Source organism: Priestia aryabhattai, from assembly GCF_023715685.1.
GTDB classification, from domain to species: Bacteria; Bacillota; Bacilli; order Bacillales; family Bacillaceae_H; genus Priestia; species Priestia aryabhattai_B.
The window spans coordinates 1-57,671 of sequence record NZ_JAMBOQ010000010.1 but is presented as its reverse complement, the minus strand read 5'-3'; the positions used below and the strand labels follow the sequence as shown (position 1 = coordinate 57,671).

At 33.9% G+C, this 57,671-nt stretch carries 55 protein-coding genes, 3 pseudogenes and 1 riboswitch (1 of these 59 running past the window's edge); of the genes and pseudogenes, 29 read left to right on the top strand and 29 right to left on the bottom strand.

What is annotated here, in order from left to right:
• Positions 1-610 carry the 5' portion of a hypothetical protein gene (locus M3225_RS25805; RefSeq protein ID WP_251399634.1) on the bottom strand. Its footprint begins 65 nt before the window's first position, so 610 of the gene's 675 nt are visible here — the first part of the coding sequence; its start codon is at positions 608-610; its stop codon lies beyond the left edge, outside the window.
• Between the two features lie 361 nt (positions 611-971).
• Positions 972-1,160, bottom strand: coding sequence for a DUF4177 domain-containing protein (locus M3225_RS25800; protein ID WP_207372267.1), 189 nt, complete (start codon positions 1,158-1,160; stop codon positions 972-974).
• A 91-nt stretch (positions 1,161-1,251) separates the two neighbouring features.
• Between M3225_RS25800 and M3225_RS25795 the strand changes: the two genes are divergently transcribed.
• From M3225_RS25795 to M3225_RS25785, 3 genes are all read left to right on the top strand, one after another.
• On the top strand, positions 1,252-1,467 hold the full coding sequence (locus M3225_RS25795) for a hypothetical protein (RefSeq protein WP_251399631.1): 216 nt from the start codon (positions 1,252-1,254) through the stop codon (positions 1,465-1,467).
• 543 nt (positions 1,468-2,010) lie between these two features.
• A complete protein-coding gene (locus M3225_RS25790) occupies positions 2,011-2,718 on the top strand; it encodes an IS6 family transposase (RefSeq protein ID WP_251399628.1) in 708 nt (235 codons plus the stop codon).
• Between the two features lie 353 nt (positions 2,719-3,071).
• Positions 3,072-4,883, top strand: coding sequence for a PhoX family protein (locus tag M3225_RS25785; RefSeq protein ID WP_251399626.1), 1,812 nt, complete (start codon positions 3,072-3,074; stop codon positions 4,881-4,883).
• Positions 4,884-4,983: 100 nt separating this feature from the next.
• Here M3225_RS25785 and M3225_RS25780 read toward each other — a convergent pair whose 3' ends face one another.
• Positions 4,984-5,691, bottom strand: coding sequence for an IS6 family transposase (locus tag M3225_RS25780; RefSeq protein WP_251399623.1), 708 nt, complete (start codon positions 5,689-5,691; stop codon positions 4,984-4,986).
• A gap of 48 nt (positions 5,692-5,739) precedes the next feature.
• On the opposite strand from M3225_RS25780, the gene M3225_RS25775 reads away from it, so the two are divergent.
• On the top strand, positions 5,740-6,039 hold the full coding sequence (locus tag M3225_RS25775) for a winged helix-turn-helix transcriptional regulator (RefSeq protein ID WP_251399621.1): 300 nt from the start codon (positions 5,740-5,742) through the stop codon (positions 6,037-6,039).
• 122 nt (positions 6,040-6,161) lie between these two features.
• Here M3225_RS25775 and M3225_RS25770 read toward each other — a convergent pair whose 3' ends face one another.
• Positions 6,162-6,698 carry a cysteine hydrolase family protein gene (locus M3225_RS25770; protein WP_251399619.1) on the bottom strand — a complete coding sequence of 179 codons (537 nt, stop codon included), beginning with the start codon at positions 6,696-6,698 and terminating at the stop codon, positions 6,162-6,164.
• Between the two features lie 248 nt (positions 6,699-6,946).
• Between M3225_RS25770 and M3225_RS25765 the strand changes: the two genes are divergently transcribed.
• Positions 6,947-7,525 (top strand): cysteine hydrolase family protein, encoded by a 579-nt coding sequence (locus M3225_RS25765; RefSeq protein ID WP_251399616.1) that lies wholly within the window; start codon positions 6,947-6,949, stop codon positions 7,523-7,525.
• 130 nt (positions 7,526-7,655) lie between these two features.
• Here the strand turns inward: M3225_RS25765 and M3225_RS25760 are convergent, their stop codons facing one another.
• Positions 7,656-8,795 carry a phosphoribosylaminoimidazolecarboxamide formyltransferase gene (locus tag M3225_RS25760; protein ID WP_251399613.1) on the bottom strand — a complete coding sequence of 380 codons (1,140 nt, stop codon included), beginning with the start codon at positions 8,793-8,795 and terminating at the stop codon, positions 7,656-7,658.
• 75 nt (positions 8,796-8,870) lie between these two features.
• Positions 8,871-8,949, bottom strand: a riboswitch (ZMP/ZTP riboswitch).
• A 263-nt stretch (positions 8,950-9,212) separates the two neighbouring features.
• On the opposite strand from M3225_RS25760, the gene M3225_RS25755 reads away from it, so the two are divergent.
• On the top strand, positions 9,213-10,199 hold the full coding sequence (locus M3225_RS25755) for a ketoacyl-ACP synthase III (RefSeq protein WP_251399609.1): 987 nt from the start codon (positions 9,213-9,215) through the stop codon (positions 10,197-10,199).
• 174 nt (positions 10,200-10,373) lie between these two features.
• A pseudogene (locus M3225_RS25750) lies at positions 10,374-11,377 on the top strand (DUF3231 family protein).
• 706 nt (positions 11,378-12,083) lie between these two features.
• Here M3225_RS25750 and M3225_RS25745 read toward each other — a convergent pair.
• The 13 genes from M3225_RS25745 to M3225_RS25685 form a co-directional block, all read right to left on the bottom strand.
• Positions 12,084-12,677, bottom strand: coding sequence for a hypothetical protein (locus M3225_RS25745; protein ID WP_075422662.1), 594 nt, complete (start codon positions 12,675-12,677; stop codon positions 12,084-12,086).
• A gap of 349 nt (positions 12,678-13,026) precedes the next feature.
• Positions 13,027-13,257: a hypothetical protein gene (locus M3225_RS25740; RefSeq protein WP_251399606.1), complete on the bottom strand. Its 231-nt coding sequence runs from the start codon at positions 13,255-13,257 to the stop codon at positions 13,027-13,029.
• Between the two features lie 506 nt (positions 13,258-13,763).
• Positions 13,764-14,267: a YfbU family protein gene (locus M3225_RS25735; protein WP_251399602.1), complete on the bottom strand. Its 504-nt coding sequence runs from the start codon at positions 14,265-14,267 to the stop codon at positions 13,764-13,766.
• Between the two features lie 70 nt (positions 14,268-14,337).
• Complete coding sequence (locus M3225_RS25730) at positions 14,338-14,619, bottom strand: AbrB/MazE/SpoVT family DNA-binding domain-containing protein (RefSeq protein ID WP_251399600.1); 282 nt, start codon at positions 14,617-14,619, stop codon at positions 14,338-14,340.
• A 40-nt stretch (positions 14,620-14,659) separates the two neighbouring features.
• Entirely contained in the window at positions 14,660-14,947 is a 288-nt protein-coding gene (locus M3225_RS25725) for a hypothetical protein (protein WP_251399597.1), read from the bottom strand.
• A gap of 4 nt (positions 14,948-14,951) precedes the next feature.
• Positions 14,952-15,152: a helix-turn-helix transcriptional regulator gene (locus tag M3225_RS25720; protein WP_251399594.1), complete on the bottom strand. Its 201-nt coding sequence runs from the start codon at positions 15,150-15,152 to the stop codon at positions 14,952-14,954.
• A gap of 139 nt (positions 15,153-15,291) precedes the next feature.
• On the bottom strand, positions 15,292-18,486 hold the full coding sequence (locus M3225_RS25715) for a type 2 lanthipeptide synthetase LanM family protein (protein ID WP_251399591.1): 3,195 nt from the start codon (positions 18,484-18,486) through the stop codon (positions 15,292-15,294).
• Positions 18,487-18,578: 92 nt separating this feature from the next.
• Positions 18,579-18,767 carry a mersacidin family lantibiotic gene (locus tag M3225_RS25710; protein WP_251399589.1) on the bottom strand — a complete coding sequence of 63 codons (189 nt, stop codon included), beginning with the start codon at positions 18,765-18,767 and terminating at the stop codon, positions 18,579-18,581.
• Between the two features lie 26 nt (positions 18,768-18,793).
• Positions 18,794-18,979, bottom strand: coding sequence for a mersacidin family lantibiotic (locus M3225_RS25705; RefSeq protein WP_251399581.1), 186 nt, complete (start codon positions 18,977-18,979; stop codon positions 18,794-18,796).
• Positions 18,980-19,005: 26 nt separating this feature from the next.
• Positions 19,006-19,191: a mersacidin family lantibiotic gene (locus M3225_RS25700; RefSeq protein ID WP_251399571.1), complete on the bottom strand. Its 186-nt coding sequence runs from the start codon at positions 19,189-19,191 to the stop codon at positions 19,006-19,008.
• A 34-nt stretch (positions 19,192-19,225) separates the two neighbouring features.
• The gene (locus tag M3225_RS25695; protein WP_251399558.1) at positions 19,226-19,414 is read right to left on the bottom strand and encodes a mersacidin family lantibiotic; all 189 of its coding nucleotides are present in this window, start codon (positions 19,412-19,414) and stop codon (positions 19,226-19,228) included.
• A gap of 26 nt (positions 19,415-19,440) precedes the next feature.
• Positions 19,441-19,626 carry a mersacidin family lantibiotic gene (locus M3225_RS25690; RefSeq protein WP_251399550.1) on the bottom strand — a complete coding sequence of 62 codons (186 nt, stop codon included), beginning with the start codon at positions 19,624-19,626 and terminating at the stop codon, positions 19,441-19,443.
• Between the two features lie 67 nt (positions 19,627-19,693).
• A complete protein-coding gene (locus tag M3225_RS25685) occupies positions 19,694-19,879 on the bottom strand; it encodes a mersacidin family lantibiotic (protein WP_251399537.1) in 186 nt (61 codons plus the stop codon).
• A gap of 355 nt (positions 19,880-20,234) precedes the next feature.
• On the opposite strand from M3225_RS25685, the gene M3225_RS25680 reads away from it, so the two are divergent.
• The 12 genes from M3225_RS25680 (at position 20,235) to M3225_RS25625 (ending at position 33,166) form a co-directional block, all read left to right on the top strand.
• On the top strand, positions 20,235-20,498 hold the full coding sequence (locus M3225_RS25680; protein WP_251399520.1) for a response regulator transcription factor: 264 nt from the start codon (positions 20,235-20,237) through the stop codon (positions 20,496-20,498).
• Positions 20,467-22,626 carry a peptidase domain-containing ABC transporter gene (locus M3225_RS25675; RefSeq protein ID WP_251399519.1) on the top strand — a complete coding sequence of 720 codons (2,160 nt, stop codon included), beginning with the start codon at positions 20,467-20,469 and terminating at the stop codon, positions 22,624-22,626. Before M3225_RS25680 ends, M3225_RS25675 begins: the two co-directional genes overlap by 32 nt.
• Positions 22,607-24,058, top strand: a complete 1,452-nt coding sequence (locus M3225_RS25670) for a S8 family serine peptidase (protein WP_251399516.1) — start codon at positions 22,607-22,609, stop codon at positions 24,056-24,058. The genes M3225_RS25675 and M3225_RS25670 overlap by 20 nt, the downstream gene beginning before the upstream one ends.
• 345 nt (positions 24,059-24,403) lie before the next feature.
• A complete protein-coding gene (locus M3225_RS25665) occupies positions 24,404-25,552 on the top strand; it encodes a LytTR family transcriptional regulator DNA-binding domain-containing protein (protein ID WP_251399513.1) in 1,149 nt (382 codons plus the stop codon).
• 195 nt (positions 25,553-25,747) lie between these two features.
• Positions 25,748-26,593 (top strand): ABC transporter ATP-binding protein, encoded by an 846-nt coding sequence (locus M3225_RS25660; RefSeq protein WP_251399509.1) that lies wholly within the window; start codon positions 25,748-25,750, stop codon positions 26,591-26,593.
• Positions 26,593-27,300, top strand: a complete 708-nt coding sequence (locus tag M3225_RS25655) for an ABC transporter permease (protein ID WP_251399506.1) — start codon at positions 26,593-26,595, stop codon at positions 27,298-27,300. The genes M3225_RS25660 and M3225_RS25655 overlap by 1 nt, the downstream gene beginning before the upstream one ends.
• A gap of 542 nt (positions 27,301-27,842) precedes the next feature.
• Positions 27,843-28,142, top strand: a complete 300-nt coding sequence (locus M3225_RS25650) for a hypothetical protein (RefSeq protein WP_251399501.1) — start codon at positions 27,843-27,845, stop codon at positions 28,140-28,142.
• Between the two features lie 12 nt (positions 28,143-28,154).
• Positions 28,155-28,571, top strand: a complete 417-nt coding sequence (locus tag M3225_RS25645; RefSeq protein ID WP_251399497.1) for a hypothetical protein — start codon at positions 28,155-28,157, stop codon at positions 28,569-28,571.
• A gap of 35 nt (positions 28,572-28,606) precedes the next feature.
• Positions 28,607-29,287, top strand: coding sequence for an FtsK/SpoIIIE domain-containing protein (locus M3225_RS25640; protein ID WP_251399494.1), 681 nt, complete (start codon positions 28,607-28,609; stop codon positions 29,285-29,287).
• Positions 29,284-29,979, top strand: a complete 696-nt coding sequence (locus tag M3225_RS25635; protein WP_251399490.1) for a hypothetical protein — start codon at positions 29,284-29,286, stop codon at positions 29,977-29,979. Before M3225_RS25640 ends, M3225_RS25635 begins: the two co-directional genes overlap by 4 nt.
• Positions 29,980-30,440: 461 nt before the next feature.
• Positions 30,441-31,331, top strand: coding sequence for a UPF0175 family protein (locus M3225_RS25630; RefSeq protein WP_251399488.1), 891 nt, complete (start codon positions 30,441-30,443; stop codon positions 31,329-31,331).
• A gap of 737 nt (positions 31,332-32,068) precedes the next feature.
• On the top strand, positions 32,069-33,166 hold the full coding sequence (locus M3225_RS25625; RefSeq protein ID WP_251399485.1) for a hypothetical protein: 1,098 nt from the start codon (positions 32,069-32,071) through the stop codon (positions 33,164-33,166).
• Between the two features lie 58 nt (positions 33,167-33,224).
• Here M3225_RS25625 and M3225_RS25620 read toward each other — a convergent pair whose 3' ends face one another.
• The 5 genes from M3225_RS25620 to M3225_RS25600 all read right to left on the bottom strand — a co-directional run bounded on the left by M3225_RS25620 (position 33,225) and on the right by M3225_RS25600 (position 37,929).
• Positions 33,225-33,452 carry a helix-turn-helix domain-containing protein gene (locus tag M3225_RS25620; protein ID WP_029325668.1) on the bottom strand — a complete coding sequence of 76 codons (228 nt, stop codon included), beginning with the start codon at positions 33,450-33,452 and terminating at the stop codon, positions 33,225-33,227.
• Positions 33,453-33,971: 519 nt separating this feature from the next.
• A complete protein-coding gene (locus M3225_RS25615) occupies positions 33,972-34,541 on the bottom strand; it encodes a MerR family transcriptional regulator (protein WP_251399482.1) in 570 nt (189 codons plus the stop codon).
• Positions 34,542-34,878: 337 nt separating this feature from the next.
• Entirely contained in the window at positions 34,879-35,733 is an 855-nt protein-coding gene (locus M3225_RS25610; RefSeq protein WP_251399479.1) for a hypothetical protein, read from the bottom strand.
• Between the two features lie 22 nt (positions 35,734-35,755).
• The gene (locus tag M3225_RS25605) at positions 35,756-36,535 is read right to left on the bottom strand and encodes a plasmid stabilization protein (protein WP_251399476.1); all 780 of its coding nucleotides are present in this window, start codon (positions 36,533-36,535) and stop codon (positions 35,756-35,758) included.
• Positions 36,536-36,642: 107 nt separating this feature from the next.
• Positions 36,643-37,929 (bottom strand): replication protein, encoded by a 1,287-nt coding sequence (locus tag M3225_RS25600; protein ID WP_251399472.1) that lies wholly within the window; start codon positions 37,927-37,929, stop codon positions 36,643-36,645.
• A gap of 2,385 nt (positions 37,930-40,314) precedes the next feature.
• Between M3225_RS25600 and M3225_RS29990 the strand changes: the two are divergent.
• The 9 genes and pseudogenes from M3225_RS29990 (at position 40,315) to M3225_RS25555 (ending at position 48,361) form a co-directional block, all read left to right on the top strand.
• A pseudogene (locus tag M3225_RS29990) lies at positions 40,315-40,761 on the top strand (L,D-transpeptidase).
• A gap of 257 nt (positions 40,762-41,018) precedes the next feature.
• Positions 41,019-41,444 (top strand): MarR family winged helix-turn-helix transcriptional regulator, encoded by a 426-nt coding sequence (locus tag M3225_RS25590; protein ID WP_251399469.1) that lies wholly within the window; start codon positions 41,019-41,021, stop codon positions 41,442-41,444.
• 469 nt (positions 41,445-41,913) lie between these two features.
• Entirely contained in the window at positions 41,914-42,873 is a 960-nt protein-coding gene (locus tag M3225_RS25585; protein WP_251399466.1) for an NAD(P)H-dependent flavin oxidoreductase, read from the top strand.
• 214 nt (positions 42,874-43,087) lie between these two features.
• Positions 43,088-43,285 (top strand): hypothetical protein, encoded by a 198-nt coding sequence (locus tag M3225_RS25580; RefSeq protein WP_251399463.1) that lies wholly within the window; start codon positions 43,088-43,090, stop codon positions 43,283-43,285.
• Positions 43,286-43,394: 109 nt separating this feature from the next.
• On the top strand, positions 43,395-43,943 hold the full coding sequence (locus tag M3225_RS25575) for an NADPH-dependent FMN reductase (protein ID WP_251399459.1): 549 nt from the start codon (positions 43,395-43,397) through the stop codon (positions 43,941-43,943).
• 166 nt (positions 43,944-44,109) lie between these two features.
• A complete protein-coding gene (locus M3225_RS25570) occupies positions 44,110-45,546 on the top strand; it encodes a DHA2 family efflux MFS transporter permease subunit (protein ID WP_251399456.1) in 1,437 nt (478 codons plus the stop codon).
• Positions 45,547-46,242: 696 nt separating this feature from the next.
• Positions 46,243-46,839: a VC0807 family protein gene (locus tag M3225_RS25565; protein ID WP_251399442.1), complete on the top strand. Its 597-nt coding sequence runs from the start codon at positions 46,243-46,245 to the stop codon at positions 46,837-46,839.
• Between the two features lie 441 nt (positions 46,840-47,280).
• Entirely contained in the window at positions 47,281-48,177 is an 897-nt protein-coding gene (locus M3225_RS25560) for a MarR family transcriptional regulator (protein ID WP_251399440.1), read from the top strand.
• Positions 48,114-48,361: pseudogene (locus M3225_RS25555) on the top strand (HU family DNA-binding protein). Before M3225_RS25560 ends, M3225_RS25555 begins: the two are co-directional and overlap by 64 nt.
• 68 nt (positions 48,362-48,429) lie before the next feature.
• Here M3225_RS25555 and M3225_RS25550 read toward each other — a convergent pair.
• Positions 48,430-49,656, bottom strand: coding sequence for a CynX/NimT family MFS transporter (locus M3225_RS25550; protein WP_251399437.1), 1,227 nt, complete (start codon positions 49,654-49,656; stop codon positions 48,430-48,432).
• Positions 49,657-50,893: 1,237 nt separating this feature from the next.
• Between M3225_RS25550 and M3225_RS25545 the strand changes: the two genes are divergently transcribed.
• Positions 50,894-52,014, top strand: a protein-coding gene (locus M3225_RS25545; protein ID WP_251399434.1) for an IS3 family transposase whose coding sequence is annotated in 2 segments (ribosomal slippage) — positions 50,894-51,143 and positions 51,143-52,014 — 1,122 coding nt in all. Because the reading frame shifts where the segments join, the coding sequence is not laid out codon by codon here.
• 1,005 nt (positions 52,015-53,019) lie between these two features.
• Here the strand turns inward: M3225_RS25545 and M3225_RS25540 are convergent.
• The 5 genes from M3225_RS25540 to M3225_RS25520 all read right to left on the bottom strand — a co-directional run bounded on the left by M3225_RS25540 (position 53,020) and on the right by M3225_RS25520 (position 57,446).
• Complete coding sequence (locus M3225_RS25540) at positions 53,020-53,583, bottom strand: methyltransferase family protein (RefSeq protein WP_251399431.1); 564 nt, start codon at positions 53,581-53,583, stop codon at positions 53,020-53,022.
• A 104-nt stretch (positions 53,584-53,687) separates the two neighbouring features.
• Positions 53,688-55,304 carry an FAD-dependent monooxygenase gene (locus M3225_RS25535; protein WP_251399429.1) on the bottom strand — a complete coding sequence of 539 codons (1,617 nt, stop codon included), beginning with the start codon at positions 55,302-55,304 and terminating at the stop codon, positions 53,688-53,690.
• 356 nt (positions 55,305-55,660) lie between these two features.
• On the bottom strand, positions 55,661-56,185 hold the full coding sequence (locus M3225_RS25530; RefSeq protein ID WP_251399419.1) for a hypothetical protein: 525 nt from the start codon (positions 56,183-56,185) through the stop codon (positions 55,661-55,663).
• 187 nt (positions 56,186-56,372) lie between these two features.
• Positions 56,373-56,816, bottom strand: a complete 444-nt coding sequence (locus tag M3225_RS25525) for a VOC family protein (protein ID WP_251399417.1) — start codon at positions 56,814-56,816, stop codon at positions 56,373-56,375.
• Positions 56,817-57,065: 249 nt separating this feature from the next.
• Complete coding sequence (locus M3225_RS25520) at positions 57,066-57,446, bottom strand: DoxX family protein (RefSeq protein WP_251399415.1); 381 nt, start codon at positions 57,444-57,446, stop codon at positions 57,066-57,068.
• Positions 57,447-57,671 lie beyond the last annotated feature (225 nt).

Below are 57,671 nucleotides of genomic sequence, written 5' to 3'. Positions count from 1 at the left end.
TTTCTCCCAGGAAGAAGTCCACCACTGACACAAGATCTCGTGCATTAAAATCTTGAGTAACACTTGAAACATATTTCATGTCATGGTTACATGTTGGACAGCTTATATCATTTGGCTTTTCGACATATAAAGGAGCTCCTAATACTCTACATACATACTCCTGACCAAATAAGTCAAATGCATCATAATAGGCATCTTCATTGACCGGTATATCTTCTTCTGACATATTGATAAGTTTAAATTTCGTATTAGGAAGAGGAACTGGTATTTTATCTTCTTCTTCTTGAATCCATTCTTCCCTATCATTTTGAATTAAAATAGTAACATTTTTTGTTGAAGGATTTAACTGAAATAGTTGAGGCTCCCATAAAGTTGAACAATTTAAACATGATATTAAAGGTAATTCTTCAAGTTTAGAAGTTCTTAGTTCACTTAATCTATCATCCTTTAAATCAAAACATAAAATCTGATGTAAATCTTCGCCACATAACTGACATTTTGGTACATTCCAATCTTGTCCTCCAAAACGATGATTATAAACATCACTACCTTCAATGGCTCTAAAACCTTTATTACCCTTCCAATGCTGTCCATAAGGTTCATTTATCATTATAAGTCCTCACTTTTATATAATTGGTAGCTTTATTATAACCCAACATAAATTACATTTAATAAGTTGTATAAGATATACATTCTTAGTTAACATAACAGGTATTATCGGCACTGAAAAAGATCTTCGGTTTAAAAGATCCTTTTAACTGCTCATTCAAGTGTTTTCCCTACCATATAGGTTTGGATTAGTAATATACTATTTTTACATCTATAAAAAGAAAGGAAAAGAAGAGTTTAGACCTTTCAGCCTCTGAAGGAGTGTCAGAAGAAAAGATTGAAGAGTCTGACGATAGTGCGGAAAATGGTGCTGCTTAAATAAAGAAGGAAGGGATAGATTCAATTAGTCCCTTCCCATCAATTTAATCGATTTCTCTAGAAAAAATGATTTCAAAATATGCGGCAGTACCATACGAAGCAGTGCCAGGAGCGAATATTTGAACTAATTCCCATCCATCCTTTGCAGCCTCATGAATAATCTCGTGATAATCCTCTTTAGGATCACGCGAGAAGGATTTTAGTTCAATTTTTTCAAAACGATATTCTTTCATATTCTAGACCCCCTTTTCTAATAACTACGGTTAAAATTGGAAAAGGTTTCAAAAGATGATGAATTTGACTCCTTTTAATTGGAGGATAACCGTGAAGTACAAGGAAGCACAGGCTGAGTTTCAAAAAGTATTTGACCATCAACAAACATTTAGTGTTCCAAAGTTAAAGCCGTTGTTCGAGTCATTAAATATATCTGTAAAGAAACCATTAGGAGATTCGAATAAAGAAATATCGTACTTAAAAGGTGAAATATCTAAGTTGAAGAAGAAAAATAAGCGATTAAGGGAGGGGAAGGGAACCTTTTGATAATAATTATGAGGAAAAAATTTCAATACAAGAGACTGTTAGAAGACAAAAGGTTTCGACAAACCCTTTGTTATAAGTTGGTGATTGTAATGTATATTAAACCTACTATAATATATAAAACTATGAAACTTACAAGACATCCAAATGATCGTTTATTCTTAGTTCGTCTATTCATTATGTTACTCCTTGTGCTATGTACTAAATATTACATTATATACGAATATATGGAATATTTGCAAAAAAAACTAAAAGATTGTCTTATTAGTCTATTAATGTAAAATATTCAAATTGTATGCTGTGAAAAAATATTATTGCGGTAGCTCATTTAGAAAAGAACTAATTAAATCGCTAAAGCCAAGAAAAAGGCTGTTGAGGGAGAGATAACAATGGAAATCATGGTTGGTCAAAATTATAAAATCACATCGGATGCACTTAACATCATCTTAAATAAAAGGTTCTGGTGCAAAAACTTCAAAACACTTGCAATGAATCACTAAATCTTGAACATACTGATACTAGTACTCTAAAAAGGAAGTGATCGGTATGGAAAAGCAAAATTCATTTAAGTGGAAACACTATCAACCTGATATCATTATGTTAAATGTAAGATGGTACCTACGGTATAACCTCAGCTTTCGTGATTTGGTTGAAATGATGGAAGAACGAGGACTTTCCATTGCTCATACAACAATTATGCGCTGGGTTCATCAATATGGCCCTGAATTAGATGAGCGAGTACGGCGTCACCTTAAGACAATTAATGATTCTTGGCGAGTGGATGAGACCTATATAAAAGTAAAAGGACAATGGATGTATTTGTATCGTGCCGTTGATTCAGAAGGAAATACAATTGATTTTTACCTAAGTAAAACAAGAGATCATAGGGCTGCAAAGCGCTTCTTCAAGAAAGCTTTGCGATCTTTTCATGTTTCCAAGCCCCGTGTGATCACAGTAGACAAGAACCCAGCCTATCCTATAGCCATTGAAGAGTTAAAGAAAGAAAAAAAGATGCCTGTAGGCATCCAAATAAGGCAAGTCAAATATCTAAATAACATCGTGGAACAAGATCATCGTTTTATTAAAAAGCGAGTTCGTTCAATGTTAGGACTAAAATCCTTTCGCACAGCTACATCTATTATTTCTGGAATAGAAGCAATGCATATGATAAAAAAGGGGCAACTTGTTTTACAGGACAAGTCTGTCCGAAATCAAATGAAGTTCATCTATCAACTATTTGGAATGGTTGCCTAAGAACAGATTCGGTTAGGAATCTATATGCTTCTTTCAAAGGAACTTAATCTTTGCACCAGAACCGATCAGGTTGATAATGTTTCTACTTGAACAGATTTTTCTTTTCCATACTGACTAATCACGTCCTTTTTAGAGTACTAGTATCAGTATGTTCAAGATTTAGAGATTCATTACAATGACCTTGAAGTTTTTGCACCAGAATAGCACCCTAAGAAAATTCAGAGATAGTGTCTGTTTTTCATAGCTTTCGATATTTATATAATTTTTACATTCTTAATATATTCCCTCAATATTTACTCTTTATCATTAAGACAGGTAACAACACGATTCAACAAAATATGGAGGTAATCGAGATGAAAAAACAAAAAATAATAGTTCCCTTGTTAAGTTTAGCTGTTTTATTTCCAACAGCCACAAATGTATTCGCGAATCCTGAAAAAACTGTTTCCGTAGACAAAGTGGAGTTTGTTGGGATGGATACTCCTAATACGGCTGAAGAACGTTCAAAGATGTACAGTGAAGCATCGGCTATGGTTACATACAGTAATGGTTCTCAAAAGACTCTTCCATTAGAATACAAAACACTATTCCAACCTGGCGATGTGGTTAATGGAAAAATCGCGGGTGCTGCTTACGATGCAAATGGAAAGATGATAACCAATACTGAAGGAGAACCCTATATTTCCGCTTCGCCTGATAGTAATACACTTTTAAAAGTAAAGGGAAAGTTATACATGGTGAATCATTATGAAGGAATGCCATCAAATAGTATCGGAAATATGCCAAAAACCATGATGTTAAATGCTGTGGAACAAAATAAGAAGACTGGAGAACTAACGGTAACGGATACGAACCCTATTGATTTTTCGGCTGATGGGGGAATCTGGACGCCTTGCGCAGGTTCCTTATCTCCTTGGAATACTCATTTAGGTAGTGAAGAATACGAGCCGGATGCAAGAGCACATGAAGTAAATCCTGAAAACTCTTCTGTTACTCAATTTGCTCGTAACTATTATCAAGATAATACGATGATAGGAAATCCATATCTTTACGGTCATATTCCAGAAGTAACAGTTCATCCAGGAGGGAAATCTACTGCTGTTAAACATTATAGTATGGGTCGCCTTTCATCTGAAAATGTAAAAGTCGCGCCAGATAACCGTACGGTTTATTATGGTGACGATGGAAATTATACGATGTCGTTTATGTATGTAGCAGATAAAGAAAAAGATTTATCATCAGGTACGCTTTATGCTGCAAAATGGAATCAAACGAGTGAAGAAAATGGCGGTTCTGCTGATTTAGAATGGATCAAGCTAGGCCATGCAAATGATAAAGAAATCAAAAAAATAGCTCAAACCTTGAAGTTTAGTGACATTTTTGAAACGACTGATGATGTAGAATATGCAAAAGCAAACGGGTTTACAAGAGTAAAAACTAACAGCAGTGGTGGGAAAGAAGAGTGGCTCAAGTTAAAACCTGGTATGGAAAAAGCAGCTGCTTTCCTAGAATCACGTCGCTACGGCGCTCTATTAGGAGCAACTTCAGAGTTCAATAAGATGGAAACAGTTGAGCTAAACAAGGCGGATAACAAAATTTACATGACCATGTCAACGATTGCCGGTGGAATGACAGCTAACTCTACTGATCCTGTAGACGATATTCATGTTCCTAAAGTGAATGCGGGTGGAATTTATGAACTATCGTTAACTGGGGGTCAAAAGGATCGTGAGGGTGCTACGATTAAGAGTAACTATGTAGCAAATAAAATGGATGGACTCGTATTAGGAGAAGATCTTCCTTCTAAAGATGCAAAAGGAAATACAGCAAACCCTGATAAAATTTCTAATCCTGATAATATCACATACTCTGAAAAGATGAGAACATTATTTATTGCCGAGGATGGAAACAAACACCACAATAACTACGGATGGTCTTATAATATTGATACCAAAAAACTTTCTCGTATTCTCTCTGCTCCTGCTGGAGGTGAAGTGACTGGTATACAAGCAATCGATAGCTTAAACGGATTTACGTATCTTATGGCAGGTTCTCAAAATCCAGGAAATGCAGGCTATTTATCTGGTTTACCTTCTCTTGGAGATAATCAAAAAGGTAATAATATTGAAAGAAATGATAAAGAAGATCGTAGAGACAACAAATAAGATAGATAAAAAATATACTTTACAAGCCTCTTTAAATAGGTTGTGGTGCAAAAAACATTCGCTAGAAAAATAAAGCGTTAGGTTCCCTTGTATTACTAGCTTATGAGGCTAACCCAAACAGTTGATGGATGAATTCTTTTCTACTTTGGGCAGACTTCACCTCTCGGTAAACTTGCTTCTTTTTCAGCATATGCATGACTTCTATGCCACTCAGTATGTAAGTGGCTGTACGAAATGATTTCAACCCTAACATCGAACGAACACGCTTCTTAATAAACCGGTGATCTTGTTCCACGATGTTATTTAGATATTTTATCCGCCTTATTTGGATGCCTACGGGCATCTTTTTCTCTTTCTTCAACTCTTCAATAGCCACAGGATAGGCCGGATTCTTATCGACTGTTATGACACGGGGCATTGAAACATGAAAAGACCGCAAAGCTTTCTTGAAAAAGCGTTTTGCAGCCTTATGATCTCTTGTTTTGCTTAAATAAAAATCAATCGTATTTCCTTTTGAATCAACGGCACGATATAGGTACATCCATTGACCTTTTACCTTAATATACGTTTCATCCACTCTCCAGGAATCATTGATTAGCTTAAGGTGCCGCCGTACTCGTTCATCTAGTTCAGGACCATACTGATGAACCCAACGCATAATCGTTGTATGAGCAATCGATAATCCGCGTTCTTCCATCATCTCTACTATATCACGAAAACTGAGGTTGTACCGTAGGTACCATCTCACGGTTAATAAAATAAGATCAGGTTGATAATGTTTCCATTTGAATAGATTTTGCTTTTTCATACTAATCGCATCCCCTTTTTTAGAGTACTAGTATCAGTATGTCCAAGTTTGGAAGGTTACTTGCATATATTTTTTAATTTTCGCACCAGAACCAGAGAACTTTTTACTGGACCAAAACGTTTTGGGGAAATACAAAAATCTTTAAAAGGAGTAAGCCCTCGAACTCTTTCTTTACGTTTAAAGGAACTACATGATGAGGAAATTATTACACGTAAAATATATTCAGAGATACCTCCTCATGTAGAATACTCTCTTACTGATAAAGGAAAAACGATACGTCCAATATTCGAAGCAATGAAAGAATGGGGAAATACCTGGGATGTGTTAGGTATTAGAGAAAGGGAATAAATTCTTTTTAGTTGCTAAACCTTATGTATAGCATATTCAATCTTAGTTAACGTAATCAGCGATCTAGGAATAAAAAACAGCCTGTTAAAGGCTGTTTTTCCTTTAAAAAGTTTTTTATTAGCTTAAAATATAACTTCGTTTACTTCTTTTAATGTAACAAATCTGCCACCCAGCATATTATTATGATGTTCTACTATTTTAGAAGCTGGAAGTACAGCCGTATCAAATGTGCTATGGGCATCTTTTACTAAGATATTCTCTTTATAACCTAAGCTATATGCTCTTCTACAAGTAGTATCTAAACAAAATTCAGTTTGCATGCCTGCAATAACTAATTTTCCGATTTCAAGTTCCTGAAGTTTTTTATGTAAAGTTGTTTGATAAAATGCGTCCCAAGAAGATTTTTGAATAACTGTGTCTGTTGGTAGGGGGCGAACATCCCGATGGATTTCCCATGTGACTTTTCCTTCACTAAGCATACTATCGGAACTGGGGTCTGTATGCTGTATATAGATAATTGGTATATTAGATTTGTGCGCTTTTTCTCTTAGAGAAGTAATATTTTTAAGTATTTGCTGTTCATTCCATAAAGATCCACCTTCATAAGAAAACATAATGTTTTGAACATCTACAAGCAACAAAGCCATTTTTTTACTCATTTCATTTTATCCCCCTATTAATTTTCGTGGTAAAAAATTCAAAATAATATTATATCAAATTAAAATCTTATATTATATAGCTTGAACTTACGTAATCTATCCTTCTTCGAAGTGTATATGATATGCACCAATAGAAAATATAATACTGCTTTTAGGAAGTTTATATGCTTAAATAAAATTCTTATTTTTAATTCACCAAGCTAACATAAATGTTAAAATATGTAGAAAAGAGTGGAGGAGAATTACATATGAGAAAAGATTTTAGCAATACGGCTTTAATTATTATCGATGTTCAAAGGGCTTTTGAAGATGAAAAGTGGGGGATAAGAAATAACCTAAACGCTGAAGACAATATTCAAGTGCTTTTAAAGACATGGAGAGAAAAGAAATACCCAATTATACATATTCAGCACTTATCTAATAACGACCATTCGATTTTTCATCCTAATAAACCAACCTCAGATTTTAAAGATGTTGCAGTCCCAGCTGAAAATGAACCTATCTTTAAAAAGAAAGTAAATAGTGCATTTATAGGAACTGGACTCGAAAAACATTTAAAAGAAAACCAAATAGAAAAGGTTGTAATAGTAGGGTTAACAACTCCACACTGTGTCTCAACTACTACTCGAATGAGTGGTAATTTAGGATTTGAAACGTACTTAGTATCAGATGCAACAGCTGCATTTGCAATAAAAGGGGCAGATAATACGTATTATTCAGCTGAACAAATACATAATGTTTCATTAGCTACTTTAGACAATGAGTTTGCTACAGTTTTAACCACAAAAGAATTAATCCAAAATTTAGCCGAAGAAATAAAGGCTTAATACTTTTGCTTTAACTATATACAATATACAGAGTTAGTTAACGAAACACAAATTATTGGAAAGGTCATAAAGGAGCCAGTTCCCTTATAAGGTCTTGGCTCTTTTGGGTTAATTACATTTAATTCATAGCTCAATGATGGAATACACGTATGCCTAAATGCGCCATAATCATTCCATATTCATTTGCTGCCCGTGTAACCTGTTCATCTCGTAAAGAATTGCCTGTTTGAACCACATATTTAACGCCACTCTGAGCCGCACGATCTATATTATCACGAAACGGTAAAAAAGCATCAGATGCATAAGAAACGTCTTTTAACCTTTTTAGCCATTCTTGTTTTTCACTCTTACTTAGCCTAGCAGGGACCTCTTCAAAACATCGTTTCCATTGTTCGTTTTCCATCTCAGTAATATCATCATTCAGCCATCCATCAATTGCATTATTCACTTCTACACGAGAAATGCCTTCTCTGAACTTCATGTTAAGGGCTCTTGGATGTTGTCTTAACCACCATTTATCAGCTTTTTCAGCTGCCAACCTTGTACAATGAATACGGGACTGTTGTCCAGCACCAATTCCAATCGTTTGGCCATCTAAGACGAAGCAAATAGAGTTTGATTGTGTATATTTCAATGTAATAAGAGCAACAAGAAGGTCCCTCTTTGCATTATCAGGCATAACAGATTGAGTCGTAACAATATGATTAAAAACTTCTTTCCCAATCTGTACCTCATTTCTTTCTTGTTCTAAAGTAATTCCAAATACCGTTCTTTTTTCAATTGGATCTGGTACATAGTTTGGATCAATCTCTAAGATTAAATATTTTCCTTTCTTTTTCTGCTTTAAAATCTCTAGTGCTTCTTGAGTGTAGCTTGGTGCAACAATCATATCAGAAACCTCTGTTTTGAGGAGATTAGCTGCAGTTATATCCACTTCATCACTAAAAGCAGCACAATCTCCAAACGAAGACATCCTATCTGTTCCACGCGCTCTTGTATAAGCAATAGCTAAAGGAGAGAGATCTACGCCTTCAACAAAATAGGATTCAGCAAGTGTCTCATTTAGTGGAGAGTACACAGCTGCGCCTGCTGGACTTACGTGTTTAAAAGATGCAGCTGCAGGTTGACCAGTAGCCTGTCGAAGCTCCCGGACCAGTTGAAAAGCGTTTAATGCATCTAGAAAGTTAATATAACTGGCTTCTCCATTTAAGATTTTAATAGGTGTGTTCTCAGCATTTTGAACTTTGGCTTTACTTTGATTTGGATTCATCCCGTATCGTCAACAAATTTCTTTCACTTAAAAATCTCCTTTCTAAATAAAAAAAGTATTTGAACATATGTTCAAATACTTTGCCCAGGCGTACGGCCGTTATCTATGTGCTTCCTCATGGTCCTCCATGTTTACGCCAGTAACACATAGTCTGTTTTATAAGAAAATTTTACATAATAATATCAATTTTAACAATATATTTAGCCAAATTTTTCTTTTTTTAATAATATATCATATACAGAGCTAGTTTCCATAAATAAATATTAAATAAGCCGTAGTCAGAATAGCAATACATATATGTCCTCTAAAAAACTCCAAATGTTATTTTACATTTTTTTCATATGAAATTATTGACTTTATTGGTACCTAGTACTAATATCAATTTATATATATTGGTATAAAAGAAAGGTGACTTTAATGAAATCAACTGCACGTATTACAGCAATAGGTACATACATACCTGAAAAAAGACTTACGAATGATGATTTAGAAAGAATTGTTGATACAAATGATGAATGGATTGTGCAGCGAACGGGCATGAGGGAAAGAAGAGTTGCAGGTGAAAACGAATATTCTTCTGACTTAGCTATTAAAGCCATTGAAAACTTAGTCGAGCAATATCAGAAAGAGTTGATTGATGTAGATTGTATTGTTGTTTCAACAACAACGCCTGACTATGCGTTTCCAAGTGTAGCCACTCAGATACAAGACTATTTCGACATTCCTCAAACAGGTGCTCTAGACTTCAACGCTACTTGTGCTGGCTTTACGTATGGATTACATATGGCAAACGGGTTTATTACATCTGGACTTCATCAGAAAGTTTTAGTCGTTACTGCAGAAACTTTATCAAAGGTTACAGATTATACAGATCGGACTACTTGCGTCTTATTTGGGGATGGAGCTGCGGCTGTTTTAGTGGAAAAAGACGCAGAGCATCCAAGCTTTATAGCTACTCACATTGGGACAAACGGAAAAGGAGGTAAACATGTATACCGTACGAATTTATCTACTACTATGCATGGACAACCTTTAAGTTCTAGTGGCAAGATGGTTCAAAACGGAAGAGAAGTGTATAAGTGGGCATCCCGAACAATTCCCTTAGGCATAGCAGAGTTATTAGAACAAGCAAATCTACAAAAGGATAAAGTGAATTGGTTTGTTCCACACAGTGCCAACTTACGAATGATTGAATCAATATGTGAAAGATCAGACTTTTCGCTAGATAAAACGTTAACTAGTGTCGAGTATATGGGAAATACCTCATCTGTTTCGATTCCATTAGCGTTACAAATAGGTATAAGTGAAGGTAAGTTGAAAAACGGAGATATCCTCTTACTTTATGGATTTGGAGGAGGTCTTACACATGCAGGACATATTATTAAATGGGATTTAACAAAGTAGTAATAATTCATGAAAAGCTCTTTTTTACTAATTAAAAGCTTTTCATTCTTCTATAAATTCATTATAAGTTAACATAAAACGTATTATGGGAAATTACATGCTGAAAATCTTTTTTGTTAAGAAAAAATTCATATCTATTAATAAATTAGTAAATATTATCCAAGAGGTGATATTTTGGATAAGAATAAATTAAAGCTTACATCTTCCGAAATAGGAACACTATGGGGAGAATATGTAAACGGAACGATGACAGATGTAGTAAATAGATATATGTTCTCTATTATTGAAGATGAGTCAATAAAGGCCATTTTTGAAGGTGCTATCAGAACCTTCGCAAAACAAAAAAACAAATTGTAGCTTTTATAGAAAACGAAGGGTTTCCAGTTCCAATTGGATTTACTGAGTCTGACCTTAATAAAAATACCAAGAGGTTGTTCACCGACATATTCTGCTTGAATTATTTACATATCATGACGTTACATGGCTTACTAGGACACACAACCTCATTAGGTGTTTCTGTCAGAGAAGACTTACGCCACTTTTACGATTCCTGTGATAATGATGCAAAAAGGATGTATCATCAAACGATTGAATTATTACTTGAAAAAGGGGATTTTCAGAGGGACCCTTATTTTTATCCTGCTGCGAATCCTGAATATATCTCTAGCCAGGATTTTACGGATGGTTTTTTCGGAAAAGGCAGACGTTTAACGGCAATAGAAATCATAAGTATTTCGTTCAACCTTAAAAAAAGCATTATGGCTAAAACTCTTTCTATTGGATTTAGTCAGGTCGCTCAATCAAAAGAAGTAAGAAAGTTTTTAGAGGATTCTGAGAAAACAGCTGATGATCAAATACAATCCTTTTCAAAAGTAATGCACGCAGATAATTTACCCGTCCCTAAATCATGGGAGACAGAAGTAACAACTTCAACAGACTCTCCTTTTTCTGATAAATTAATGATGTATCATATTGGTTTCTTATTCCAAGCTGCACAAGCGTATCACGGAACAGGTTTAGCATCATCCATGCGAACAGATCTTGTAACAATTTATGAAAGCACCATTCTCAAAAATCTAATGGTGACAAAGAGATGGTTTAACATTATGGTGAAAAATAAATGGTTAGAACAACCACCACTTGCTCCTAACAGAAAAGAGATTGCAAAAGAAAAATGAAGTATTCATTTCTAGTTAACATAACGGACTTTATCGGAAACCATAAACAAATAGCAGCTTAATTCAAGCTGCTATTTGTTATACATACTTTTCCTTTATCTGAGCATTCTACTTAAGAAAAGCTAAAATATTCACTCTAATATATAAAGGTGGATTCATATAAATGAATGGTAATAAAGTCTTTCTTACAATTTTAGGTGTTTATGCTATTCCCTTTGCTATTATCTTTTTTACCGATTGTTTAGTTCGGACAAATAGTAAAAAGTAATTTATACTCTTGCTGGATAATAAATAGTATTTTGAACAAACTACTCAAGATACGTGAGGTATCACTCTTAAACCCTTGATACGTTACAGAAAAAACTACCTCCACCCATAAGGTAGTTTTTTCTGTTTTTACACTGTATAGGATATACAAAGGTAGTTGACATAATGTCTCTTAAAGGAACCAAGCAAGTAAAAGAACCCTTGGGGCAGTAGGATTCCATCAAGGATTCTCTTTCTGGAATATGCAGCTTTTTATACATCCTTGATATAATGGGCTTTCCTTGGATAATTAGATAAGATTTGATGTATAAAAAGCGCACGTTTTATTCATATGCTGGCTCTCCTAAAAAATAGTCTTTTTAGTCAAAACAACAAATAATGTAAAAAAGATCAATTTATGTTAAAATAAAAACAACGCCATTTAGACGTTGTTTTTTTATTAAGTACAATTGGCAATGATATTAGATATACCAAAGAAATCTAATAGAGCATCTCTGATATCTGCTTTTAAGCCGGAACCAATTGAATTAACTGCTCTTTTCACGGCTGTTGATTTAGAATTCCCATAAGATCTATAAAGTTTATAACTCTTATAGAACGCTTGAACAAATTTCGATGTTCCACCTAATGCTTTAATTGCTTTTTTAACTTTTAAAATTTTAGCTGCTGGGAACCCAGTTGTTAATAGAGCCATACCAACTGCGCCAATACAACCAGATGTACTAAAGAATGGCGTAATTTCTGGTTTTTGTGTTGCTAGCTTGATAATTCCATCTTCTAGAACAAGATTCATTCCAGTTTGTTCTCTGAGCCATTGAACTGTCTGCTCTTCTCCTTGTTCTACAACTTCATCTGGAATATTCTCTATAGCAGATAAAACTGTTTCTACTTGATCAAAGTCTTCATTTTCAAATGTGGCATCTTCAGGATTTTCAGTTTCTTCAGCACTTGCTATTGAAACAAGTCCTAAAGAAGAGAATGCTAACGTAAAAGCAGTTAACATAAGGATAATTTTTTTCTTAACAAATGACATAAATGGTACTCCCTTCCTTAAATTCCATTACTAATATATCATATAATGGATATTTATGGCTAGATAAAATACATAAAATAGAAATTAATAGTTTAGGAGTGATTAAATGAAAAAAAGTTATTCTTTCATAGCTGGATTATTTATAATTCTTTCTCTACTAGTAAATCTCATATGGAGAGGTGAATCCTGGCCAGGATACTTTACCTTTGCTTTGTTCTTAATATTATTAGTATTATTCTTTATAAATAAGAAGGCCAATAATAACAATTAGAAAGGACTATCCAATGGATAGCCCTTTCTAATTTATCTCTCAAGTTCTTCCTCTTTCTTTTTATTTCACTAATGAAATCTATTTCATCCTCTCGACATTCTTATCAATCCAATCCAATGCTTTTTCCTTCCAAACCTTCAATATCTTATTCTCTTCTCTTAATTCACGAACCTGCTGATTCACTTTATCAAACTCTTCTTTTGGCACATAATTCTTTATATAACCAAGATTCATCTTCGTTAAGCTCTCATTCACTTCTTTTGCCTGTACAAGCTCTTTTTTTGTTTTCTCATGTCCTCTGCTTCTCAATCGTTAGATCATTGCTAAGAGAGCTTATATCTCTTTTCTAATTCTTGATTAGAAGCATAACTAAGTATGTTATCAATTGTCTATTTGCAATTACCATATTGTATAAAAGAAATCTATCATCTTAATCGTTCGCTTAAGTCTTAAAATTAATTACGAACGTTTTCTGAAAACAACCCACTTTTACGAACGATTTTAATGGAACAAAAGGGAGAGAAATATTATAATCAAATATTTCTCTCCCTTTTGTTAGAATAGACTAGAACCTTGTATAATCTCTCTTGTAGAAAGAAGGGATGCTTCATAAATATTACTGCTAGTCTTCTTTAAAAACGCTTGAACAACTTCATAACCTACAACATATCTAGCATTAAAAGATAAACCTACTGGTTGATATCCCTCCTGCTTAGCAATTTCAAGAAACTAGATTCTCTATGTTTATAAGCAATGTTTTTGCACTAAAACTGGATATAAGATTAGTTTACCAATTTTATAGAGTACATGTATTCTTAACTGGCTAATATTAATTGAATTTCTTTGTGTGTTAATATTTGTGTATTCTTAAATGCCCTCCATTTATCTAACATCGCAAGATACTTTATCTTCATTATTTTATGTGAGGTAAAATCTTCATGCCTTTTATTCTGATTAATTATATGAAATTCTTTCATTTCACTAATCAAATAATTAGCGCATATTAAATATTGCATTTCATTATTTCTATTAAATCCAGGGAATATAAATTTGTTCTTATTTAAATCTTTTTTATTTTCTAGTTTTTGATACGAAGAAATTAAATGGGTATACATTTTTAATATTTCCAAGACTAATTCATAAGTTTCCTGTGACTTATCACTTTGCAACCACTCCTGAATATTGTTAATACCACAGTCAAATCCTTGTTCTAAGATTACTCTTAAAGGTTTATATATACGTAAATCTTCAGGGTATAATTTTTCAAGAATTTTAAACTGATTAATTAATGAAATTTGTTCAAACGTTGTAATCTTCATGATTCTCCTTTACGGTATTTAAAATTAACACTAATCTTTTTTTAAAAAGAATTCATTTTAGGGTAATTAATTAAATTTCTATTTCCATATTTTTCAGTTCTTTTAAAATTACCTTTAGGCCTTTAGGGCTTAAAGCAATGCTTTCATTTTTAAAGGTAATATTTTGTTCTGAGATTTCACCAGTTATTATGCATGCTGGAATGGGTGAGTACTTCCTTAAAACAATATTTTTTTCATCAAGAAGAATTTCAATAGGATCATCTATGCTAAGTTCTAAAAGTTTTCTTAATGGTTTAGGAAGAACAATTCGACCCTCTTTGTCCAATTTTCTAACAACGCCAGTACTTTTCATAAAAACTCCTTCGATTTCCTTTTTATCTATATCTTAATTATTATACTTTTCTTCTATATACTAATAAGATTAAAGAACTTAAAATACTAATTGAAATAAAAAAATATAACAAAAGGCTTGGTAGAGCATTTGTATCAACTAAATTTAATAAATTTAGAACAATTAAAATAGATATTGAAATATAGAAAGCTCCTAACGTATAGCTGTTAGTTTTGCTTTGAATTATTATTCCCCGTTCGTCTTGGCCTTCCGGACTAGACTGAAATTTGACATTATACATATAACTGAACATGCCTAATGTAATTAATAAAAGTTTCAAAACTAACATTCAATCACTCCTTTTCATATTCAAATACTTCAGTTAAAGGTTTATTAAAAGCATTAGCAATTTTAAAACCAAGTATCAAAGAGGGATTATATTTATTTTTTTCTAGAGAAGCAATTGTTTGCCTGCTAACTCCTACTTGATCAGCTAATTGCTGTTGAGTCCAAGATTTTTCTACTCTACAGACAGCAAGTTTATTATGTAACATTAATACCACCTCTTGATTTTTATAATAGTATATTTTTTACAATTTGTAAACTATTTATAACAAAATGTAAAAAATAATTTACAAAAAAAAAAAAAACAGCACTAAAGTGCTGTTTTCGCTTAATAATTCCAATGAATAGTTAATTAAGTGTCAATATCGATGGGACCACTTTTGGGGTGGCTAATCGTAATAATTGATAACCTATACCTGAAAGTCCAAGCATCATACCTGGCAATTCCACGTGGCCATTAACTCCTGTTTTATATTGACCATGTTCCTTATAGTAATTTATTACGTTCATTCCAATAGATTGAGCTAATTCATATAAGTCAGGCCTACTAAGTGCTTGACTAGCCTGTAAGAGTAGTTCAGAGTTACCTAAATCTCCATGACACAGGGAGTGACTTTTTCCCATGCCCATTTCTAAAGTAGTTTTAATTCCTGTTTCAATATCTGCTATAATATCTGATTTTTTTAAAAATGGTAAATACATAATTCTACTTAGGCCTATACCAGCTGAGCCATGGCACCATGTTGCCGAATGTTCATTACAATTATAATCTGAACATCTAAGATCTTTCCAATTACGCGCATCTTCATCAAATAATGATTGATCATATTTTATCGCGTCAATTGCAATATCATAAAATGATTGATTGTTTGTAAAATGATATAACCTTAATAAAGACCAAGCTATGCCACTTGTACCATGAGAAAAACCTCCCAATGGTTTTGGGTCTGTAACACTTGGCCACCCAGTGCCTTCAGGGGTGACAACTTTATTTTCCACTAAGTGCTCGCCACATAGTATAGCTATATGAAGAGCTTGTTCATTTTGTGTTTGTTCATATAGATTTAATAATATTTGTATGGTACCAGCACTTCCACCTAATAAATCAAAGAGTTTGTCCTCCTTAACATTTAGTTGAATATTAGAAAGTACTTTTTCTATATACTCTTTTCTTTCTTGATTCTCTCCATATATCTTATTAAAGTGAGAGAGCATATAAAGGTTCGATGCCTTCCCATAAAATGCACTAATTAAACTTTTGTCATTCACTGGAGCAAGTAAAATACTTCTTTCAACTTTCTTAGCTAAATCATGGTATTTTTGTTCATTTGTAACTTTACCTAAATAGGCTAAAAATAATCCAATACCACTTAAACCATTATAAAGACCTTTATCTAAAGCAGAAACTTGCCATTGACCATAATAGTTCGTCTCTAATCCAATCCATGAAACGTCACCATAACTACTATAGATAGCGCTTTTTTCTAGATTATCGCCAATTTTTTTAGCTTCATTTATCATCTTTTCTGTATCTAACTTTTCTCTATATGTTTTTATATAATTGCCTACATTATAGGCCTCTTGTATTTTTTCATGTTTTGGATTATTTGTAATTAGAGATGCTTCAATCCATTTAACCTGTTTATTGATATCTTCTATAGAAAAGTTTTGTATCTTTTCAATACATGCATCATAACTAGTTTTTTCATAGTAGTTTGATATTATATCATCGTTACTTGAAACTAAATCATAACTACTAGGTTTAGTTACAAACATAGGGATATCACCTTCAGCTAGGCTCTCAATTTCGTATGGAATAGGACGTCTATCTAAAACAGTAAACCATAATCGGTCTAATAGTTTTTCTTTATCTAACCAATCTTTCATATAGTTTGGATGATTGGCTTCTAATAAAAAATTACCATAGTATTGAGTTGGACGATTTACAATCCTAATTTCTACATCTTTAAACGAAGTTAGAGGACCATGTTCAACAAGCAAATCACCTTTATTTTCTATAATTATATTAGCTGCTTCTTTAAAACCTTTGACAATGTGCTCTACAAAGTCTCCAGCAGGAGCCAATTTATTGTGAAGCTTAGGAACATTTTGTGTATGTAATCCTGTCATTGCAGTTTTACGGACAAATCTGATTTCATCACTTCCGTCATTTTCTACCTGTAGTAGAGGAATAGGAAGTTCCTGATTCTCACCACTTACTCCACTAATATCAACGCCTCGGCCATCAACAGCTTTATAAAATAACATTGGTAAAAGGGCCGTTCCTAAAACTGAATTTACTGCCTCTAATTTTGCCTTAACCTCAGCTGTTTCTGGTATCTTTAAATCTGGAACATGATGAAAGAGTGTTTCTAAATCAATTAACAGGGGATACTCACCATTTGCCATTACGTTTTCATGATGAAAATCAGTGCCATTTAAAATATATATGACAGCTAAATATCCACCTAATCTTTTGTAATAGTTCTCAACTTGTTCTTTTGTTTGACACTCTTCAGGTATTATACACTCTTCCCAGGTATAGCTTCCTTGGTCAATTGATCTATAGCTTTTTAAGGTCGAAGTAAATCCTTTTTGGTTCATCCACTCTAATAAATTATTAAAATGTTTAACAATGGCTAATGACTTAGGTTTATATATAATTTCTTTATCGTTTTCAAATTTTAACCTCATGACAGTTCGCCCTTTTTGATGAGAATCACCTATCCCAGCTGAAAGGCTTGTTAAACGAATCGTATCTTCAATAAAAGAATTTTTAATTTTTTCATAGTCTTTTTGATATCGATTTAAAAATTCAATAACGACATCATAGTAATACATTGTTTTAGTCATTAAAGCCCTAGCTAAAACAGGGTACTCTTGGTAAATAAACTCAATCGATTGACTTGGTAATAATTTTTTATGTATGAAAGATTCATACCTTTGTTCAGGTGTTGTTCCCTCTAGTTCATTTAGTTTTTTAGCTATATGTAATTCTAATACAATAGTTCGTGCGCCTATGTTATTTAAACCTTGAATTAAATTATGTATAAGTGAACTTAATAATGCTTCTTGAACTATCATTTTATTAAGATCTGAATGGATACCTAAATATTTACTCAGTTTTTCTTTAAACCAGAGACAAAAAGGACGAAATGCTAAACTAATATCTAATTGTTTAAAAGGTTCAATTGGATATTGGCGATTTAATTCTAGTGCCTGTTCTACATATTTTATCCATTGAGGACGAAACTTTTTATCTATGTTGTTTATCCATTGATCATCATCAGATACTTTCAGTACTTTGCAAAATTCATCAGAGGTTAATCCATAACTACTTAATTTTTCTTCTAGTTTTTCATCACTCAATAAACTATTAGCTTTCCAACTCTTTAATATATTGTTAATTTCTTTTTCAGTAATATGTATTTTATTCAAATCATAATTAGTCTGTTTGAAAAGATCATAGCGTTCTTTTACAGATAATGCTTTGTAAAAGTATTGGGCATTTATTGACTTGGAATTTGGATAAGTAATGTTCATTATAAACTAGTCCCCTTTTTGAATTTTTAGAAGATGAAAGCATAAGAAATAAATTTCTTATGCTTTCATCTAATCTTAATTGAAAAGTATAATTAGCAAAGCAACTTTGAAAGTGCAATTCCCAGAGTAATGCCTCCGCCAATAGCACAAGCAGGAGTAGTCTCAGGTTGAACGTCGCCGCCGCCATACACGCGAGCTAGTTCTTCTTCAGATACTTCTACCATAGCTGTGCCAGCAGGATGGTTCATCTTTAATTCCTCAATTACTTGATTGCGATTCATTTAAAATTCCTCCTTTTATTTTAAAATTAACAAATTGCTTTAGAAAGATAATAACCGCCAATTAATCCTGCAGTTACACAAAGAGGGCTAGTTTCAGGTTGAACGTCACCGCCGCCATACACGCGAGCTAGTTCTTCTTCAGATACTTCTACCATAGCTGTGCCAGCAGGATGGTTCATCTTTAATTCCTCAATTACTTGATTGCGATTCATTTAAAATTCCTCCTTTTATCTTAAAATTAACAAATTGCTTTAGAAAGATAATAACCGCCAATTAATCCTGCAGTTACACAAAGAGGGCTAGTTTCAGGTTGAACGTCACCGCCGTCATACACACGAGTTAGTTCTTCTTCAGATACTTCTACCATAGCTGTGCCAGCAGGATGGTTCATCTTTGATTCCTCAATTACTTGATCGCGGCTCATTTAAAGACCATCTTTCTTTAATTACAATAGACCTCTAACATTTCCAAAGTGAAAGTGTAACCCCAATTACTACTCCACCCGTATATAAACAAGCAGTAGTAGTTTCAGGTTGAACGTCACCGCCGCCGTATACGCGAGTTAGTTCTTCTTCAGATACTTCTACCATAGCTGTACCAGCAGGATGATTCATCTTTAATTCTTCAATTACTTGATTGCGATTCATTTAAAGTTCCTCCTTTTATTTTAAAATTAACAAACTGCTTTAGAGATTTTAATCCCAATAATAATGCCTCCAGCTACGCAAAGAGGGCTAGTTTCAGGTTGAACGTCACCGCCGCCATACACACGAGTTAGTTCTTCTTCAGATACTTCTACCATAGCTGTGCCAGCAGGATGATTCATCTTTAATTCTTCAATTACTTGATTGCGATTCATTTAAAGTTCCTCCCCTTTTATCATTGGAAATAGTTTTTAAGGTCTAAATTGAATTGATTTGAATTTTTTAACAATTTAATTTAGATGGTACATACAAGGTAAGAATTGTTAATGGTGTAATAACCGTATTAGTTTCAGGTTGAACATCACTGCCGCCATACACGCGAGTTAGTTCTTCTTCAGATACTTCCACCATAGCTGTGCCAGCAGGATGGTTCATCTTTAATTCCTCAACTATTTGATTGCGATTCAAAATACTCACCTCTTATCTATGTAAACTATTTACAGTTAGATTCTACAAAAAAAATAAAAAGGATATAACTTCGCAAAATGGCGTATTTTTGTAAAAAAAGTATAAAAAATGTAAAAAAAGATGAATTTAGGATAATATGATGATAGAATTCTAACTATTCAAGTCGAATTAAACCCGAAAATGTATTTTATTGTAAAAATATAGACAAAAAGAAATGATTCATTATCCATGAAAGGATGTGATAATGACTTTTCCAACCCATAAAAGTCATATAAATAGCGCTTAAAAGATAATGATTGTCATTATATCTAATTTAACAAGCTTAAATATTAAGATTTAGATGGGAGAAAATATAATGAAGATACTGTTAAGTAAACGAGAGAAGGAAATTTCTATACTTATTGCTAAAGGTTATAAAGATCATGAAATATCAGAGGCGCTGTTTATTAGCAGGAGAAGAGTAGGAGAAATAATTTTAAATATCAAGACAAAATATAAATTAAATTCTCGAGTGAGTATAGGGATACTGGTTTATCATTTTGGGTGGCTAAGTATAAACGAAGTTGTAAGGGATGGAGGTGGTAGGATTGTTCAGCAAGAAAAAAACTCCATACATTGAACAAATGGAGCATAGTGAATGTGGATTAGCATGTATAGCTATGATATTAAATTATCATAGTTATCAAATTAGTCTTGCAGAAATTCGCGATCAATTTGGAGCATCTAAAAAGGGTACTTCTTTACATAACTTAATTGAAATAAGCAACTTTTATAAAGTCAATGGAAAGGTGTTTAAAGCTGAAAAAGTAGAACGTTCCATGATTGATTCTCCAATTGTGGTTTTTTGGGAAAGCAAGCACTATATAATATTAGAAAAAATTAACAAAAACAATAAAAAGTTTACTATTATTGACCCTGCTCATGGTAAAAGATCTATCACTGATAAAGAGTTTTATGAAAAATACTCTGGTTATATTTTAACCTTCACATTATCCAAAGACTTTATAAAGAGAAAAAAACAATCTAAAACAAACTTTTTGTGGAGCCATATAATAAAGCAAAAAAAAGTTTTATTCACTGTACTGTTAGCATCTTTTATCTTGCAAGGTTTTGGAATGGTTATTCCCAAAATTACTCAGTGGATCACTGATAGCGTTATCTTAAAAGAACAAACAAACTATATAAATTTAATTGGTGTTATGGTGTTAATTATATATCTCTTTTATCAATTATTTTCTATTGCTAGAGGTTATATGATTGCTAGACTTCAGACTTTAATAGATTCTTCGTTAATGTCAACTTTCATAGCTAAGTTATTTAATTTACCATATTCTTTTTTTGAAACTAGAACAAGTGGCGATCTTATATACCGTGCCAATTCTAATACGTTGATTAGACAAATATTATCTTCAAGAGTTATTGCTTTGGTAATTGATACTATCTTAATTATTGGATATGCTGCTATGATGTTCTATATCAAATGGCAACTAACATTAATCGTACTAGGACTAAGTATACTTATTGTTACCACTATGTTGTTAAGTACAAGAATAATAAGGAATCTCTCTGATAAAAACTTGTTAATTCAAACCAAAACCCAAAGTTATTTAACGGAGAGTATCTATGGAATATGTGATGTAAAAGTCTTAGGAGCAGAGGAAAAAATTTTCAAAACTTGGTTTCAATTATTTAAACAACACCTCAAGATATCGCAAAAACAAAGTTTTATAACATCCAGCTTAGAGTCACTGGGCATAGGTATTCAATTTATTACTCCCCTTTTTCTATTATGGGTTGGAATTAACATGGTAATAAGTCGGGAGATATCCTTAGGTGAACTTTTAGCTTTTAACTCACTTGCAGCTTCTTTCATAGTTCCCATTGTGTCTATGGGAACAACTTATTCTCAGTTATTGTTACTAGGTTCTTATATGCAGAGACTCCAAGACGTAGTTGAAACTAAATCTGAAAATTCGAACACAGAAGAGATTAAAGATTTTAAGGGATATATAGAGTTCAAAGATGTTTCTTTTAAATATGAATATTTTGGAAAAAATGTTCTTTCATCAATTGATCTTACTATTAAACCAGGTGAGAGAGTTGCAATAGTAGGAGCTTCAGGGTCTGGAAAAAGTTCTCTCGCCAAATTATTACTTGGCTTAAACCTGCCTACAGAAGGTAGCCTCACTTACGATGGACAAGATATTAAAAATTTAAATCTCCAATCTATACGTAGAAGGATTGGAGCTGTTCTTCAAGAAACCAGGTTATTTCACGGAAGTATATTGGAAAATATTGAATTGTTAAGTGAAGAAAAATCTTTAGATAATATTATAGAAATAGCAAAGACTGCTGATATTCATGAAGATATCCTTAAGCAACCTATGGGCTACTATACAATGATTTCAGAAGGTGGAAACAATTTTTCAGGTGGACAGAGACAGCGCTTGCTTTTAGCAAGAGCATTAATGAAAAAACCAAAATTATTGATTTTGGATGAAGCAACTTCTGCATTGGACAACTTATCAGAAGCTCGAATTCAAGAAAATTTACAAAAATTAAATTGCACTCAAATTATTATTGCCCACAGACTTTCTACAGTCATAAATGCTGATCGTATTTTAGTAATGCATGATGGAGAAATCATTGAATCAGGTACTCATGAAGAATTACTAGATAAAATGGGATATTACTATAGCTTATACTACGGTGAGAAGGAGAAAATGAATGAAAAAATTAGTATTTAAGGTGTTAGCAGTAGCTTTTATAGTAGTAGCACTTAGCATAACTTCCTTTTCTAATTATACATTTGCAAAAGATGATAGTGCATATTTAATAGTGTTTAAAGATAATCAAATTCCAAATGAAGCTAAAAACATTTTGCACAACAAATATTCAAACTTAAAGACAACATCCATGTCTGAAATAGGAACTATTAAACTTGAAAAAACAAATGGCGACATGCAAAATCAAGCAATACAGGAATTAAGAAAAAGCCTCCATGATAAAATTGAATACATTAGCAAGGAAAATAAGTTGTATTTACCCCAAAATGTAAAATTAAAAAAAGATGACATTTTAAAGACAAGCTTTAATTCTAGTAATAAAAAAACCTCAATCTTCAAAAATAGTCTAACGAATGACATACAAGATGGGGAATTATCGAAAATTCTTGGCTGGGATACAGATAAAATTACAGAACAAGGAAAAAGTTATGCAAAACAATCTGGAAATCATGATATTAAAATTGCCCTTGTAGATAGTGGCATAGATTTTAACCATCCAGATTTAAAGAACAACATTTTATCAAAAGGTAGATCTTTTGTGCCTAACGTTGATAATACAGAGGATCATATGGGCCATGGAACAATGACTGCTGGATCAATAGCTGCTAATGGTAAAATGTTAGGGGTTGGTCCTCACTTAGGAATTATTCCATACAAAGTAATGGATAACTGGGTTGATGGGGCAGAATCAGCTTGGGTAATTCAAGCTATTATTGCAGCTGCTAACGACAACGTAGATATTATTAATTTGAGTTTAGGAACCTATAAATCGTTGAATAAAGAGGAAGATTCAGCAATAGTTGAAGGTTACTCGAGAGCATTGAAGTATGCTCATAAAAAAGGATCAATTATTGTGGCTAGTGCAGGGAATGAAGGTTATGAGACTAGCAATCCTTCAAATTTAGCAAAACAAATGGGGTTAGAAGGAGATAAGCAAATACATCTACCTGGTAGCGCTTCTAACTATCTAATAAATGTTTCTGCAACTAACAAAAATGATAAGTTGAGTTCGTATTCTAACTATGGGGGTATTACTTTAGCTGCTCCGGGAGGAGATTACGGTGAGGAATGGGAAACAAATGGTATTGATCCGTCAGAGTTAGTTTTAGTAACCTATCCTACTAGTTTACCCCAGCCCTATATTAGTCAAGTTTTAAATCTGCCTGAAGGTTACACCCTAAGTGCAGGAACAAGCTTAGCAGCTCCAAAAGTATCCGGAGCGATTGGGGTATTGTTAGCAGAAAGTAAGGAGAAAGGCTATCGTGAATTGTCTACAAATAAAATAGAGAAGATTTTAAGAAAAAGTTCAGTTGATCTAGGAGCTAAAGGAAAAGATCTTCAATTTGGATATGGTCGATTAGACCTTAATAAAGCCCTAGATTTAGTTAAGTAAATAAAATACACATTTGCCTAAGCAAATGTGTATTTTTAATTTGAAATGAAGTTAAGTTGTTATTTAGATATTAAATGTTAAATTTTATATAAATTATTATAATAATCCCTAAAATAAGATGAATGATATGTTAAAATTTTCTTATATTATCTTATACAATTGCTTGTTAAAGCAGTTTACTTATATTCATAGAAATGTTGATTTCAACATGGATAATTATTTAAAAAAGTTTTTTTAAATACATACATTAAGATATTAAGAGTAATTATAAAGATAGCAACATTACTTATTTATAAATAATTTCTTAAATTACACAATATATATTTTAAGTTAGGAGTCAGTTAAATGGGGTTATTAAGTATAAAGAATTTAGAAAAAAGTATCGGTAATAACATTTTGTTTCAAAATATAGATTTAGAAATTAACAAGGGAGAAATTGTTGGGCTTAAGTGCAATAACGAACTAGGCAATCAATTTATAAAAATGTTAATTGGAAAGTTATCGATATCAGATGGTGAGATATTACTTAAAAGTGTTCCTTTAAATATTAATTTTAAAAGCCTTTGTAAGAACGTTGGAATAGCTTTTTTAGATGAGGTATTTTATGAACGCCTTAATTTAAAGCAATATCTAACGTTCTTTAGTCAACTTTACCAAGTCGATGCAGACATTGATTATTTACTTAAACAAGTGGGTCTGATAGAGAAGAAAAAGGTAAAAATTAAAAATTTAACTTTTTCTGAAAAGAAGCGCCTACAGGTTGCTAGGGTTATTTTACCACAACCCGAATTAATCATATTTGAAGAGCCTAATCAAAATGTAGATATAGAAAGTAAAATAATTATTCAAAGGGTGATTGCAGAATTAAGAAAAAAAGATATTGCTATTCTAATAATAACTAATTACTTCGAAAATGCTATTACCTTAACTAATAATGTGTATACCTTAGAGAGAAATGGTTTAAAAAAGATTGAAGTTGTAGATGAAAATTCCGAGGATAATCAAAAATTAATAATCAAAAATTTTGAAAGGGAAGTAAATACTACAGAATCATGTTTCGAAAATAATCAAACCACCTTGGAAAATGGGCCATCTAAACAGGAATTCCAGTTAGATGGTTCATTGAAAAAAGAAAAATCTCCCTTAAGTATGCAAGTTCGATTTGAGAAGATTCCTGCAAAAGTAAATGAAAAAATTATTTTATTTGATCCAACTGAAATTTCATTTATTGAAAGTAACGAAGGAGTCTCAAATTTACATGTTAATGGAGAAGTATTTCCATGCTCATATACCCTAAATGAGCTATTCAAGCGTCTGCAGATATTTGGTTTTTTTCGATGCCATCGCTCTTACATAGTTAATTTACAAAGAGTCAGAGAAGTAATTACTTGGACACGTAATAGTTATAGTCTAATTCTTGATGATTCTAAAAAAAGCTCAATACCTTTATCAAAAGGTAATTTAAGTGAACTCAAAGAAATTATTGGAATTTAACATAGACTCAAATCATTATCTATACCCATATTTGACGCCTTTAGGGGAAATGCCGATTCAACCAGCCTAAAAATGATTCGTTTCATCGTTATATATACTCTTTTTAGGTGGATTTTGATGCAAATAACTACGTTCGTAGGTAAACTCAATTTTGTGAGGCAATCTAATTTATATTTTTACTAAGGGGATGTGGGCATGGAAAATATAATAGAAGTTAGAAACTTAACTAAAGCATTTAGCAATAAAGTGGTTTTAAAAGATGTTAATTTTGAAGTTAAGAAAGGTGAAACATTTGGATTTTTAGGGCCAAGTGGTTCGGGAAAAACCACAACTATTAAAATATTAACTTCACAGTTACTACGTACCACAGGTGAAGTTAATATTTTTAATCTACCTTTAGAAACACAAAAAAATCATGATTATTTAAAAAAGGTTGGAATCTTAACTGATAACAGTACTCTTTATGATCGCCTTTCCATTTACGATAATCTTCTCTTATACTGTAACTTATATGGGGTAAATAAGAAACGTATTGATGAAGTATTAGAAGATGTAAATCTCGTGAAAGAGAAAAAGACAGTGGTACAAAAACTTTCTAAAGGGATGAAACAACGCGTTGTGTTAGCTCGCGCTCTACTTCATAAGCCAGAAGTTTTATTCTTAGATGAACCCACCTCTGCGCTTGATCCAGTTAATACTAAACATATATACGAAGGACTGAAAAAATTAAACAAAGAAGGTACCACTATCTTTTTAACTACTCATGATATGCTGGAAGCTGAAGAATTATGCGATAGAGTAGCGTTTCTACATCAAGGAAAAATAAAGTTATTAGATACTCCACAGAATTTGCGTTTACAATTCAGTAAGGGTTCTATTTCTCTCATCCTTAAGGGTGGAAAAGCGATTACAGTAGAAAATGATGAACAGGGTGCAAAACAAATTAGTAATTATATGATTAATGGCGAATTACTTTCTATACATTCAAATGAACCAACTTTGGGAGATATTTTTGTTCAATTAACAGGGAGTGAATTATAATGGCTTTTTCTTTAAAAAGAGTAAACGCGATATTACTTAAGGATTGGAAAGACCTTCTAAAAAACTCATATATTATTTTCACTTTAGCTTTTCCGTTAATATTTGCTGTAATTATAGGTAAATATGATGATGGGGGTATTTTTATTACATTTCCAATCAATTTTGCACTTGTAATTTCGGGATGCTTTGTCCAGGCTGCAATGGTAGCAGAGGAAAAAGAAAAAAACACTCTAAGAGGTCTTTTGTTGTCACCAGCTAGTACATTAGAAGTTTTAATTGGAAAAAGTGCTTTATCAGCAATTGTAACTATTATTGTGATCGTTGCTTCTGTTTTCCTAAGTGGATTTGAGACCCCATCTATATTTTTATTTTCATTAAATGTTCTCCTTTGTTTAATAATTTATATTACTGTTGGAACTTTATTAGGCCTATTTTCAAGAACTGTAATGGAGACAACAATTATAGGCATGCCTGTATTAATGATATTTGGAGTTGGTTCTTTAATAAAGAGTGCTGTTAATAATGAAATATTGTTAAAAATTATTAGTTTTTTACCTAATGAACAATTTGATGAGATAATTTCAAAGTTAAGTAAGAATGGTGGACTAAGCGATGTCATCAATAATTTCCTAATTCTTGTTGTTTGGGTATTGGTAATGCTTGCTATAACTTTCTACACATATGGAAAGCGTAGATTCGATAAATAGAGTATTTAACTATTGAAATTTAGCAATTTATTATGCTGATACATTATAAATATAAGATTAACTTAACATTATAATAAAATAAAAGTGCAGAGCTCTGCAGAGGAAAGATACAGAGCCTTGCACTTATTTTATTAGGTACACAAAAAATAAAATTGTGCGCTGAATATGTAAGGACGATATCATGCAGTTTCTTATCGATTTCTTGAAAAAGATAGCTACAGCATATAAAAACTCAGCACTTCTTATATCACCATCTACCGATCCCCTACTGCAGTAAGGGTTCTTTTTTATTTTTGGAATGGACAGGCAAACTTACTGCAGTAGCTACATAGTATCTAAAGAATCATAGCTCCATTCCCTAAATAGTATCTATTCCGGTAACGTTACCGCATTAATACAAGCTTTATACGTTTAGTAACGCTCTTCATGGAATCTGTAAGGGAGCTGAGCCGAAGAGGCGAAGGGGGCGACCGGATGTGTTGAGCTGAAATAACTGAGACATGAAAGGCGAAAAAATAAAAAGAATGAAAGTAGGTACCAACATGAGAAAAACAAAATGGTTTGACTTTCGAAGCTTCTTTTATAACCCTTCTTCAACTTACTCGATGAAACCTCGTCCTATTGCTGCTTATTCCTTTGTTCCTTTTAGTCCAGTTGCCATGCTTGATCCCACCATTCTTACCATAGGAGGGATTGTTTTAGGAATTGCCTTCATTGAACAGATATTAAATCGATGGGGTGTAATAGATCTTGCCGATCAGTTTGAAAAAGTGATGCGGTTTATCCTTCCTGTCACCTTTTATGGGGCCTTATTTTACTTCTTTGCGACATTTATGTTTTGAGGAGGGTTTTAGATGTTTGAAAAACTAAAATTGCGTGGAAAGCTTATTAAAGCGTTTCGTACGGCAGAAATTTATAGGGCCACAAAGCGTGGAGATCGTACCTTATATCAATTTCCAAAGATCCATCAGATCGATTATCAGCACACCTACACTCGGTATGCTTTTTCCTTACTGAATGGCATTGATCCTGAACTCTTAAACAAAAAGAGATGGGCCTTACGGCAAGTATTAGGTAGCAATATTGAAGTGAATGGCAGCTTAGAGAACTTTAGTATTACCGTTCATCACAAAAGCCTACCTAAGATGCTCAATTATAATTATGAAGTCATTCATCCTCATATAGAGAAAATGGAGCTTCCGGTATGCATTGGTCAAGATATCTATGGATGCCCTATCTCATGGGATTTTGCGAATTTAGAAACGTACTGATTTCGGGCGAAATTGGCGCAGGAAAAAGCAGTCTGATGCGTGTCAACCTCACGACTTGGATAAAGTATACCTCACCTGAAGAGCTGCGCTTAGTGTTAGTGGATCTGAAGCGTGCTGATTTAGGATTATTTCATGGAATTGAGCATGTGGATGCGCTTTGTTTTGAAGCCAAAGACATGCGAAAGCCTTTTGCATTACTACGAGCTGAAATGTATCGAAGAGGCGATCTATTGTTAGAACATGGGGTCACACATATTAGGAGGCTACCTTTTAAGCTGCCTCGTATCGTTGTGGTAATTGATGAAATGTCCATAGTGAAGAGAGAAACGGAGCTTATAGAAATGACCCAACAGTTTGCCAGCCAAGGTCGTGCACTAGGCGTTCATACGATTATTGCGATGCAGCGTCCAGATGCTGATTTGTTGAATTCAGCGCTCAAAGCAAACTTACGGGTTCGGATCTCTGGCAGGCAGGCTGATGCGATAAATGCGAAAGTAGCCGGAGTAATTGGCGCAGAAGAAATCGATGCCGCAGCTAGGGGACGGATGAAAATTAAGATTGATGAGGTCAAAGAGTTTCAAGCCTTTTTCTTAGATGAAGGAGCTTGTAAGGAAATACTTTCTCCTTATAAGGCGTTGATACATGATCCAGAGCCGGATATAGAAGTTGCACCACAATCCATCTTTGGGTTATTAGAGAAGGAGGAGCAGCGATGAGTTGCCGTTTATCTCAACGTGATAAAGACATCATAGCGTTTATTAATCAATTTAGAGCCGTGGATCGAGACTCATTAGTTGACCTATTCTTTAAACAGCTTAAATCACCCGTAAATGCATGTAATAGTGTGATGGTACGTTTATATCGATTAGGGCTAATTGAACGTACACAGCAGTATTCTCCGACTGTCTATTTGCCTATAGATGCCAAAATTAAAAAGAACTCTCAAAAAATATTACATTTCCTTTCTATCTTGGATGTCTATAAACAAATGTGTTCATATACTATACCTAAGAATGTCATTGTAGAAGATAAGCCCACCGGACGAAAAGGGGGGATTGAACCGGATCTGTTTTGTATTTTTAAAGGATCTCCTTTTTGGATTGAAGTACAACGCAATCAGTATTCCGAACAGAAAATGCAAGCGAAGATTAACCTCTATGAGGAGTTTTTCCTTTCAGATGAATGGAGATCCTTATATTGGCAGCCAGAAGATCGAGCAGCCATCTTTCCTTCTGTTATTCTGATTACACCTGTTCGTTATGCCGTGTCTTCAGAACATATTCGCATTATACAGGTATCAAGTATTCATGAATTAATGGAAAAATATAAAAATGCGGGGAAGCAGCAAAGAGATGGAAGACCAAGATCCTCGGCTTCTTCTAGTGGAATTAAAATTAATCTCACATAATGGTAAAGAACATAAAAAGCTATCTCGGCATTAGCAGTCGAGATAGCTTTTTATAGGATTGCTAATTATAAAGTACCAAAATATAACCGCATGTAAACAATAGCATATTCTTGCCATAATGGCTATTTTTGGAGGAATCGACATATGTATAAAAGGTAGTATTTTTATACGCCTTTTCTTCACACACACCTGGAGAGATCACCGTCATATCAAAGGTGTATAAAATGCTGCATATCCGATTAAAGGCACCCACGAGAGAACCCTTTTCCTGTAAGGGTTCTTTTGCTTGCTTGGTTCCTTTAGGGGTGTTTATGTAAACTGGTGTTATTACTTTTCCTATTGTACTAAAGGGGCACAATACAAGATACAACAATCTCTATTGATCTAGTCTAAATTTTTAGGTTTTACCAGTATTCCCCCATTAATAAATATGCTGTAAAATTATAGTAGGGGGGATCATTATGGCACATGAAAAGTCTCATATTCCAAAGGAAGAACTAATCGAACTTTATATAAATCAAAAACTAAGTATGGAGAAAATTAGTAAAATTTATAATTGTAGCCGTACTAAAGTCACAAATCGTTTAAAAGACTATAATATTCCTATTCGTTCGCTTACAGAGGCAAGAAAGAGCACTTTCGAAAGAGAATTAGGTTTTTCTCTAACAGCTGAAATGATTATGGAAAAGATAAATAAAGGATTGTTGGCTTATCAAGTAGCTGAGTATTTTGGAGTAAGTTCTAAAACCATTAGAAGGATACTTAAAGATTCTGGAATCAAACTGTCCAATCTTGAAAGCCATTTGAAATTGAAGAATAGTAGAGCAAGTAGGGAGAGGTGGAAGGACAAAGACTCTCCTCAAAATAAAAAACAAATAGCAAGATTAAAGGAAGCAAATAAAAGGAAAGCAGAAGAGGCTCACTTACGATACGAAACTGCTCATTTAAAGAGTTACAAAGAATATAAACGTGCTTGTGCAAGAATTGTTGACAAACTCTACGGAACCGATCGTCCTGATGGTATGGAATACGATCATAAGTATTCGGTTCACGATGGATATATAAATGGGGTTCCAGCTCCGATCCTGTCACATCCATTTAATCTTAGACTGATAACTGCTTTTGAAAACAATTCAAAGGGAAATAATAGTATTATTACCTTAGAAGAATTGTATCAAGGTACGGGTCAACCGTGGGATCATACAATTAAAGAAATAAAAAAATTTACAAAGACTTGCGAATATTGCGGGAAGGAATTCCGACAAAGAAATAAAAATCATAAATTTTGCAACAGGAAATGTTCTGGAAATTGGCAATACCATAATAAATACAAAAACAAAACCAATTCCTAATTGTTTCATTCGGAATTGATTTATATAACGGTTCTTTAAACAGCATAAATTGTCTATTAATGCATGTAATAGCTTCATTTTATGGTACGTGTTTATATCGATTAGGGTTAATTGAACGCAAACAGCAGTATTCTCGGAACGTCTATTTGCCTGTAGATGCGAAGATTAACAAGGACTCGCAAAAAATACTCCATTTCCTTTCAATCTTAGATGCTTATAAACAAATGTGTACGTATAGCATACCTAAACACGTCACTGTCGAAGATAAGCCGACTGGATGAAAAGGAGGCATTGAACCAGACCTTTTTTGTATCTTCAAAGCCTCTCCCTTCTGGATTGAAATTCAACGAAATCAGTACTCAGATCAGAGAATGCGGGCCAAAATTAGTTTATATGAGGAGTTTTTCTTTTCAGATGAATGGAGATCCTTGCATTGGTAGCCAGAAGATCGGGTAGCTGTTTTTCCTTCCGTTATTTTTATTACGCCTATTCGTTATGCTGTGTCTTCTGATCATATCCGAATTATACAAGTAGCCAGTATTCACGAACTTATGGAGAAATATAAGAATCCTATTAAGCAGCATGAGGCAAAAAGAAAAGTGAATTATTAATTATAAGAAAAGAAAGTACAGGATATTAACTACTTCCAGTTAATCTCTTTTCAACCTAAATTATCTACGTGAATATCAAAAAGAGATGTAAAATTTAATCTTAAATTATTTAAGGGAGATTTTTATATGAGCGTACTTACCTTTTTTGTCAGTAACAAGATATTAGGATTAGCTATAATACATACGAAATGGTTTCAAACTCTTGCCACTGCACTTGTTGCAGCTTGGTTCACACAATGGTTAAATAATAATTTAACTAGAGAACGAGAAAGAGAAAATAAGCTTAAAGAAACATTTAAAGAATTTTATGACAAAATAGTACCAGAAGTTTATGACTATTTTTCAATAGAGACCGATTTTAAAAAAGGACATGATCTTAAAGCTAGCACAAATCCAAGGGAGATAAAAAAGAGTATTTTAGAAACAATTTCTGAAAATATGATACATATAAACTCAGAAATACACACAGCATATAGAAAAATAATACGGAACAAGTATTTTGATGATAATAGTGGATTTTCTGCAGATGTAGATGAAATAACCTTGCTTCACATAATTCTAGAGGAATACATTAAGCTTGCAGAGAAGAATGAATATGCAGAGACTGCTGTAGCCATTCGATATGCTTGCTTGTTGTTAATATGGAAAAACGTAGTGATTAATTGTCAAAGTTATGAGATGGCATATTCTGCAATTTCGAGGAATTTTGATTTTAATACCGACAAATTAGACAAAGAAATGTTACACCGACTAAAAGAACTAGAAAAAATAGAAATGTACTCTGATGAGCGCAATATTCTATTTAGAAAATTATTAACTGATTTAATTAAAGATGATATGAGCAATGCGGAAAAAGAAGAGCTTTTGAAGCTTTTTTTCGAAAATAATGAGGAGATGAATGATAGTCGTAGTATATCTATCCTCGAAAATCTTGACTTAGATCCAGGGCAATTAACAATAGAACTACGAGTTATGTATCGTAATCAATTATTGATAGAGTTGTACAATAATAAATACTGCATAAATGAAGATTCTAGATACTCATTTATCTATCCAAGTGAAAGTCTTGATTCACAATCTAATGAATTAAGAAATGCTATTAATTATTGGAAAGAAAAAAAGATGGTAAGGTTTGAACCTGATTCAGACCATGTAAAATTAGTACTTACAGCAGCTGGTGAAGACCAATATGAAAAAGAGATCTATCCAGATGATGAATTATGAAGCTAAAACATTCTTATACACTAACTGATTTAGGTAAAGGCACATTAATTGTGCCTTTTTATATGTCAAAAAAATCTTTTGATTGTTTACTGCTATCTATACTCTTTACAGTGTCCATCACTTTTCTTAAAATAGCAGCACTAGGTATGTAGTTTTTATCGTTACAAATTGTCCATATTGTTCTTCTAGAAACACTACTTTTCATTGCGAAGTCAGTTTGCTGTATGCCGTTTTTATCTAACCACTTTCCGAATTTCGACCTTTTGGGATTTTTCCACCAGAACATTATGAAAACCTCCTTGATGTTAACATCATTTCCGGTATAAAAAAATATATACATAGATTTGCTCAAATTTGCTCATGAAATACAAGCTATAGTGCATATACTTAATAAAACAAATACAGCTATGGCATTTAAATAAATTTGTTATAAATAAGAATACTGTCGATATTTTTGTCATAATCATATAGCATGAATATAGTTAAGACCGCCTTATACACTAATACATAATGGGCGGTCTTTGTTATAGATATTCGTATTCAAATAGAAAAGAGCCTGATTTTTAGAATAGAACAAGAGCCCTTGTTTACTTCATAGCTGGAAATCTTGTGTATACTATCTTTTTTTATTCCCATTCTGTGAACGTAACTGTAACAGGATTCGAACGTTCTTTTTCTTCACGAACGCTATATGTTATTTCTGCGTTCGAACTCTCTTCAACCCTTTTCATTGCTGAATTTACAGCGTTCTCGACATTGTATTTAAAGTAATAGATCATCTTTGTTATATAAGCACATAAAATTCTTATTTACGATTAAAAAGACGACTCCAAAAGCTAGACGCAGGTTCTTCTCGTGCCGCAGCAATTTCTAATCGACGTTGTTCCATACTCTCGTTCATTTGATTTATTAATTTGTGGTCTCGTTGTTCTATAAGGTTTTCCATTTTTTTATACACTGCCTCTGCCGTTTGCGCTGAAACTTCAGCTGCAACCTTTGCTGAAGTTTCTTCAATAATCCCACGAGTATATTGCTCCAATTCCTCTCTGGTGAACGTAACTGTAACAGGATTCGAACGTTCTTTTTCTTCACGAACGCTATGTGTTATTTCTGTGTTCGATCCCTCTTCAACCCTTTTCATTAGTAGCTTTGCAGTGTTCTCGACACTGTGTGTACGCTCTAATAACACCTTGAATTCTGCTATAATGTTAATATCGCGTTCGTAGTAGATTCGTTGACCGTTCGTCCCCTTATTATTCCGTTCAAATTTATAACCGTTTTCTTCTAATTCAATCGCCCACTTGCGTAAAGTGTTTGGATTTAGCTTTAATTTTTCGCACACCTGTTTAGCAAAATAACCCAATTGTTCGCTCAACAGTCTCCACTTCCTTTCTTTGTTACTTATTCGTTCTTATAATGATATTATCCTGTTCTTCTAACGTTCATATTATAGTAATTTCACGTTATAATAGTTTTTTTAGTTGAACCTAAGTTGAATTAGGATTTATAAGTTTCCAAATTCCTTAGATTTCCTTTTCTTTAAGTTTAACTAAAGTTAAACTTAAGATTGTTTAAAAGCTTACTAATTGATTTCTTTAAAAAATGCCTCTGTATAGAATAACATACAGAGGCATTTTAGGATTATTATATATTTGTAATGTGATCTTCTTTAATTGTAGCATTAAACCAATTTTCTTTTAGCTATTCAAGTATCAAAGAGAAGAAACAATGCGCTCATTCGATAGGTATGTTTTTTCCTTTGAGAATAGCTTTAATCCCATAATATCAGGGTGAACCTGTACGTTTACGGAACGATAATGTAAACCGTAATCTTCTACACTAGGAAAATCATTGTTGAACTTCTCATTGTACTCAGGTTTGAAATAATTAATTAGAGTAGCTTCTGTTACATTTATGATTTGATTATTTAATTCTAGGGGAGGATTCTTTGTTATCTCTTCTAATTGAATTAGATCTTCGTCCTCACTATCTACTTCCTCTAATAATTGTGATTTGAACTCTAATAATAGAAGGGCTAGGTCTTTCTCTGGATATTCATGTAGAAGATCGGCTTCTAACTTCTGTAACATGGGGTCAGACATTAACTCTTCAGCAGGAAGGCGTTCTCCATTTTCTCCAAATGCCTGCCCAATATAAACGATCTCTGTATCTAGGTAATACTTTGAATGCTCACGATAGACTTGAAGCAGACTTAACTCGATAACACCCTTTTCCCAACCTGTAAATACCATTGCTTTACGTGGCTGCTCATATTCAAATTCAAATTTTCTGTGATCAAATCCTGGGATAACACTTGGAAAAACGGAAACATCAAGCGTCTCCCTTGAAGTATGTTCGCCTGTTCCAACAATGACATCAAAACGTATATGATTTTCAAAGAATTGGACAGAATCTTCATCTATACTTAGTTTCGGGATAAGAGTAGCTACATATATATTATATCTTCGATCATCTGACGATAAATGACCTAAATCATAAGGGCAACACAAGGTTAGATGATAAGCCCATGTTTGCAGTCCAAACTCTGACATATAGTTGGTATTCATAGCTGCCTCCTTCGATTTTGCTTTATTTTTGATGTTCATAGACCACAGGGACTTTATCCATTTTTACGGTTTTGGCCACAATATAACGACGATAGCCATCTTTTAAGACCTTCGATCCTTTCTCAATTGTTAACGGCTTATCAAGGTGTCCTGTACGCTTCACAAATTCAATGACTTCTTCTGTTTTCACAGGGTTTGGGCGTGTCTTTAAGAAGGCTTCAGGAACGATTATCTCGTCAAAGTTCACAACATCCTGTGTCCCTTTTGGCTGAGTAGGCAGCTGCTTCTTTTGTTGTGCAGCCTTTTTCTCTTGAACAGGCTTTTCTTTCACTTCTGGCTGTATAGTTTTAGCTTCTTGCTTCGCTTCTTTTGCTACAGGCTGAGAAACAGGAGCTTGTTTTTCTTCCTGCTTAGTAGCTGAAACCTCTTGTTGTGCCTTAGAAACCTCTTGCTTCGCTTCTTTTTTATCTTTTGAATCATTCGCTTCTTTATCGTTTTTATTCGGGAGCACGGTGATCTGGAAGCAGATGATACCAATTTCCCCAGGGCACTCGTCAATGGGAATATCTAACGTTGGTTCTCCTTGAACTAAGATCTTTTCATGCATAATACTCTTTTTTGTCAGTCCGGTTTTATTAAAGGCTTTCTTGGCAACAAACACGGTATACGAAATAAAGGTGCTCTTTTTCAGACCTTTAGGCGCAGAAGGTGAACCTTTTTCACGCATATCAAAGGCAACGTAGCGATCATATTCTCGTAATGGTCCTGTCGCAGATCCTGTTAAGGTCATTTTATGGGGCATCGTGATCTCCTCCTACATAGGTTTATATATTAATTATTTAGAAGCATGTTCTAAATAATAATACTCTTATTAAACATCAGCTTCCAAGGGATTTCTTCACGTTTTGATTACGAAACGGTGTCCTGTAATTGGGCATGTTCGTGTAATAAAGCTTGTTCCTCTGGTGTTAAGGCTTGTCCAAGATCTTGTTTAAGCCGCGCCATTTCCAACGAACTGTACGTAGTACTGTGCTCTTGGAGTAAGTTTTCTTCTTCTGGCGTTAGTTCTTGCCCTAAATCTTGCTTTAATTGAATCATTTCAAGCTGTTCATCCAGAGAAATAGCTGTTTCTTGTGTAGACTCTTTTTGCTCCTGTTCAGCTTGTAACCAAGCAGGAACCAATTCCTTACGGATGATATGTTTAGGCGTAAATAACGCTGCTGTTTCAGCTTCAGTATGTATGTCTGACTCAGGTGATTGTTCTTCCTTATTCCCTTTAAGTAGATTAGTAAATTGATTGTAGGCAATTTGATAAACAAGACGGCACATTTCATCCAGTGATAGGGTAGTACCCTTATGATTCGCCTCATGTACATATTTATCTAAGCCTACAATAGCTGTATAAGCGACTTCATGTACTTGTTCTTTCACAATCTCAATCTCTGTATCTCGTTTTACGGCTTTAGCTGCATTTTGAATACGAGCATAAAAATCTTTTAGTTGATGACCATATTTACCTGCATACACATTATTTACTTTCTTAGGCACACCTTTGATATAAGAGAATGACTGTGAAGCAGATATTAAATGATTATTTAAATGATTTTTAGGTAAATCAAGGTTAATAAAGGGGGACGATGTTTTTACGTCCTCAAAGCTTGGTGTATCAACGTTTTCAGCACTTTCTGGACTTGTCACAGGAGTTGTCACAGGAGTTGTCATTTCTTCTTTTTGAAGCGTTTGAATACCTGTTGTGTCATGGTCAAAAAAGATCTCATCACAAATTTGATCAAAATTCGTATGACTTTTAAGGATAAACACATAGCTATCAGGATGAGCACCTGTTGTATCTTCTTTGATATAACGTGCCACGATCATAAACGGTGTTTCCTTTAATGATTTTACAAAGCGAGAAACGGTACTTTGGGATACATCAAATTTTTGCATGAGTGTTTTTGAGTGAATCGCTTGAATGCCTGTAGCAACAAGGTTATAAACCACGTAATCTAACATTTCCATACGTTTTTTAGGGAATACTTTATGTAAGGCCAATTGTTGTTTTTTGAAATGAGTACGAAGGGTTTCTAAAAACGCTTCTTTCTTTTTGCGAAGGGTCGGTTTTTCTTTCCATAACCATGTGAATCGTCCATTGAAGGTATTTACATCTTGTAAATAACAGGTAAAAAGTTTTTTCATTTGTTCATCTTCTCCTTTAAGGAACACAAAAAAGACACTGTCTCCCTTATGAAAGGAAAACAATGCCGTGATTTTGATGAACTAAGCCCTTGAAATAGATGTCAATTTCATATAAAATAAAGCCATAAGTTTTATTTTATAAAAACTAACTCTATTAACAAGAGACTTCGACAAGTGTTTTTCCTACCGTAACTAGGAGGAACGGTTTAAGAGTGTGAGTGCACTACTTAAACAGTTGAAGTCTTTTTTCTATCCGCACGTTTTTGTTAGTTTTATTATAGCGTTAACTAGTCTCATAATTCAATAAAAATTAGCAAAATATATCAAAACAAGTATATTTAGCTACGAGTGATCCTGTATTGCTGTAGGAATCACCTTTATCATATATAAGTTTTTTAGAGTAGGGGAAGGGAAAAAAGTTTCCCCTACTCAAGTATTCTAAAGTATGTTATGATATTTAGTTTTTATTATTTTTGGAAATTTAATGAATTAATACAACTTCAATGGTAAGGGTAAATGGGCATTCTGGGTAGTGCCATTTTTTATAGTACTTTTTCTAAAAAGGGACTATAAAAAATGACACTATGCAAAATTCCAAAAGTATGATACAGGCATCTTCTACTTATAAATGTAGAAGATGCTTTTTTTATTAATGTATGGGGGGGGAAAGGTCCTATTGGAAAATTAGGAGTCCCAACTGGTGGGCTTACTCATGAGAAAATTAGTGCAGTTCCATTCTTTTTTGTTTATATTTGAATCTATTACAAATGTCAGATATAGCGTCGCCAGGATATCTAATTTTGTTTTTAAGCATGTAATCTTGAATGTATTAATATGTGACTATATTGAGTGAAATCATCCGGCCTTTCTATTCATCATCCCCATACTTCCTCATCAATTCTTTTAATATATCATTTAAGTTTTCCATAGAAATTACACAACGTTCCATCGTCTTACTTTTGACTTTAATTAAATTTTTAAGAGGTCCTTCTCGGTCGAATTGTTGATTAAAAATAGTTCATGTGTGAACCTAATTCTTTGAAAATTGCTGTCAAGACTGATTAGGTTTCCTTGCTAACTCATCAATTTTTTTAACAGCAGTAAGATCAACATTTCTTATTTTAGGTTCCATATTTTATTTGGAATTCCCAAAATACTGGTGCCCTTTAAAAAATATAGAGAAGAGCATAAGGGGTTTCTGCCCCCATAGAACGTGTGGGACTAGGCTAAGCCTAGCAAAACCTTGGGTACAAAGAAATGTTTGCAAGAACCCCCTCGGCGGACCCTTAAATTGAAGGATAGTCCCTTCAGAGGCCCTTCAGTAATCACAACACTTGTGCCAGAAACCCCTTCGCCGCACCCTCATATTTGATAAATGTCCCCTCAAAGGTCACTTCATTTTGAAGTATTTTTTTGGAAAAAATAAGATAGAACAAGCGATCTTTTTTTATTTTTTTCCGCACGTTCATGATCAAAAAGGCCATTTATTTTTGCTTATAATACGAGTGATTTCCGCGTGCTTTTTTATCATTTATGCACCAATTTTTATGCTATAAACGATGACTGTTCTAAAAAAATGCATGTTCACAGGCCATCATCATTTATCTTTTTCATGTTCACATGAGTTAGAAAAAGATTTTATAAAAAAGAAAATGAAAAGCTATGGAAAATTCGAGACAGGATCAAAAATTATGATAAAAAAAGATACTATTCAATCCAGCGATGGAAGCATTCACCTCTATGAAGATGAACGAAAAAGTTTATAGGAGAAGTTCCAAAAATTGAATGAGATGAAACAAGATTTAGCTATGAAGTGAAAAAAGAGGTATCGCCACTGACTGGCCCATGGGTCGCCAGAGAATCGCCGGACACCGTTTTTGAGTCGCCAGAGAGTCGACACTTTGAGGTTTTCCGTGATATCACGGTGAAGCTAGGCTCTGCCTAGCCCCACACCTATGGTGGGGGCAAAAACCCCTTATGCTCTTCTCTCTTTTGTAGTAGGGAACCACAATTTACAGGAAAGGAACGAATATTATAGATCTGTTCTTACAAAATATTGATCCAATGTCCGTTAAAAAAATAGATGGAATCGAAAAGAAAAAAAAGATTTCTTACCAGGATTTCTTTAAAAGTCAGTTTAGAAAGGAGGGAGGTACTGAGGGAGATAAAGGATTATGTAAAAGGGAGAAAGGAGAAATCATAAAATGAATTTTCGAAATTTTTTGCACGGAATAATGGAGCACATTCTACCAAAAAAAGAAATGGATCATAAGAAATGAAACATTAAAAAAAGCAAAAGTTTGAAGGTGAAGTGAAGGCTGAAGAGTCTTCTTTTTTCATACTGGGAAGGTAGAAGGAGCAAGCAAACCAGCGAATCAGGATTTAATTATTATCAATAAGTCCTATAACAAGCTTGCGTATTTTCATAATGGCTATATTGAAATCGTTGATTCAGTAGCAACGGGGAAAATATGGGACAACACACCAGTTGGCTTTTTAAAAGTAGTGAATAAGGTTAAAAATAGTCCTTACTATACAGGGCATATTCCCGTGGGCGATCCTCGCAATCCATTAGGAAAACGTTAGTTAGGGTTAAATGCAAACGGTACGTATGGTGATACATATGGTATTCATGGCAACAACAATGAAAGCAGTATTGGAAAATACGTGAGGAAAGGTTGTGTCATAATGCATAAGGCAGATATTGAAAAGCTTTATGATAAAGTTCAAGAAGGTACACCGATTGTGATTACGTATTCCTATAAGGGGTTTGTTGATCTTACAAGCGTATATGGGTATAAATTCAAGGGCTACAAGATGAAAAACAATTAATATCTGAGCTTCTATGTTTTTTTATCACGGAATGCTGCTTTTTTTATTGATAAAATATTTATTTTCTCCTTAATGGGGTCCTGCCGACAAAACGCATATATTATACGCTAAGGAACTTTTTAGAAGGTAGAACCCTGATGTTCCACTGACGGGGCAGGTTAGCTGAAGAAGAGCAATCAATGTAGTAACGTTGACAACTAAAAACAACCATGATATATTTAGCCTACTAAATATTTTTGGCTAGAGGAGGTTCATCTATGAAGGTTAGTGTTGACTGTGATATTCGTATGTCCTTGGATAAAGTTTCTTCCCAAACGCGTCGGAATTATAGTGAGAGTCTTAGAGAACTTAATCTTTATGTAGGCCAAGATAATTTACTCTCGCGTTTGTGGTTAGGTGATGGAATAACACAAATGCAGCTATGTGAACATTTAAAATGCGAACCGCCTACGGTAACAAATATGGTTAAATCGTTAGAGCAGAATGGTTTCATATACCGTAAACGTGATGAAGAAGATGCAAGGGTTATGCGAATTTATCTAACGGATAAAGGCAAAGAATTAGAAGAACCCGTTGAATTTAAATGGAAACAGCAGCAAGAAAAATTACTACAGTCAATTTCAGCTGAAGAACGCTTAATATTAAGGGATTTATTAAAGCGTATGGAGAAAAATTTATACTAAGTTTTCTCTTTAAAAAAGTATTTAGTATGCTAAATATATATTTAGCACCCTAAATACATATTTAGAAGCCTTGAAAATACTCTGGCCAAAATATTGCACTAGTAAATTAGCCAAGGAGGTGAAAAATATTTAGCAAACTAAGTATTTTTTAACCAACTGAAGGTTGTTGAAAATAATCGTAAGGCTCTTTACACCAGATAATGGTTTACTGAGCATCACAATACTACTAGTCAAATTAGTACATTTCCTGATTTATAAGAGTTCAAACCCTACTAAAAGGCTTGCTAGCACTACAGAAGTTGCAAAGTCGGCAGATAAATTAGCTTTTTAGATATTGGTATAGGGAGAGCCTCAGGAACAGACCGTTTAACCGCAAGAGTTTCGCAAGTTTCATCGGAAGAATATCAAGAGGATAGAAAAGTTTTTTAAAAATAATTTTATTTTATAAATGGCTCAGGAGGATTCAATAATGAATAATAGAATATGCGAAATATTAAATATAGAAAAACCGATTATACAGGGCCCGATGTCTTGGGTTACTAATGCCGAATTTGTTGCGGCGGTAAGCAATGCTGGTGGATTAGGATTTCTAGGTCCAAATGCCGGTCAGGTTGATATAACTCGTTCACCCGAAATATCTGCGGAAAGAATGAGAACTGAAATACAAAAAATAAAATCATTAACTAATAAGCCATTTGGAGTACCTGTGATCGTAAATCGTGATTTAGCTTACACATGGCCGATTTTAGAAACAGTTATTGACGAGAAAGTTCCTGTTGTTCTTGTGAACGATATACTGGATGAAAGAATCTTTAAACCATTAAAAGAAAACAATATTAAAATTGTTTATAGACCCCTTACTCCTACTATTGAAAATGCAAAAGCTGCAGAAGAATTTGGAATAGATGTTTATGTAGCGACTGGATTTGATGAAGGTGGTACGGTTCCAGAACGAGTTATTGGAACATTTTCGATTGTTCCAATGATTGTAGATGCTATAAATACCCCTGTAATGGCAGCTGGGGGTATTGGAGACGTCAGAGGAGTGCGTGCTGCATTTGCTTTAGGCGCTGAAGGTGTGTTTGCTGGTAGTGTCTTTATTCCAACAAAAGAAAATCCAGCAGCAGAAAACGTGAAACAAATGATTGTAGATGCTACAGCAGAAGATTTACTAATGTTCCGTACTTTACCAGCATACTATCGGTCTTTACCTACTAAATTAGCGAATAAACTAGTCGAAATGGATAAACAAGGTGCTAGTCGTGAAGAAACAGCAAAAATGATGCGTGGATCAATTGGAATGCGTATCGGCATGCTAGAGGGAAATACAGACGATGGCTATATTTCTATAGGTACTGGAATTACGCCAATTAAAGAAATCAGAACTGTAAAAGAAGTGGTTGATACTTTAATGCAAGACTTTAATTAAAATCTTAAACAACTAACTTGGAATATAGAAATTCTCTCTATCTTCTTGATACGTCTAATTTTAAAATGGGTGATTATCTGCACTTTAAAGCTTTAGCAAGACAGTTTATTCAAGAGTAGTAGCGAATAAGGTCAAAAGAGAAAATTAATACTCAAAATTTAACCTCATTACTACTTTCTTCCCTCCTTTACATACCAAAGTTATGGAGCATCATATGAAGGAACTAAAAAGCATTCTGGTTATTGGTGTTATTGTAGCAGAAGCAGAGGAAGAGGCGGTATATTTGGCAGGGCCATTGGAATTAATGTGGGCAAGAATGGCAACAGGTTCGAGTGATCTTTCATTTCCAACATTGGTACGGGGGAGGGGCGATGGATCTATTGCTGATAAGACAGAAGCTCCCTTATTCTAATGCATCACGTACAAAATAAATTTCACCCTAAACTAAAAAATAGTTTAATGGAATCAGAGTTTCTGAAGTGAAGTAATTTTAATCAATATTTATTGAAGGAGAGATTCGTATGGAAACAAAGATTAATATTGTAGCCCTATCAGGAAGTAGTCGGAAAAAATCATCAACTCTAAAAGCGCTTAATAGTCTAAAAAAATTCATGCCCAACAGTGTTGAATATGAAATATACAATGGTATTGAAAAACTTCCGCATTTTAATCGTGAATTAGATAATGATAAACCACCAGTAGAGGTGCAAGTATATAGAGAATTGCTTTCAAGAGCAGATGGAGTCATTATCTGTACACCCGAATATATAAAGGGTGTACCTGGTGTCTTGAAAAATGCTTTAGAATGGTTGGTGTCCTCTGCAGAGCTTTATACGAAACCAGTAGCGATTATTACAGCTTCATGTGATGGGGAAAATGCTCATCAAGCATTACAACTCAATTTAAGTATGTTAAATGCAAATGTATTCGATGGTGGAGCATTATTAATTTCAGGAGAAAACAATAAATTGAACGAGGACGGAGAATTTGTAAAAAATGAGGTTAATTCCTCACTAAAGTTATTAATATCTAAATTGCTTGAAGAAGTTAATAAGAAAGGTTCTGTTTGAGAATCGGTGTTTTAGATAAATAAAAAGGACAAGGAAAGGAAAACTTTCCACATTTATTAAGAATTTAGAGAGGGGTGACTTATAGAGCCTTTTCCACCATAAAGTCCAAATAACCCTAAAAAATAAATGGTTATTACTTAAATTGATTTACAAGGAGATATAGATAATGAAGAAGCAATACAATACGCGTGCCATCTTGGCATCGCTGCTTATCTGCGGTTTTGTCGGCATGTTTAGCGAGACTGCTCTAAACATAGCAATGACTAATTTAATGGAAGTATTCCAAATTTCAGCTGCAACCGCACAGTGGTTAACAACCGGGTTCTTGTTGACTCTTGGCATTTTAATGCCGATGAGCGGGCTACTGCTGCAGAGATTTACAACGAGACAGCTGTTCACAGGTTCAATCACAAGCTTAATTCTAGGTACACTCATTGCGGCGCTCGCTTTTAATTTTGAAATGTTGATGGTCGCTCGAGTTTTACAGGCGGCAGGCATGGGGTTATTGCTACCTCTCATGTTCAATACGATTCTTGTCATATACCCGCCGGAAAAGCGGGGGGCGGCTATGGGCTTCGTTGGACTTGTTATTATGTTTGCACCAGCAACCGGCCCAACCATTGGCGGTCTATTAATTGAGTATTTAACATGGCATTATATTTTCTGGTTCTCGCTGCCGTTCCTGGTTATTGGGTTGTTGGTAGGGCTGAAGTATTTAGAAAATGTTACCGATGTCACAAAGCCCGGGATCGATCTGCTGTCTGTCGTATTGTCAACGATCGGTTTTGGAGGAGTAGTCTTCGGCTTCAGTAAGGCGGGCGAAGGATCTGAAGGCTGGGGTAGCGCGGTTGTGGTTACTTCAATCATTATTGGGCTCGCCGCGTTAGTGCTGTTCATACTGCGACAGAACTCTATGCGCGATCCAATGATGAATCTGAGCGTTTTCAAGTACCCAATGTACGTCGTTGGGCTGCTCCTGATACTGTCGTGTATGTTGATCATGATGTCGAGCATGATTATTCTGCCGATGTTTCTGCAGACGGGTGCAGGACTGTCTGTATTCACTGCGGGACTCATGCTTTTGCCGGGCAGCGCGCTGAACGGTATCCTCTCCCCACGTATGGGGCGCTTGTTTGATAAATATGGGCCGAAATGGCTCGTTATTCCCGGACTCGTGATCGTTGCAGTCATGTTATGGTTCTTTACTACCCTGTCTCCTGCTTCTTCAGTGGCCTTTATCGTGGCTTTGCATATCGGGCTCATGATTGGAGTAGGCATGATATGGATGCCTGCTCAAACGAACGGGCTAAATCAATTGCCGCCGGAGTTATACCCACACGGCACAGCAGTCATGAACACCCTGCAGCAGGTCGTGGGCGCGATTGGAACAGCAATCGCAATCAGTATCCTTACAGGCGGTATGGAGAAATACTTGCACAGCTCCTCCACTCCAGACAAACAGGCTGAAATTGCAAATGCAATGACGGCTGGATCGCAAAACGTGTTCTTATTCACAATGATCATAGCACTGATTGGCTTGGTCATAGCGTTCTTTATCCGCCGTGTCTTAGTCAGCCGCGAGGCGATCAATTCGACAAATTGATGTTTTAAAAAAGATATCGGGGATAATATCATTTAGTTTTTTCCAATTAAATTAATGAAACATAAAAAAGGACTTTAAGTTTAAAGTCCTTTTTTATGTCTGCCGAGAAGCTACATTTTATATACCAATCTATCTTCTACTTCCCTTTTAAGAAATTGTTAAAGAGATAATGATTAAATATAAACTCTATAACGTTTTACATTTAATAAGGTTTAAATTAAGTAATTTTTAATTGGATTAAATATTAAATTATTCTCATACATAGGAGTAAATAGTAAAACTATATTATATAAAATAAAGTTTTACCATTTACTTTAGATGACGACAAATATAACCTTTTTCTACATAGTATGTAATAGATAATGTATTTATAAGTAAAATACGATATCTATTACTTTAACAAGAGCAATAAAAATCAATTGTCCTTACAGACTTTATATATTTGATTGTTAAATCATACTTTATATAACTCCTTAAATATTCCCACCAAATAAATGAGAGGGAAATATGAATAGATATCAGTTAATACATAATAATGAATTTTTAAATTTTGAAGTATATATACATTTGATAAAGAGGTTAATTTCCTCCACTGTGTCGAATATATTTTTACATGTTCCTTTTTCACTTAGCTCTTGCGAAAGTTGTGGAAGGTTCAATAAACCATATAGAGAGAATGGAAGGAGGGTGTAGAGAATGCAAACAAGCAAAGTAGAAATAATTGTAAGTGTCCTCATCAATATTGTTTTACCTTACTTAATCTATACCATTTTAAAAACGCATATAACAAGTATTATTGCATTATCTTTTGCAGCATGTGTTCCATTAGTAGATACACTTTATCATCTCATAAAGGATAAAAAGCTGGATACGTTCTCTTTTTTTATTTTTTCAGGAATTGTTCTTAGCATAGTGGCGGCATGGATTGGAGGAGATGAACGTTTTATTCTGTTAAGGGAATCGTATGTTACAGGCATAATGGGACTTGTCTTCTTACTTTCTTTATTGACACCGAAGCCACTGATCTATTACTTTACAATTAGGTTTATTTCAAATAAATCCGTCATGACAAAACGATGGGAAGAAGAGATATCCTTCCGTCACTTTATACGAATAATGGCGGCTGTTTGGGGTATCGGACTGATGATAGAAGCGTTAGTAAAAGTTGTGATTGTGTATGAGTTCCCTATCTCTAAAGCTTTAGTCATCTCTCCTATGGCACAGTATATCATCATTGCCATTTTAATCTACTGGAATATTCATTTTGTCAAACAACGTAGAGAAAAAGCATAAATAAAAGAGGTCACAGAGATAAATTCTGTGACCTCTTTTATTTATGTAAACCGACATTATGTAGGTTCACATAAATCTTACCCCCCGAATAAAAATCATGATTAATATATTTATTTAAAACAAATTTCACTTATTACACTTCCTCTAGAAAAAGGGCCCATTTTTCATCATAGAAAAAACCTAAAGTATTTATGTTTACCATAGCACTTTATAGCTTTATAAATAGGAATTTATGTTTATTTGTCCATGTGAAAATACGATATGATATATTATATATATACCTATAATACTGCATACTATAACTAATCTAGATAATCACAAATAAAAGCACTACTAATCCATAAATATGAATACCATCAAAGGCGTTAGTACAAAGTACTAACGTCCTTTTTACTTTCTTCTTCACTTTATGATTTCTGCACGAACTGGAGGGAGATAACATTGAGTAAAAATCAAAAGCTATGGACCAAGAAGGAAGATTTATTCCTTGAAGAACAATATGGACAGATGACGTTCCAAAGAATTGGTGAACATTTAAATCGTAGCAAAGAATCCGTTAATAAACGGATTATACGATTAAACCTTCGTAATGAAGAGAATTGCTTACGTAAGAAATGGACAATGGAGCAGGACACTTTCTTAAAAGAAAACATTGATATCATGAACAATCGTGAAATAGGAAATCATCTAGGTAAGAGCCCTTCTTCTATTGCTACCCGTATTAAAATATTAAAACTAGTACGAAAAGAAACAATGCGTAGATGGACGGAGCAAGAAGATGAATACCTACTAAAGTATTATGGATACAAATCTCTTGAATCCATATCTAAACAATTACAGCGAAGTGTACAAGCGTTAGAGTCTAGATTAAATCGCTTAGGTTTATATGGAGTAAAAGCCCATACCGGAAATATTACGGTGTATGAACTGGCAAGGTGTCTTCAAATTGATGTTCATACTATCTATAAATGGATTCAAGAAAAGGGATTGACTCATAAAATCACGAGGGCAAAAACACGAAAATTTATAGGAATCGAAGTATCGGCCTTTTGGAAATGGGCTGAGCAGAATAAAAAGCTCCTTAACTTTTCTAAAATACCTACAAATACTCTTGTGCCAGAGCCAGATTGGGTAAGGAAACAACGGAAATATGATTATTATAATCGTCCAAAATATGAAAAAAAACAGTGGACGGAAGAAGAAGATGCTCGTCTATGGTATATGTTCTACGAGGAAGGTCGTACTCAACAAGAAATTAGCCAACTAATAGGACGATCAAGACATGGGGTTCAAAGAAGGTTGAATCGATTACGAAAAAAGAGTCCAAAAAAGCACTAAATGCATTGGTTGAAACTATTTTTAACACTCTTGCAAAAAAGAAAAAATTCAGCTAGTTGGATTTGGTACATTCGAAGTATACCAGTGTGCCGATTGTACAGGATGTAACCCTCAAACGGGTAAAAAAGTGAATATTGCTGCTTCAAAAGTTCCTACGTTTAAAGTAGGTAAACAATTAAAGTAAATGTAGAATAATAATCGATATAAAAACCCTCTAGAACGGTAGCTCTAGAGGGTTTTTATATCGATTAATTATTTAGAAGTTACATATTCATTTTTTCCTGCTCCCATGCCTGCAATAAAAATAAGGACTGAAACTAAAACTAACATCAGTAAAGGAATAGTCCAGCTGTGTGTAATGTCGTGTAGCCCTCCAAATAACACAGGCCCTACAGCAGACAAAAGATAACCGAATGATTGAGCCATACCCGATAGCTCTGCTGCCTCGTTAGTACTTTTTGTACGTAAACTAAAGAACATCATAGCTAAACTAAATACAAATCCAACTCCAATTCCAACCATAATAATCCATAGTGGGATAAGGAGTGTACTTCCATATAAGATGCCGAATAACCCTACAATAAGCAAGACGGCTGGAACAACTACTAATAAACGCTGACTTTGTAAACGTCCAGCTAAAATAGGAACAATAAACGTAATAGGAAGCACAGCAAGCTGCATTAACGATAACATCCAGCCAGCGTCATGAGTGTTCAATCCCTTTTGTTCAAGAATTTCAGGCATCCATGTAATAACTGTGTAGAAGATAAAGGATTGAAATCCCATAAATAATGTGACATTCCATGCTAGTTTAGAACGCCATAAGTTAATAGATTTAACCTTTTGCGCTGTTTGGTCAGACTTCATAGACTTATGTCGATTTCGCAATTGCGGCAACCAAATGAAAATAGTAAGAAGAGACAAAAATCCCCAACATCCAAGGGCTCCGGTCCATCCTAAACCTGATAATGAAGAAATAGGAATACTTATACCAGATCCAATAGCGCCACATAAATTCATAGAAACTGCATAAATTCCTGTCATCATGCCTATATTTTGTGCAAAGTTATATTTAATTAGACTGGGCAACAATACATTACCAATGGCAATAGATAAACCAATTAAGATCGTTCCTATAAATAGGGTTTCTACTCCACCAAAAGAACGTATTCCAATTCCAATTGTTAATAAGATTAAAGAAATGAATAGCGTAAACTCCATGCCAAAACGCCGAGCTAACTTTGGAGCAAAAGGAGATAGGAATGCAAAAGCTAGTAACGGCACTGTAGTTATTGTCCCTGCTAAAGTATTAGATATTCCCAAACTGTCACGAATAGAAGCCACTAGTGGTCCTACAGATGTTAAGGGAGCTCTGAGATTAGCCCCAATTAGGATAATACCTATAATCAGTAATCCTATTCTAGGCTTTATATCTAGTTTTGGTTGTTCTAGTTGATTTTTCGCTTGTGCAATACCCATGATAGCTATAGACCCTCCGTATTTAATCCGAAATTTTTTTATACACAACTCCATTTTGTAGGATCATTGGTTTATTGGTTATTTTAGCATATATATGAGAGTATAAACATGACTGCGGTATTAGACAGCGAAATATTGTGGGTTTTTCTACAAGTAAAGTAATAATTAACAAACATTTAATAAAAATACGTTAATCATGTTTTTGTTTATATTGTAAATTTAAATATTCTCTATTTGTTTATAAGTGATATTATTGATTATTCTTTAAAAACAAATATTTATTAATTACTCTATATTCATTGTTTTTATATTTACTCTAGTTATTATCAAAGAGTGCATTATAAGATTATCGAATCATGCAAATAAGTCATACATAAAATAGAGTAATGCACATTATATATAGATGGAATGATTACAGTAAAAATTAGGAAGGCGCTATTTCAGTCAACTTATCTACTGGGGGTTATAGTGTGGAAAATAAATGGTTATTCATATCAGAAAACAGTGAAAACTCTCCTGATCCAAATGATACTGTAAATCTCGACGAATGGGAAAGTGAGGGTGGTAGAATAGTAGAGATTACGAAATAAAATAAAAAAGGCCTTTGCTCATTGTAATGTTCTGCGACAAGGGTTCTTTTTTAGGTTGGGTTCCGGAAAGAGTATTCATGTAAACTAAAAATGAATAACATATATAGCTCAAAAAAACTACTGGTGTAATAAACTGCCAACTCCAATTATTAGTTTTTGTCTAACAATTGGGGGGGGCAGTTCATTTCCCATGTGTTTTATTCCAATTATGTAACAAAAAGTTGCAGATTTAAAACATAAAGGTTGTACGGCCCATACAGCCTTTGAAGAACATATGAACTTATTACATTTCAAATTCTTATTCTTCTCATCTTACCTAGAAATAAGATCCTTTTTATAGAGACTCGTTCGCTTAAACATAACGGGCGCCCACCTTTTAATCGTGTCCTCATAATGTAAATTCTCAGCAATCGGTAAGTCAATTTCTTTCCCTTCTAATGTATAGAGGCTCTGAGGGACATATGTAGGAGTAATCTCAAAGTCTTCAAATACTAGTTCAAGGATTGCTCTGGCAAAATCCAGAGACATCCCCTGCCACATCATAATAGTAGGATGACCAGGTACATGAACTGGATAGGCTACACTTAGTTGGACAGAATTTTTAAGGTCAAGTAGACTACAGATAACCTATTAAAGGAGCATCTACAATGATCAGAAGAGAACGTCGAACATTTACAGAGGAATTTAAACAACAGATGGTGCAGCTATATCAGAGTGGAAAGCCGAGAAAAGAGATTATTCGTGAATATGACTTGACTCCTTCCTCTTTAGATAAGTGGGTGGAGCAAAGTCAAACGTCTGGTTCGTTTAAAGAAAAAGATAATCTGACCGAGGAACAACAAGAATTGATGGAGCTTCGCAAACGAAATAAACAATTAGAAATGGAGAATGATATTTTAAAGCAAGCCGCGCTGATACTAGGACGAAAGTAAAAGTGATCAAGAATAATCAGCACAAATACTCGATATCAGCAATGTGCAAAGTCCTACAACTCTCAAGAAGTACGTATTATTATGAAGCGAAGGAGCGTCCGACAGAAGATGACGTTACCACTGCAATCATAGACATTTTCCATGCCAATCGTCAGATTTATGGGACACGCAAGGTTAAGCATGAGCTAAAGAAACAAGGAAAAGTCGTCTCAAGACGCCGCATCGGTCGTATCATGAAAGAACAAGAGTTAGTTTCTATCTACACAGTAGCTCAGTTTAAACCACGCTCTACTGAACCAAATGAATCAGAACATAAAAACGAATTGAACCGACGGTTCAAGCAAGAGAGAGCGTTGTCCGTTGTCGTCAGTGATCTCACATATGTAAGAGTGGATAAAAAATGGTCTTACATATGTGTATTTGTCGATCTCTTTAATCGAGAAATTATCGGTTATAGCGTAGGGCCTAATAAGGATGCCTTATTAGTTTACCGAGCATTTGCATCAATAAAAGCGAATCTTCATCAAATCCGGCTCTTCCATACGGACCGAGGAAATGAGTTTAAAAACAAGCTCATAGATAAAGCACTAGAGGCATTTACGATCGGACGATCATTAAGCATGAAAGGTTGTCCATATGACAACGCGGTCGCTGAAGCAACCTTTAAAATCATTAAAACGGAATTTGTGAACGGACGGAATTTTACTAGTTTAGAAGGATTAACAAGGGAGTTACAGGACTATGTCTATTGGTTTAATCACGTGCGTATCCATGGGACACTTGATTATATGAGTCCGATTCAATACAAAATGAAACACCTTAAAAAAACTGTCTAGTTTAGTGTTGACATACCAAACAGAGTATTCCCCGTCGTAGGGTATTCTTTCTTGTTTTAAGTAATTTTCTAGTTGGATAAAGGAAACATAAGATTCAGTGCCATCTAGATATTTTACGATTTCCTCTTTTATTTGATTCTTCATTCTTCCTCACCTTTTAAATAGATAGATTCTCATTGGTTGATTAGCTGCTAGAATAATCTTTCTCTACCTATAGAATTTTTACACACATTGACACTTTTACATATAATCATATAAAAACTATAACGAACCATACACATACATACAAACAATTAACTTTACATACTTTTCACTCGTAACAAAAACGACCATTTTTGTTACGAGTGAAAAGTATAATGAATCTCTGAAACCCCTAAATATGTAATTTTTTTATTTGTAACATTATATTTATTCTGGTGTTTTTGTTACAGTGATTCATTGAGGATATAATACATAATCTAAAAAGGTACACCTTTTTAGATGCCTAAAAAATCAATGATGAAACGTCTATTTAATTTTAAAAATAGACGTTTTTATACGTGCAAAAAGTAATTAATCTTTATAGACGATATGTCATATTCAATTTTAGTTACCATAATGTGAGTTACCGAGATAACAAAAAGAGCCCTTATTCCATGAGGACTCTTTTCATCTATAATTAAGATTTTTGAAATGTATCAATTGATGAAAGCAATTCTTTTAAATCATCAACTGCATGCTCATCAGTAAAATTCCGTCCCCAAAAACATCCTTTTTCCAAAAACCAAGTTAAGACATTTTTTAGAGATAAAACCCTGATTTATCTACGCTACGTAGAAGCATCAGGGGTTTATTTTGCATTCTTCTTTTCAAACTTTCCGATCCCCAAATACTATCATCTTAAACTAACGCACCCGTTTGGTTAAGTACATCTTTCCACATTCTTTATTTTTTTGGCTATGTTAATCTTCCACTTTTACTTTTAATATGAATGAAAGACGTACCCTTTTCCACCAACAACTAATGTTAAAGGTATTTACGAACTTTTTTACAGTATGCTTCGTATTCTTCACCGTAAATCTTTTTCAAGGATTTTTCTTCAAGTTGAACCTGACGATTAAAAAGCCAAAATCCAGCAAATACGTACAATAATAATATCCAGTTTGGTAAAATCAAGAATGTCCCTATCAAAACAAATCCAAAAGCTGTATAAATGGGATTACGGCTAATTGCAAAAACACCTGTTGTTATAAGGTCACCTGGTTTTTCTTTATCAATTCCAACTCTAAAACTTTTCCCAAATGAAATTATGCTTAACGAGAATAATACTAAACCCATCGTGCATAAAACTACACCTATCCAACTAAAGACTTCATTACTAAACAGTTTGGTACCTAGTTTTGGCAAATCGAAAACACTAGAGAAAATAAGATAAAAAAACAGTAATACAAATGGGATAATAAAGAAATCTTTTTTATCTAGCTTACCAAATTTAAAAGCTTTAATTCCCTTTTTCCCCAACTGTTCAGCACGAATTATAACCATCAGCATCATTAAAAGTAATGATATGATTGCAAAATATCCTTGCATAACTCTCCCCCATTATTAATTATCCTACATTTTCTTTACTATTTATTACCTACTTATTACATATAAGGATTTTAACCAATTCTAAATCAGTCGTATTAGTTTATTTACCATAGTATGTTAGTCATGACCTGTTTAAGAATTAGATGGGGATTTGATTCTCCCTCCTTTGTACGCCATGCTACAAAACCGTCTGGTCTTATCAATACAGCTCCTTGAGAGGTAACATTGTACAATTCTTCCCAGCTATCCTCACACTCAACACAATCTCCTTGTGAACCGATACCATAAACATTAATAGGGACACCTAAGTGAGAAGATACATTTCGGGCAGCAGTACGCCAAAGACTATTATCTTCTCCCGTAAATAAGACGAAATTTTCACCTATTAAATCTAAGGTAGATATACACTTATCTTGATACTTCAACCACATATGTGGAGCACGTGTACCTGGTCTTCCGTTTAGTTCTAATTGATCCATTCTATGTGTTGTATCGGAATCTTCCTTGATAATGGCTGCTGAGTTATATTTATACCCTACAGTAACTGCAGTATGGTCCATATTATTGAGGGTGCTTACACCTTTATTTATAATGCTAAATAACAAATCACTGGCATATTTCGTTGTTACTTCTACAGCATAGTGTCTTTCGTCATGATAAGTTTGGAGCAATCGTGGATGAGCTTGTTTGTATATCACTGCAGCCAGCTTCCAAGCTAAATTATGAGCATCTTGAATACCTGTATTTGAACCAAATCCTCCGGTAGGTGGCATAAGGTGAGCTGCGTCTCCAATTAGAAAGACTCGATTATCTTGAAAACGAGTGGCTGTCTGTTCTGCAGCTGCCCAAGGTAAAATACTGAAGATGACAATATCGAAATTTGAAACTCCTATAGCTTTTTTTATAATCTCGCAGCATCGCTTCTCAGAAAAATCTTCCGGACTTTCTCCATTTGAGGGATTATAGGCCACGTGGTAAACCCATTCATCACGATTATTAACTGTGATGAACGCACCAAATACTTCTGGATTTAGGATTTGAATCCAACCAAACTGGCTGCCTTTAAGAAAATGACTTAGATCAGCCTGAAAATAGATATTAATATAATGTCCACCAATGACTCCTCTTCCTGTAGTTGGAATTTTTGTATGTTGACGAATTGTGCTTTTAGCTCCATCTGCCGCAACTAAATAATCACTTCGAATTATTTCTTTCGTTCCCGTCTCTCGATTCATTATAGTGGCCGTTACCCCTAAATCGTCTTGTTGATACGCTATAAGTTCAGTATTATAGCGTATATGCCCCTTCCCTTCTTCAGCAGCTTGAAGAAGGATAGGTTCTAGTTCCATTTGATTACAAGATGCTGGCTTTGAAGGGCTAACCTTTTCAAAACTTTCTATTCTCTCTTTATCAATAGCCTTTTGGGAGTTATCTACAGTTTCTAATTCCTCGAGGTCTATGCTTTTGAGTGTCTCTACAGCAATCCTTCCGCGAATATTATCTAACGGTTCACTAGCAGTACGGATAGCTGCTTCTAATCCAAGTTGTCGAAATACTTCCATCGTACGAAATGTAATCCCTCCGGCTTTTGGATGCATAGCTGTACCAGCATGTTTTTCAATGAGTAAATAATCAACGTTGTGACGTGCCAAAAAAAGAGCAGAGGTGAGGCCACTAAGACCTCCCCCCACTATTAAAACAGGGACATGTTTGTGTGTCATAGACATTTTCCTTTCAATTTTATATTTACCCATGAGTATTACTGAATTCAGTAATCAAACTATAATATAAAAAAAAATGAAATTGTAGACTTTTTTTAGGTTATGTTTTATAATGATAATAGAGTACGCCCCAAATAAGGGGTGTTTTTTTTTTGCTATAACTTTTTAAAAGAACACTTATTAATGTCAATGGAGATAAGAGACACTGCCATACTTTATATATGTATTCCATTCTGTATTATCTTACTGTCTGTGTCCGTATATTCTATACATGTGAAGTTCACATAATGGATTTTATAGGTAACAAAACAAAAACGGCACTTAATAAAAGTACCGTTTTTGTTTTTATGTATTTCTTAGTTAAAATCTTTTTCAATACCGTTACCTGTCACAACAAAATGGAAACAATCTTCACCACGAGTAAAGAATCTCCAAAACTCACTGTATTCATCATCTCTTGAAATATCGGGGAATACATTTAGTGTAAAACCTTTAGATAAAAAGATTGTTAGTCCCCCAATCTCATCTGAATCGATTCTTTCTACAACTAATGGTTCTTTTATGCTTCTCATCAGGTATTCAATTTTTTCATCAAATTTATTGTTTCCTTGCACATCCCAGTCAAAGTCCTCTTTATCTACATTCCAATCTGAACTGGGAGAGTAAAGATCTCCTGAAGCTACTACAATCTTGTTCTCCTTCGTAATACGCCATGAACATTGAATATTTAAAGCATATTCACTTAATTCTATAGTTCTTCCTCTTCTAATTATTGATAACCTTTCTCCTAGCTCAAGCAAAAAAAGATTCGATGCTCTTCCAATATTGTTTAATTTAGACCCTACTAAGCTTTCTAATTGCAATTTAATTTTTTCTTTCATACGGATCTCCTTAATTTTTAACAAAATTACCTTTGTATATCATATACAAGTTTAGTTTACATAACCATTATTATCGGAAAACATAACAAAAAAGGACAAACCGTATATGGTTTGTCCTTTTTTAATCTTATATATCATCTAAAAACACAGTACCATAATTACCGTTGTGAAGAGAATTACATGTGGTTTATTTAACCTCCGTGCCTGTCAGTTGTTGGCTTTGATGTATTATACTTTCATCCATATACATGATCTCCCAAAGATGACCATCTATATCTTGAAAACTCCATCCATACATAAAACCTTGATCAATAGGATCATTTGAAGGCTTTCCGCCAGCTGCTAGAGCCTTATTTACAATCTCATTGACTTTTTCTTTACTTTCAGCAGATAATGCTACAATAACTTCTGTGCTTTTTGTTGCGTCTGAAATTTCTTTTTTAGTAAATATTTTGAAATAGTCTTCAACTAACAACATGACAAATATGTTATCACTAATAACCATGCATGTTGCATTTTCATTGGTAAATTGGGCATTAAATTCAAATCCTATTTTAGTGAAAAAGTCTATGGACTTATTTAGATCTTTAACTGGTAAATTAACAAAAATTTTATCTGTTTTCAATCCCATAATATCCCTCTTTCCTCTTTGTTTTTATCACGTTAAATATATTTCACCATTATTATCCATATCCCTTCTTTAAATAGTTATTAATTTATCCCACTACATTAGTTAAGGAAGATGTATACCCTTTCTATTTTTAGTTACCATAATGGAGTTTGTAAGAATCAAAAGCCCTTGGAATTAATGATTCCAAGGGCTTTTGATGTATGTGAGTTTGAAAAACAAGAATGCTTAAATATCTATTTGTATAATCAATTACCCTTCTTTAATTATTGATTTCTGTTTTAAAATTGCTTGATTTCTTATAAATACAATAATGCTTAAAATAAGAACTACTAAAGGCATTAGAGCCATTAATCCTTGTCCGGCATTAAAAAGGGTGAATATCGCACCTATCATGATTAGCCCTAATCCTCCAGAAGCAGCTATTGCAAGTTTTGGCTTCCAATAACCAATAAATAGTCCAAGTGCACCCAAGACTTCAAGAATCCCAATAGTATACATAAATCCTAGTGGAAAATTGTAGACCTTTGTAAATTCCTGTACCACCGTATTATTACCTGTTAATTTCATAATTCCAGATAATAAAAAATCAATAACTAATAGTCCCTGGATAATTCTTGTAACCCACTTCATAACAGACACCTCCTATAATATTCTTTGTTAAAGTTACTTTGAAAATATATGTTATGTATGTATGTTACAGACGTTTTTTATTTAAAATAAGAAACTTCAGGGACCGTCAATAATTTTGTGTAAATGGGAGTGTCCTTTTCTTATGAACGTTACCCACTAGTTTGCTTTAAACATCATTTGTAGCTCTGCGCGAGCTTGATCGAAACCAATGTGACATCTTGTCGC

Bases quoted from the DNA above. Each gene is read 5' to 3' on its own strand.
- M3225_RS25800 (WP_207372267.1), bottom strand. From the start codon at position 1,160: ATGAAAGAATATCGTTTTGAAAAAATTGAACTAAAATCCTTCTCGCGT.
- M3225_RS25790 (WP_251399628.1), top strand. From the start codon at position 2,011: ATGGAAAAGCAAAATTCATTTAAGTGGAAACACTATCAACCTGATATC.
- M3225_RS25785 (WP_251399626.1), top strand. From the start codon at position 3,072: ATGAAAAAACAAAAAATAATAGTTCCCTTGTTAAGTTTAGCTGTTTTA.
- M3225_RS25780 (WP_251399623.1), bottom strand. From the start codon at position 5,691: ATGAAAAAGCAAAATCTATTCAAATGGAAACATTATCAACCTGATCTT.
- M3225_RS25770 (WP_251399619.1), bottom strand. From the start codon at position 6,698: ATGAGTAAAAAAATGGCTTTGTTGCTTGTAGATGTTCAAAACATTATG.
- M3225_RS25765 (WP_251399616.1), top strand. From the start codon at position 6,947: ATGAGAAAAGATTTTAGCAATACGGCTTTAATTATTATCGATGTTCAA.
- M3225_RS25760 (WP_251399613.1), bottom strand. From the start codon at position 8,795: ATGAATCCAAATCAAAGTAAAGCCAAAGTTCAAAATGCTGAGAACACA.
- M3225_RS25755 (WP_251399609.1), top strand. From the start codon at position 9,213: ATGAAATCAACTGCACGTATTACAGCAATAGGTACATACATACCTGAA.
- M3225_RS25745 (WP_075422662.1), bottom strand. From the start codon at position 12,677: ATGTCATTTGTTAAGAAAAAAATTATCCTTATGTTAACTGCTTTTACG.
- M3225_RS25735 (WP_251399602.1), bottom strand. From the start codon at position 14,267: ATGAAGATTACAACGTTTGAACAAATTTCATTAATTAATCAGTTTAAA.
- M3225_RS25730 (WP_251399600.1), bottom strand. From the start codon at position 14,619: ATGAAAAGTACTGGCGTTGTTAGAAAATTGGACAAAGAGGGTCGAATT.
- M3225_RS25725 (WP_251399597.1), bottom strand. From the start codon at position 14,947: ATGTTAGTTTTGAAACTTTTATTAATTACATTAGGCATGTTCAGTTAT.
- M3225_RS25720 (WP_251399594.1), bottom strand. From the start codon at position 15,152: ATGTTACATAATAAACTTGCTGTCTGTAGAGTAGAAAAATCTTGGACT.
- M3225_RS25715 (WP_251399591.1), bottom strand. From the start codon at position 18,486: ATGAACATTACTTATCCAAATTCCAAGTCAATAAATGCCCAATACTTT.
- M3225_RS25710 (WP_251399589.1), bottom strand. From the start codon at position 18,767: ATGAATCGCAATCAAGTAATTGAGGAATTAAAGATGAACCATCCTGCT.
- M3225_RS25705 (WP_251399581.1), bottom strand. From the start codon at position 18,979: ATGAATCGCAATCAAGTAATTGAGGAATTAAAGATGAACCATCCTGCT.
- M3225_RS25700 (WP_251399571.1), bottom strand. From the start codon at position 19,191: ATGAGCCGCGATCAAGTAATTGAGGAATCAAAGATGAACCATCCTGCT.
- M3225_RS25695 (WP_251399558.1), bottom strand. From the start codon at position 19,414: ATGAATCGCAATCAAGTAATTGAAGAATTAAAGATGAATCATCCTGCT.
- M3225_RS25690 (WP_251399550.1), bottom strand. From the start codon at position 19,626: ATGAATCGCAATCAAGTAATTGAAGAATTAAAGATGAATCATCCTGCT.
- M3225_RS25680 (WP_251399520.1), top strand. From the start codon at position 20,235: ATGAAGATACTGTTAAGTAAACGAGAGAAGGAAATTTCTATACTTATT.
- M3225_RS25670 (WP_251399516.1), top strand. From the start codon at position 22,607: ATGAAAAAATTAGTATTTAAGGTGTTAGCAGTAGCTTTTATAGTAGTA.
- M3225_RS25665 (WP_251399513.1), top strand. From the start codon at position 24,404: ATGGGGTTATTAAGTATAAAGAATTTAGAAAAAAGTATCGGTAATAAC.
- M3225_RS25660 (WP_251399509.1), top strand. From the start codon at position 25,748: ATGGAAAATATAATAGAAGTTAGAAACTTAACTAAAGCATTTAGCAAT.
- M3225_RS25655 (WP_251399506.1), top strand. From the start codon at position 26,593: ATGGCTTTTTCTTTAAAAAGAGTAAACGCGATATTACTTAAGGATTGG.
- M3225_RS25650 (WP_251399501.1), top strand. From the start codon at position 27,843: ATGAGAAAAACAAAATGGTTTGACTTTCGAAGCTTCTTTTATAACCCT.
- M3225_RS25645 (WP_251399497.1), top strand. From the start codon at position 28,155: ATGTTTGAAAAACTAAAATTGCGTGGAAAGCTTATTAAAGCGTTTCGT.
- M3225_RS25640 (WP_251399494.1), top strand. From the start codon at position 28,607: ATGCGTGTCAACCTCACGACTTGGATAAAGTATACCTCACCTGAAGAG.
- M3225_RS25635 (WP_251399490.1), top strand. From the start codon at position 29,284: ATGAGTTGCCGTTTATCTCAACGTGATAAAGACATCATAGCGTTTATT.
- M3225_RS25630 (WP_251399488.1), top strand. From the start codon at position 30,441: ATGGCACATGAAAAGTCTCATATTCCAAAGGAAGAACTAATCGAACTT.
- M3225_RS25625 (WP_251399485.1), top strand. From the start codon at position 32,069: ATGAGCGTACTTACCTTTTTTGTCAGTAACAAGATATTAGGATTAGCT.
- M3225_RS25620 (WP_029325668.1), bottom strand. From the start codon at position 33,452: ATGTTCTGGTGGAAAAATCCCAAAAGGTCGAAATTCGGAAAGTGGTTA.
- M3225_RS25610 (WP_251399479.1), bottom strand. From the start codon at position 35,733: ATGAATACCAACTATATGTCAGAGTTTGGACTGCAAACATGGGCTTAT.
- M3225_RS25605 (WP_251399476.1), bottom strand. From the start codon at position 36,535: ATGCCCCATAAAATGACCTTAACAGGATCTGCGACAGGACCATTACGA.
- M3225_RS25600 (WP_251399472.1), bottom strand. From the start codon at position 37,929: ATGAAAAAACTTTTTACCTGTTATTTACAAGATGTAAATACCTTCAAT.
- M3225_RS25590 (WP_251399469.1), top strand. From the start codon at position 41,019: ATGAAGGTTAGTGTTGACTGTGATATTCGTATGTCCTTGGATAAAGTT.
- M3225_RS25585 (WP_251399466.1), top strand. From the start codon at position 41,914: ATGAATAATAGAATATGCGAAATATTAAATATAGAAAAACCGATTATA.
- M3225_RS25580 (WP_251399463.1), top strand. From the start codon at position 43,088: ATGAAGGAACTAAAAAGCATTCTGGTTATTGGTGTTATTGTAGCAGAA.
- M3225_RS25575 (WP_251399459.1), top strand. From the start codon at position 43,395: ATGGAAACAAAGATTAATATTGTAGCCCTATCAGGAAGTAGTCGGAAA.
- M3225_RS25570 (WP_251399456.1), top strand. From the start codon at position 44,110: ATGAAGAAGCAATACAATACGCGTGCCATCTTGGCATCGCTGCTTATC.
- M3225_RS25565 (WP_251399442.1), top strand. From the start codon at position 46,243: ATGCAAACAAGCAAAGTAGAAATAATTGTAAGTGTCCTCATCAATATT.
- M3225_RS25550 (WP_251399437.1), bottom strand. From the start codon at position 49,656: ATGGGTATTGCACAAGCGAAAAATCAACTAGAACAACCAAAACTAGAT.
- M3225_RS25540 (WP_251399431.1), bottom strand. From the start codon at position 53,583: ATGCAAGGATATTTTGCAATCATATCATTACTTTTAATGATGCTGATG.
- M3225_RS25535 (WP_251399429.1), bottom strand. From the start codon at position 55,304: ATGACACACAAACATGTCCCTGTTTTAATAGTGGGGGGAGGTCTTAGT.
- M3225_RS25530 (WP_251399419.1), bottom strand. From the start codon at position 56,185: ATGAAAGAAAAAATTAAATTGCAATTAGAAAGCTTAGTAGGGTCTAAA.
- M3225_RS25525 (WP_251399417.1), bottom strand. From the start codon at position 56,816: ATGGGATTGAAAACAGATAAAATTTTTGTTAATTTACCAGTTAAAGAT.
- M3225_RS25520 (WP_251399415.1), bottom strand. From the start codon at position 57,446: ATGAAGTGGGTTACAAGAATTATCCAGGGACTATTAGTTATTGATTTT.